We start from the raw sequence: 55401 nt of genomic DNA, 5'->3' as shown, positions 1-55401 counted from the left end.
GTCGTTGCGAGCGCGGTGAGCGCCGCGGGCTGCGCGGAGATCGCGGGCATCCAGCTCATCAACGAGGAGGAAGGCGCCGGCGGCGGCACGACGACCAGCGAGCCCGGCTACACGTGCCAGTGGGCGATGCCGTTCGGCGACGCCGACACGACGCTCGGCGGGATCGTGGCCGACCGGGACGGCACCTTGTGGCTCGCGGGCAGCTTCAAGGGGAACCTCTCCGTCGCGGGCGGCGCGGTGCTCCGGGCGGGGGGCACGGGCCAGGACGTGTTCGTGGCGCACCTCGAGCACGACGGGAACCACATCTGGAGCGAGCGCTTCGGGAACGCGGAGAACGACGCCGCGACGCACGCCCATCAGGCGACCTCGATCGCCCTCGGCGACGACGGCGTCTACGTGGCGGGCGACTTCACTGGCACGCTGGCGTTCGGCGCGGACTGCGGCCTGCCCGAGGGCGGGGGGGACCGCGAAGCGTTCGTGGCGCGGCTCGACAAGGGCGATCCTGGCGGGGTCGCGGCGTGCGTGACGCACGGGTCGAGCGGCCCTGACGAGGCGGAGGCGGTCGCCGTCATGGGCGACCGGGTCGTCCTCCTGACGTCGCTCAAGGACGGGGCGGACATGGGGTTCTCCAGCTACGAAGGACAGACCCTCTCGGACCCGTGCAGCGGCGTCTTCTCGGGCCTCGCGGGGGCGCGCTACCGGCCCCGCGCGCTCCGCATCTGGTCCGGGGACGTCTTCGTGGCCTCCGAGTTCGAGGGCCGGGTGAACCTCGGCTTTCCCGGCGCCGAGCAAGCGCTGCCGCCCGGCGGCGAGGCCGCGGAGGGCGTCGACGCCTTCCTCGCCTCGTTCCCGGCGGACTGGATCTGCAATCGATCGAGCCCCGGGGGCGCGGGCCTCTGGTTCCGGCACTACTCCGCTCTCCCGGGGGATCAGCGCACCAGCGCCGTCGCGGTGCACGAGGCCGGCGTCGTGGTGGCCGGCTCGTTCACGGGAGAGATCGACCTCCCCGGCGAGACCGACGCCGGGCTCGTCTCCACCGACGAGGACGGCTTCGTCGCGTACCTCGACCGGGGCGGCGATCCCAGGTGGGCCAAGCAGCTCGGGGGCAGCATGGCCCAGTCAGCGCAGCTGGTCGGGATCGACGGGTCCGAGAAGATCGTCTTGGCCGGGCATTTCCAGCGACAGATGAAGACCGATGACGCCGAGGTCAGCGGCGATGCCGGCGAGGGCGACATCTTCCTCGCGCGGCTCAGCGCCACGAACGGCGACGTCGAGTGGGTCGGCGCGAGCGGTGGCCCCGAGCTCCAGCAGATCCAGGCGCTCGCCGTCTCCGGGACGGACGTCTTCCTCGCGGGCACCTCCGCCGCCAACTTCGAGCTCCTGAACTGCGACGTCGAGGCCGCGGGCGGTCAGCTGTTCGTGGCGAAGCTCTCGGTCTCCTCGCGCTGAGGGCCGGCCGGCGGGGGCGGGCAGCGGCGCTCGCCGCCGCGCTGCGCGCGCGGCGTACGTGAGAGGAGCGCCCGCGCGCAGGGCGCGATGACCTGCGCGAGCGCGCGCTCCCGGATCTCGCGCCGCTGCTGCGCCGAGAGCACGCCGAAGCCGAGCAGCGGGCCGCCGGGACCTTCCTCGCTCGGGGCGGCGGGCTCCCGGCGCGCGGCGGCGAGCTCCTCGATCACGGCGCTCCCGAGGGAGGGGTCGCGCTCGACGGCCCACGCGGCGAACCGGAAGGCGAGCTCGGCGTGGCGCGTCTCGTCCTCGGCGATCTTCTCGAGCGCGCGCCGGATCGCTGGATCCGCCGCGTGGAGGGCGGCTTCTGCCGCCTCGATCGCGGCGACTGTCTCGCCGATGCACCCCTCGCGGAGGGTCATCACCAGGATCTCCCGGGCGCCTTCGCCGCCGAGGGCGCCGTCGATGGCGAGGGGCCCTGGGCCGACGCCGCGGCCGGCGAAGGCGCTCGCCAGCTCGAAGCACATGCGCGCGTGCTCGGCCTCGTCGCCCATGGCCGCCTGCGCCGCGAAGACGAGCTCCGGCGGCGCGCCGAGCGAGAGCAGCTGCAGCGCGAAGCGCGCGAACGCGGCGATCGACGCGTGCTCGAGGAGGGCGGCGCGGGTCCAGTGCGCGGCGAGGGCCGCCTGCTGCTCGGCCGAGAGCTCCTCCCGGCGGGGCGGCGCCCCCGGCGCGGCGGCGCGCCAGTCGTCGCGCGCGGCGGGCTCGGCGGTGCGCGCGGCGCCGTCCACGAGGAACGGCCGGCCGATCACGCAGATCTGCTCCGTGCAGGTGTGGCGGCCGGCCTCGAGCGAGCACTGCAGGTCCCCGGTGCAGTCAGCGTCGCTGGCGCACTCGTCCTCCGGCGTCTGGCAGGCGAAGCCGGTCCCGCCGCAGCCGGGGTTGAGGACGTAGCTGGAGCAGAGGAGCCGGCCGCAGTCGTCGTCGCTGGTGCACTGCGCGAGCACGCACTCCCCGACCGGATCGCCGCAGAGGCAGATCTGCCCCGCGCCGCAGTCGGCGTCGGTGGTGCACCCGTAATGGCAGAAGCACCCCGGCAGGATCTCTCCTCCCGAGGCGGGGTTGCAGTAGCCGTGCGGGTGCTCGGTGCAGTCGGCGTCGGTGGTGCAGCTCCCGGCGGCGCCGCTCGGCTCCGAGCACGCCTTCTCGCGCGGGAGCGCGCTGGGACAGTCGACGACCTCCGCGCGGTGCATCCAGCCGTCGGCGCAGCGCACGTACCCGGTGTCGCGGCCCGCGACGACGATGCGCTCGGGATCCTCGCATTCGAAAGGAAACCCATCCGGCGGCGCGCTTCCCGTGCTCCCGCCCGACCCATCGGCCGCGCTTCCGCCCGGGCCCGCCGTCGAGCTCCCGCCCGGGCCATCGGCCGCGCTTCCGCCGGAGCCATCGGCCGCGCTTCCGCCGGAGCCATCGGCCGCGCCTCCGCCGGAGCCATCGGCCGCGCTTCCGCCGGAGCCGCCGCCGGTGACGCCGCCATCACAGCCCAGGGCCGGCGCGAGCGCCAGGACCGAGAGCAACCGTGCACCCCAGGAGTCGATCGAGACGAGCAAGCGCATGGAGTTTCCCTCTTGCGATGATCGTACCCGGGTTCGGCGCCGCCGTCGCCGATGTTGCGACCACGCCGGGCACGCGGGGCGCATGTTCGCGGGGGAGGCCGGGCCATCCCTGAGGCTGGGGCGATGCGCTCCCGGGTTCGTCGGCTTCCTCGGCGGGCCTCGCCGGTCAGGGCGAATCGACAGCGGCGCCTGGGGGCCACTCGGCTCGAAACGGAGCTTCGTCGGAGAGCGCGGCTGGAAGGCGGAGTGATCATCGAGGGCGGTTGCGGCGGCGGCATTGAGGGGTGACTGAATGAATCCTGCACAGATGCGGAGCATCAGAGCCGGCATGACCAGAACTTCCGGATCTGTCGTGTCGTCGTTCGTGCTTTCGAGGTGCCTCTCGGCCCCCGTCGTTCTCTCGTTTCTCCTCGCCGCCGTCGCGTGCGAGCCCGTCGAGCGCGGCGGAGCTGGCGGCGCGGGAGGTGACGCTGGCAGCGGCGGCGCTGGCGCTGCGCCGACCGGAGGTGGCGGCGGTGAAGGGGGCAATGGCGGCGAGGGCGGCGCTGGCGGCAGCGGCGGCGCTGGCGGCGAGGGCGGCAGTGGCGGCGAGGGCGGCAGTGGCGGCGAGGGCGGCAGTGGCGGCGAGGGCGGCGCTGGAGGTCATGGTGGCAATGGCGGCAATGGCGGAGGCGCCGGCGAGGGCGGCGCTGGCGGTCATGGCGGCAATGGCGGAGGCGCCGGCGAGGGGGGCGGTGGCGAAGGCGGCGCTGGCGGCGGGAGCGTGGAGCTGGCCTGGGCGCGGGGGTACGGCGGCCCAGGCGATGAGCGAGGGGCGGCCATCGCCAGCGACGCCGCGGGGAACCTCTACGTCACGGGCGCCTTCGAGGGGACCGTCGATTTCGGCGCCGGGCCGCTGACGAGCGCCGGCGAAGAGGATGTCTTCCTTCTCAAGATCGACCCCTCGGGCACGTTGCTCTGGAGCAGGAGCTTCGGGAGCTCCTCCAGGGAATGGGGAGACGCCGTGACCGTCGACGGGAGCGGCAATATCTTCCTCGCCGGCGGCTACAGCGGCGGCCTCGGTGTTCCGACCGTCGATTTCGGCGGGGGTCCGCTCGAACACTTCGATTCCAGCCCCGCGCTCTTCATGGTCAAGCTCGACGCTGACGGCGATCACGTCTGGAGCCAGGGGCCCCTCTCGACGCCCATGTGGGGCTTCCTGGGGGAAATGGGCACGGACCAGCTCGCCGTCGATGCGCTGGGCGACGTGTACGCGGTCATCTTCAACCGGCACGAGGGCCCTCGCACCTCCCTGATCAAGCTGGATGCCGCGGGCGCCGTCCTCTGGAATCAGCCGATCCCTGGACAGGGGACCCACGACAGCGGCGGGAGCCTCGCGCTCGATGGCGCCGGCAACGTGGTGACCACGCGCGAGTCCATCCAGGGCAGCCCGTTTTGCCCCTGCGCCATGCGGCTCGCCGTCTCCAAGTTCACGCCGGCGGGCGATGTCCTCTGGAGCCGGCTGATCGGCCCGGAGTCCGCGACCTTGGCCGACAGCGGCGCCACGGCGCTCGCGGTCGCGGTCAACGCGGCGGACGAGATCCTCGTGACGGGCTCCATCCATCAGTCACTCGATCTCGGAGGCGGCGCGCTTCCCGCCGGCCCCTTCCTCGTCAAGCTGGATCAGGACGGCGAGCACCTCTTCAGCCGCTCGGTCCCCTTCGCCCGCAGGATCGCCGTCGACCCCGCCGGCGGGATCCTCGTCGCCGGGGACGGGCTCGCCAGGCTCGACGCGACCGGGGCGGCGCTCTGGACGCGCCCCCTCGGAGCCCCCGTGAACGATCTCATCAGCTCCCCGCTCGGCGCGATCGCGATCACCGGCGCCGCGACAGCGCCGCTGGACTTCGGGTCCGGACCGCTCGCCCACGCAGGCGGGGCCGACGCCTTCGTGGCGATATTCACCCCCTAGACCCGGCCGACCCGGCGGGCTGAGCCAGGGCGCACGGCGTCCGCGCACCACCAGCCCGCCGAGGAGGACCGGGCGAGACTCCGGCGCCCGCGGAGCGCGCCTCGCCGCGGCCGATCGCGCCGGCGCCGCCGCGGACGTGCAACGTCGCGCGCGTGGCTGTGGAACTACTCAGAAAAATGCCGTAAAAGGGCCTGAGTAGGCTGGCCCTTCGATTTTCTGTTTACGTCCATAGCGGATAGAGTATCGAGGCGCCTCGCTGCTCGTATCTCCCTGCAACCCGCCGGGGGCAGGCACGACGCCGCGGCAACACTGGAGCGCACTGAATGAGGTTCCGTTCCTCGCTCTCTGCGAGCGAGCCCGAATCGAGTCACCCCGTTCTCGTCGATTCCCCGGAGGGGCAGGCAGGCGAGCGCGCTCCGGCGCGCCGCGTGCGGGCCGCGGCGGGGCATGCTGCGCCCGGCGCGACCGAGCTCTACTTCCGGTCGCTCGCCGGCAGCCAGCCGCTGACGCGCGAGGGCGAGGTCGCGCTCGGCCGCCGCATCGAGGCCGGCGCGCTCGCGTGCTTCGAGGCCTGGGTCCGCTCGCCCATCGCCCTGCGCGAGCTCGCCTGGACGGCGGAGGACGTCGAGCTCGGGGCGCTCAGCATCCGGGACCTCTTGTGCGAGACCGACGCGGCCGACGTCGATGCGGACGTCTGCTTGAAGCGGCTCGCGGGCCTGCTCGAGCTCGCGCGCTCGCTCTTCGCCCGGCAGGGCGCCGACGACGCGGAGATCGCCCTCGCGGGCCTCGCCGCGGGCCTCGCCGAGCTGCGGCTCGATCCCGCCTTCGAGGAGCGCATCGAGCGGAGCCTGCGCACGGCGGCGGCGGAGGCGAAGGGCGCGGAGCGCGCGCCGATCGAGGCGACGCTCGCGGCGATCGCCCGGGGGCGGCGCGCCGTCGCCCGGGCCAAGTCGGAGCTCGTCCAGGCGAACCTCCGCCTCGCGGTCGCCATCGCGCGGGAGCACCAGCGCTTCGGCGTCCCGCTGCTCGACCTCGTGCAGGAGGGGAACCTCGGCCTGATCCGCGCGGCCGACAAGTTCGAGTACCGCCGCGGCCACCGCTTCGGCACCTACGCCGCGTGGTGGATCAAGCAGGCCATCAAGCGGGCAATCCTCAACCAGGGCAAGGCCGTCCGCATGCCGGTCCACCTCACCGCGATCCGGAGCCAGGTGGTGCGCGCCCGGCGCGACCTGGTGCAGGAGCGCGGGCGCGAGCCCTCGGTCGAGGACATCGCGGAGCGCAGCGGCCTCACCGTGGAGAAGGTGCGCATGATCGGCGAGCTCGCGCTCGATCCGCTCAGCCTCGACGCCCCCATCGGCGAGGAAGGCGACACGCGGTACGGCGATCTGCTGGCCGGCGACGAGCCCACGCCCGCCGACATGCTGGCCCGGCGCCGCCTGATCGAGCAGACGCGCGAGCTCCTCGACTCGCTCCAGCCGCGCGAGCGCGAGCTCCTGCGGCGCCGCTTCGGCCTCGACGGCAACGAGGACGAGACGCTCGAGGAGATCGGCCAGTCCTTCTCGCTGACGCGCGAGCGCATCCGCCAGATCGAGGCGAAGCTGCTCGAGAAGCTCCGGACGCGCTCGCGGCAGCGCGAGCTCGGGTCGTACCTCGAAGGGTGACGGCGCGCCCGGGGGCCGCGGGGCCCTCGCGCCCGCTGCGCGCCGCGGGGCCCTCGCGCCCGCTGCGCTCCGCGCGGCCGAGGCTCGAGCGCGGCGTGGCGCCGCCGCTCAGTAGAGCGCCCACCCCGCGATGGCGCTCGCGCGCAGCGCGTCGTCGCCCGCGAACCACACGTCGCCGCGGAGGATGAGCGTGACCATGGGCGCGAAGTCCATGCAGCAGGACCCGAGGTGCACGCCGAGCTCCGGCGAGATCGACGGGCGCACCAGGGGCCAGAACTCCATCGTGGTGCCGGCGCCCGCGAGCACGCCGAACACCCCGCCGCGCGGGTGGTAGACGCCCCGGTAGCCGGCGCGCATGCGGAACGTCACGTCGGCGCGGTCGTCCGGGGTCGCGCCGAGCTGCTCGCCGATCGCGAGGCCAGGCGCGAGCACCACGCGGTGGTTGGTGAGCGGCGCCGTCGCGGCGTCACTTTCCGAGAGGGCGATGGGCACCTGAAAGGACCACGCGAGCAGCGCCCGCGCGCCGCCCTCCGCGCTCGGGCCGAGCGCCACGTCGGCGCCGATCTCGGACGGCAGGAGCGTGATCACCAGGATCCCGGCGAGCGCCTCCTCGACGCCCGAGAGCGGCGGGGGATCCGCGCGTGCGGCGCGCGGCGCGGCGGCGAGGATCGCCGCGGCAGCGAGGCCAGCGGCGCGACGGGCGAGGGGGCGAGCGTGCACCGCGCCAATGTACCGCCCCGCAACCCCTCGCTTGACAGCCCTGGCAGGCACGCTAGGTTGACCACGTGACGTTTGACCGATTTAGAATTTTGGTCAAACGTCACGAACGATCAGCAACGGAGCGTGGGCTTGACGGACGGCGAGATCTCGAAGCAGCGGCAGCGGGCCGAGCGGATCCTGGATGCGGCGGCGGAGCTGGTGCTCCGCTGGGGGTACAAGCGCGTGACCATCGATGAGGTCGCCAAGCGGGCCGGCATCGGCAAGGGCACCATCTACCTGCACTGGAAGACGCGGGAGGCGCTCTTCCTCGCGGTGCTCGCGCGCGACTCCGTGAAGATGTTCGACAGGTTCACCGAGGCGGTGCGCGAGGATCCGGCGGAGATCCTGCTGCACCGCGTGCTGCGGAGATCGCTCCTCGTGCTGAAGGAGCTCCCGCTGCTGCAAGCGATGTTCACGCGGGACACCGAGGTGCTCGGCAGCCTCGTGGTCGACAGCACGGCGCGGCCGCTCCAGGGCCGGAAGCTCGCTTCCTTCCGCGAGTACTTCGCGCTCCTGCGGTCGCACGGCCTACTGCGCACCGACATGGCTTCGGACGATCAGCTGTATGCGATCAACGCCATGGTGTTCGGGTTCCACCTGCTCGATCCGCTGCTGATGGCCGAGGAGCGGCGGCCTCTGGACGAGCGGGCCGAGATCCTCGGTGCGATGGTGCGCAGCGCCTTCGAGCCCGCCGAGCCCCCCGACCCCGGGGCCCTGCGCGCGCTGGCGCCCCGGATCATCGACGAGTTCGTGCAGCTACGCGCTTATTACGTGCAGTTCACACAAGGGAATTCCACCTCAACGCGGGAGAGCCCCGAGGAGTGATCCGATATGAGCACGACCGACGTCTTCGCGCATCCGAGCCAGCCCACCCTGGACCCCTTCCTGGCCTGGCTACGCCAGGCGCGGGAGTCCTGTCCTGTCGTTTATAACGAGGCGCAGCGTACCTGGCAGCTCTTCGGCCACGCGGACGTCCTCCGCGTCCTGTCCGATCCGGCGACGTTCTCCTCGGACATGTCGAAGTTCATCCCGCCGCAGGCCGACTTCGAGCTGTTCTCCCGGGGCAATTTCGCCCGGCTGGACCCGCCGAAGCACCGGAAGCTCCGCGACCTGGTCAGCCAGGCGTTCACGCCGCGCGTCGTCTCCGGGCTCGCGCCGCGGATCGCGACGATCACGAGCGAGCTGCTCGGCAGCGTCGGCGACGCCGGGCGCTTCGATCTGGTCGGCGACCTGGCCTATCCGCTGCCGGTGATCGTCATCGCCGAGCTGCTCGGCATCCCGGTCGCGGACAGGGAGTCTTTCCGGAGGTGGGCCGACACGCTGCTGTCGAGGAACGGTGAGGACGCGGGCACCCTGCCGGACCAGGCCGCCATGGACCGCATGGGCCCGATCCTGCGGGAGATGAACGAGTACCTGCTCGCGCACATCAAGCAGCGCCGCGCCCGGCCCACCGACGATCTGATCAGCCAGCTCACGCGCGCGGAGGTCGACGGGCACACCCTCGATGACGAGGAGATCGTCGGGTTCGTCGGCCTGCTGCTGATCGCCGGCCACATCACGACGACAGCGCTGCTCGGCAACGCGATCCTCTGCCTCGACGAGCACCCCGACGCCGCGGCTGAGCTCCGCGCCGACCCGACGGGGCTCCCCGCGGCGATCGAGGAGGTGCTCCGCTACCGCCCGCCGTTCCCCCGGCTCGCCCGGCGGACCACGGCCGAGGTGGAGCTCGGCGGCAAGCAGATCCCCGCGGATCAGGTGGTCATCCTGTGGCTCATCTCGGCCAACCGGGACGCCGCGCACTTCCAGGATCCGGACCGGTTCGATATCCACAGGAAGCCCAACCAGCACCTGAGCTTCGGGTACAGCATTCATTTCTGCCTCGGCGCCCCGCTGGCCAGGCTCGAGGCGAAGATCGCGCTGGAGATCCTGCTCGAGCGGTACCGGACGATCGCGGTGGCCCGCGACGCAGGCTGCGAGTTCTTCAGCCCGTGGACCATGACCAGCGCCAAGCGGCTCCCCGTGGACGTCGAGATCGCCCGGCGCGGGACGCCCTCCATCACGGCAGCATGAATCCCTCCTGCGTGGACTGACCATCTCACGTCCATCGTCGCTCGCCGGCGCGCGACTCCCTCCCTCGCTGGCGGGGCGCGCTGGAGGAGGTCGACGCGCCGAGACCACAGGTCGCACGGATTCCACACATAGGTCCTGTGCGGAACTCGCGTGGATCGCGGGGCGAGCCGATCGAGGGCGGTGTTAGGCTCGAGATCCACGTTTCTGTCCAGAAACGATGGATGGAGGAGGGCCAGAGATGAAGATTTCGGACTACGCCGAGTGCGACGCGACGGGCCTGGCGCAGCTGATCGCGGCGCGCCAGGTGTCGGCGGCGGAGGTGCAGCGGACGGCGCGCGCGGCCATCGAGCAGGTCAACCCCGCGCTGAACGCGCTGGTCGGCGACCTCTTCGACGAGCCGCTCGCCTGCAACGCCGACGGCCCTTTCCGGGGCGTGCCGTTCGCGATCAAGGACCTGGCCATCCACGCCGCGGGCGTGCCCACGCGCCTCGGGAGCCGTCTGACCGGGCCAGGGATCCCCTTTCCGCACGACACGGAGCTGATGGCCCGCTTCAGGCAGGCGGGGCTCGCGGTGCTGGGGCGCACGGCGACCCCGGAGTTCGGCTTCAACGCCGCGACGGAATCGGTCGCCAACGGGCCGACCCGCAACCCGTGGGACGTTGCCCGCACGCCGGGCGGATCGAGCGGCGGCTCGGCGGCGCTCGTCGCGGCGCGCGCGCTGCCGGCGGCGCACGCGAACGACGGGGGAGGCTCGATCCGCATCCCAGCGGGCTGGTGCGGGCTCGTCGGGCTCAAGCCGACGCGAGGCCGCACCCCGCCCGGGCCGGACTTCGACGAGATGCTCGGCGGCCTGGCCATCGAGTTCGCCGTGACGCGCACGGTGCGCGACGCCGCGGCGCTGCTCGACGCGGTGCACGGCGCGGGCGTGGGGGACAAATACGAGATCAGGCCCCCGGGCCGGCCCTATGTCGAGGAGGTCGGCGCGCCGCCAGGCCGCCTGCGCGTCGCCGTGACGGCGCGGTCCTGGTCGGGCTCCGCCGTGGATCCCGAGCACGTGCGGGCGGTCCTGGCCGTGGGCCGGGAGCTCGCGTCGCTGGGCCACGTCGTCGAGGAGGCCAGCCCCTCCGTGGACTGGGAGCCGTTCATGAAGGCCCAGCTCGCGATCTGGACGTGCTTCGTGGCCAGCGGCGCGCTGGGGCTCTCGGCGGCGCTCGGCGTCCCCCTCGGCCCGGAGGTGCTCGAAGCGACCACGCTGGCCTCGGTCGAGTACAGCCAGCGGCTGACGGCGCTCGATCTCCACGACGCCCACCACGTCTGCAACACGATCCGCCGCACGGTCGCCGGCTTCTTCCAGCGTCATGACGTGCTGCTCACGCCGACCGTCGCCACGCCCCCTCCGCCGCTCGGAGCCCTCGACGCCAACGACGCGAGCCTCGGCGCGAAGGGCTGGAGCGACAAGCTCTTCGACATCATCCCTTTCACGCCCCTCTTCAACGTCACCGGGCAACCGGCGATGAGCCTGCCGCTCGCCGAGACGAGCGCGGGCCTGCCGATCGGCGTCCAGCTCGTCGGTCGCTACGGCGCCGAGGACACGCTGTTCCGGCTGGCGGCGCAGCTCGAGCAGGCGTTACCGTGGCGGGCGCGCCGCCCGAAGGCGGTGATCGCCGGGCACGCCGGCAACTGACCAGGAGAGGAGGCGCGCATGCCGAGCAAGACGAGGGAACAGCCAGAGTCCGCGCTGCCGAAGGGCATCGGGAAGCCGGCGACGCGGGCGCTCGCCTCGGTCGGGGTCTCGCGCCTGGACCAGGTCGCGCGGTGGACCGAGGCCCAGCTCTTGGCCCTTCACGGCGTGGGGCCAAAGGCGGTCGGCGTGATCAAAGCTGCCCTGGAAGCGCAGGGGAAAGCCCTCGCCGGGGACGGATAGCCCCCGCGGCCAGCGATCGTCAGGGCTCCGCGGCGAGGGCCGAGAGGAGGCGCTCGTGCAGGGCGGGGGAGCGGCTGAGGAGCAGCCCGCCGTCGAAGCGCGGCGTCGGCTGGTTGTAGCGGAGCGGGCGGCCGGCGAGGTCGGTGGCGGCGCCGCCCGCCTCCCGGGTGATCAGGTCGACGGCGGCGAGATCCCATTCCCAGGCGCCGAGGCGGCGGCCCCCGGTGGGGATCCCGGCGATCGCGTCGACGGAGCCCGGGCCGGGCAGCAGCGAGCGGGCGCAGAGGCTCTGCGTCGCCTCGACGACCTCCGCCGCGCCCAGCCGCGGCGCGACGCGCTGCAGGCGCGGGAGGTTGTCCGGAGCGCCGAGCCAGCCCTTGGTGGCGATGACGGGCCGCCCGGGGCCCAGGGAGAGGCGGAGCGGCCGGCGCTCGTGCCCGGGGCGCTCGATCCACGCTCCGCTCCCGGCGACGGCGCAGAGGAGCAGCCCCGACGTCGGCTGATACGAGACGCCGACCGCCGGCGCGCCGTCGACGGCGAGCGCGATGAACACGTCGAAGTCGCCGGTGCGCGCGACGTACTGCGCCGTCCCGTCGATGGGATCGACGATCCAGCACCGATCCCTGGCGAGCCGCGCGGGATCGTCCGACCCCTCCTCGGTGAGCAGGGCGTCGGCGGGGAACGCCGACGAGAGCGCGGCGCGGATGGACGCGTCAGAGGCGTAGTCTGCCTGCGTCACCACCGACCCGTCCGGCTTCTCCGAGACGGCCGCGCGCCCGTAGAAGCCCAGGATCACCTCCCCGGCGGCCCGCGCTGCCGCCGTCGCTACCTCGAGCTCCCGGGCGTACGGCGCGGCGGTCGCGTCGCGTGACGAGCTGGACATGGGAGGACCGGTTAGCGCACCCGTCCGCCGGCACCAAGCCTCGCCGGTCGGCTTTGCGCGCGCGCCGCCGCGCGCGGCCGGCGCCTCGCCCTCGCTACCTGCGCGCGTCGCGGAGCCGCGCCGCCTGCGTCGTCAGGTAGCTCTGCTCCGGGATGCTCGTCGTGCGGCCGGCCGCTCTCCTGTAGTGCTCGATCGCGGCCTCGTGATCGCCGGCGCGCTCGAGGAGGTGCGCGCGGACCGCGTCGAGGCGGTAGTGGCCCGCGAGCCGCGGGTCGGCGTCGAGCGCCGCCAGCAGCGCGAGCCCCGCGCGCGGGCCGTGCACCATGGCCGTCGCGATCGCGTGGCTGAGCGCGACCATCGGGTTGTCGGACATCCGCATCAGCACGCCGTAGAGCGCCAGGATCTGCGGCCAGTCCGTGTCGTCGGCGCGCGCCGCCTCGTCGTGCACCGCCGCGATCGCGGCCTGCAGCTGGTACGGGCCGACCGAGCCCCTCGACAGCGCCGCGGAGACGAGCGCGACGCCCTCGGCGATGGCGCCCTGATCCCACCGGCCCCGATCCTGCTCGTCGAGCGGGATGAGCTCGCCCGCAGGCCCGGTGCGCGCCGCGCGCCGCGCGTCGGTCAGCAGCATCAGCGCCAGCAGGCCCGCGACCTCGCCGTCGTCCGGGAGGAGCGCGTGCACCGTGCGCGTCAGGCGGATCGCCTCGCTCGACAGGTCGCTGCGGTGCAGCTCCGGGCCGGAGCTCGTCGTGTAGCCCTCGTTGAAGATCAGGTAGAGCACGTGCAGCACGGCGCCGAGCCGCTGCGCCTGCTCCTCGGGCGTGGGCACCTGGAAGGGCACGCCAGAGGCCTTGATGCTCTGCTTGGCGCGGCTGATCCGCTGCGCCATGGTCGCCTCCGGGACCATGAACGCCCGGGCGATCTCGGCCGTGGTCAGGCCCCCGACGGCGCGCAGCGTGAGCGCGATCGCGGACGACGGCGAGAGCGCGGGGTGGCAGCACATGAAGAGCAGGGCGAGCGTGTCGTCCTGCTCGGGGGCCTCGTCGCTGTCGGGGGCGAGCGCGAGCTGCTGCTCGGGCGGCACGAGGCTGACGACGAACGCCTCGCGGCGGCGGCGGGCCGCCTCGCTCCGGACGTGGTCGGTGATGCGCCGCGACGCCACCTGGATGAGCCACGCGCGCGGCTCGTCCGGCGCGCCGTCGCGCGGCCACTGCGTGGCCGCGGCGAGCAGCGCTTCCTGGACGGCGTCCTCCGAGGCGGTGAAGTCGCGGAACCGCCGGAGGACGGCGCCGAGCACCTGCGGCGCGAGGTCGCGCAGCAGGCGCTCGATCCGGGCTCCGCGCGGCGGCGAGGTCACGGCAGGTCGTTGGGCGGCGCGCTCATCACCTCTCGCACCTCGATCCCCATGTTGAGCGGCGCGCCGCCGGGGCCGGGCGCGGCGGACGCCTCCGCGGCGATCTCGTAGGCGCGCGCGGGGCTGTCGACGTCCACGATCCAGTACCCGGCGAGGAACTCCTTGGCCTCCGGGAACACGCCGTCGGTGATCGGCCTGCCGTCGTTGCCGGCGCGCACGAGCCTGGCCTGGTCGGGCCCCGCGAGGCCCTCGGCCGCCACCAGCTCGCCCGAGGCGCTGAGCTTCTCGTGGAAGCTCTTCATGAAGGCCATGTGGGCGTGGAGGTCCTTCTGCTGCCAGCTGGCAACCTGGTACGGCCCCCCGTGCGGGGTGTTCATCATCAGCATGTACTTCATGGTCGGCTCCCTCTCCTCTTCATCGAGCGCCCCGGAAGCGGGGCGCTTTCACGGGCAGGTCGGAGCCGCGGGCGGGGTCTCGACATGCCGGGCGACGATAGCGAAAAAAAACGACGGCCGGCACCCAGGATGCGGGGGGAACGTGGGGGTGGGGTCGAGCCGGAGGGAGCACGAGCCCGCGGCTCGGGTCGACTTGCTGCCGGAGCGTTGGCGCTCGCCAGTGCCAGCGGGCGCTGATGAGAGCGGCCGCGCGCAGGGTTGCGTGCCGCCGTGCGCGTGCGCGATACCCCGGGATTAGCGCGCACGCGCACGCGCACGAGCACGAGCACGAGCACGAGCACGCAGAGGATAGACGGAGACGGAGGACGGAAGAGGATAGACGAAGAGGGAAGAGGATAGACGAAGAGGACTGAGGACTGAGGACTGAAGATGAGGACGAGAGACGAACGAAGGTGTATCCGTCCCAGCCGAGGACCGCGCTAGAACGGGATGAAGTCCTGATCGCTCGCGGCGTGGGGCGAGCGCCCGTTGCTCGATGCGCCGCCGCTCGGGCGGCCCTTCTGCGGCGGCTTCCACAGCGCCTTACCGCCGTGGCGGTCCGGTAGACTCCCCGTCCCCGGAGGCTTGTGGCCGAGGTCGCCGTCTCTCTCCTGCGAGAGGCGGAACGACGCCATCACGTTCTGGAGCTGCTCCGCCTGCGCCGAGAGCTCGGCTGCCGTGCTGGCGAGCTCCTCGGCGATCGCCGCGTTGCGCTGCGTGGATTGCTCGATCAGCTCCACCGCCCCGCTGATCTGGGCCACGCCGTTCGACTGCTCCTTGGATGCCGCGGCGACGCCCTGCACCAGCTCCGCGGTCTCCCGGATCGACGGGACGAGCTCCGCGATGAGCTGTCCCGAGCGCTCCGCGACCGTGATGCTCGACGCGGCAAACGAGCCGATCTCCTTCGCCGCGTCCCGGCTGCGCTCGGCCAGCCGCCGCACCTCCGTGGCGACCACGGCGAAGCCCTTGCCATGCTCGCCCGCGCGAGCCGCCTCGATCGCGGCGTTCAAGGCGAGAAGGTTCGTCTGGTACGCGATCTCCTCGATGATCACGATCCGCTGGGCGATCGCCTTCATCGCCTCGACCGTCTCCCGGACCGCCTGACCGCTATGCTCCGCGTCCTTCGTCCTCCGGTGCGCCGTCTCCTCGACCTGCTTGCAGTTGGCGGCGTTCTTCGCGATCGTGCCGCTCAGCTGCTGCAGGCTGGCCGTCGTCTCCTCCACGGACGCCGCCTGCTCGCTGGTGCCATGCGACAGGCTCTGCGCCGTCGCCGAGAGCTGCACCGAGAACGAGGAGACCGAGACAGCGCCGCTCCGGACCTCGCCGATGAGGCCCGCCAGGCGCTCCGACATGGCCTTCACGGCGCCGAGCATCTGGCCGAACTCGTCGGAGCTCTTCACCGTGATGTCGCCCGTGAAGTCGCCCCCGGCGATGCGCTGGTGGATCGACACAGCCTGGGTGAGCGGCACCAAGACCATCCTGCTGAAGACGATGGCGAGCACGAGGGCGACGACGAGCGCGAGCAGACCTCCTATCTGCAGCGTCACGTACATCGTCGTGACGAGCGCGTTCGTCGCCGCCTGCCGCTGGCCGAGGAGGGCGCGCTCCTCGTCGTCGATCTCCTTGAGCGACGCGCGCATCTGGTCCATGAGGATCTTCCCGCGCCCCTGCCTGACCTCGTCGAAGGCGCGATCCGCCGGCACGTTCGCCCCGTCCGCGACGCGGCGGAGCTGGATGATCGGCTCCAGCACGGAGGAGAGCCACTCGTTGTGGTCCGTCTCGACCTTCTCGAGGCGCACCTGCTGGCGCGGGTTGTCCCTGGTGAGCTCCCGGGCGCGACTCAGGCTCTTCTCGAACCGGTCGCGCCCGCCGCGGTACGGCTGCAGGAACGATTCCACCCCGGTGATGACGAACCCACGCTCCCCTGTCTCGGTGTCGAGCAGCGACTCCATGATCTCGCTCGTCGCGAGCATCACCTCGTACGTGTGCTGGTCCCATGAGCGGGCCTCGTCGAGCTCCGCGAACCTCTTGTAGGCCGTGCCCGCCAGTCCGAGGACGATGACGACCATGGCGGCGAAGCCGAGGTAGAGCTTCCGACCTACTCCGATGTGCGCAAGCATGATGCATGCTCCGAGCTGGATGTGTTGCGGCTTCCTTCGAGCCCCCCCGGGGGCTGGAGCCGATAAACGGACGGCGCGACGCATCGCACGCGGTGGTCCGTCCCGTGGAGGCCCTCGGCGTGTCCGAGGAACAGGTACCCTGAAGGCGCGAGGTTGGCGATGAGCCTCGCCACGATCGACGCCTTCGTCGCGGCGTCGAAGTAGATGAGGACGTTCCGGCAGAAGATCAGATCGAACAGACCGAATCGCCTGGGCGCCGCGTCGAGCAGGTTGAAGCGCCGGAAGGTGATGAGCCTGCGCAGCTCCGGCCGGGCCTTCATGAGGCCCCCGCTCGCGCCCGTCCCGCGGAGCATGTAATTGCGCAGGCGCTCCTCCGGGATCTCCGAGGCCCGCTCGAGCGGCCACACCGCGCGTTGCGCCTGGTCGAGCGCGCGGACGGACAGGTCCGTCGCGAGGATGCAGATCCCCGGAGCGCCCGCAGGGGCGTCGCCTGCCCACGGGGGCGCCTGTCCCGCCGCGCCGCCGCGACCCGGAGAGGGCAGGCTGTCGAGCAACGTCATCGCTATCGAGTACGGCTCTTCCCCGGTCGAGCAGGCCGCGCTCCAGGCGCGCACCGGGCGGCGGCTGCGCGCGAAGGGCGCTCCATGGCCCGCGCTCTCGTGCCACGCCGGGAGGATCTTGCGCTCGAGGAGCTCGAACTGCTCGCGTTCCCGGAAGAAATGGGTCTCATTCGTGCAGATGCAGTCGATCATGTGCACGAGCTCTCCCTCGCCGCCCGCTGCTGTCACACGGCGGTAGTACTCGCCGAAGCTGCGGAGCCCGAGCGCGCGGAGCCGGGGCCCGAGGCGGCAGAGCAGGAGCGGCTTTTTCTGCGGGCCCAGCGCGATGCCCGAGAGGCGCTTGACGAGCCTCTGGAACAGCGCGAACTCCTCGTCGCTGAGCGTGCGCGGGCTCAGCTCGGCGGTCGAGATCATGGCCTGTCCCCTTCGCCGGCCGGCGCCCCGTGACTGCCCGGGAGCGCCGGCGGGGCCCCGGGGGCCGAGGGGCCGAGCGTGGTCGAGGCCAGGAGCTCCGCCGGCGAGAGGATGCGGTCGATGTTGAGCAGCAGCACGAGCCTCTGGTCCACCTTCGCCAGCCCGAGCAGCTGAGTCGGGCGCACCTGCGTGCCAAAGGCCGGCGCGGGCTCGATCTCGTCCTCGGCGAGCGTGAGCACATCGCCCACGCCGTCGATGAGCAGGCCGAGGCGGGTGTTCTCGCCGTCGAGCTCGGTCTCGACGATGAGGATGCAGGTCCACCGGCTCACCCTCGTCGGGGGCAGCCCGAGCTGGACCGCGAGATCGATGACCGGCACGACGCGGCCCCGGAGGTTCATGACGCCGACGATGCACGCCGGCACCATCGGGACCCGCGATGTGCGGGTGTGCTCGACGATCTCCCGCGCTCGGAGGATGTTCACCGCGTACTCGTCCCCCGCGATGATGAAGGAGATGTATTGCGACACGGGGCTCGACGCGTCGGAGATCATGACGCCTCCATGGACCGAGAGGGGAAACGGGCGCTCTGCGCGCCGGGGCGCCAGATCATCCTGGGACGCCTCCGGCGGCCGATGTCGCTGCCCTGCGCTCGTCGAGGGCGTCGACCGGGACCACGTCCCTGAGGACGCCGCCGAGCAGCGCGTCGACGTCGAGGATCATCGCCACGGCGCCGTCGCCGAGGATGGTCGAGCCGGAGATGCCCGGAACGCGTCGAAAGAGCTGGCCGAGCGGCTTGACCACCGTGCGCCCCTCGCCTTCGAGGAGGTCGACCACGAGGCCGGCCTCGGCGCCGTCGTGCGCGACGATGACGACGCGCTCCTCCGGCGGGGGAGAGCCGCCGAGCCCGAAGAGCGCCCGGAGGCGGACGCACGGCAGCGCGCGTCCGCGCCGGACCATGAGCCCCTGGGCGCCATCGTGCGCGAGCGTGCCGCGGGGCAGGTCGCAGCAGGCGACGACCGCGCCGAGCGGGATCACGTACCGCTCGTCGCCGATCCCGACGGAGAGCCCTTCGATGGTGGCCAGGGTGAGCGGGAGCTGGATCAGCAGCGACGTGCCGTGCCCTTCGCGGCTCCCGATCCGGATCGTGCCCTGGATCGACTCCACGCAGCGCCGCACGACGTCCATGCCCATGCCGCGACCCGCCAGGTGGGACGACTCCGCCGCCGTGGAGAACCCGGGCTCGAACACGAGGCTGAAGAGCTCATGATCCGTGAGCGCGTCGGGCGCCGGATGCCCCCCCAGCGCGCGGACCCGGGCGGCGATGCGCTCGCGGCTCATGCCGGCGCCATCGTCGGAGATCCGGAGCGCGATGCCGCCCCGCTCGTGCGCGGCGTGCAGGGTGATCGTGCCGCAGGGGTCCTTGCCCGCGGCGCGCCGCGCCTCGGGCGCCTCGATGCCGTGACAGATGGCGTTGCGCAGGAGGTGCGTGAGGGCGTCCCGGAACCGCTCGACCACGGCCGTGTCCACATCGACGTCGCCGTGCACGACGACCAGGCGCGCCTGCCTGCCGTGCGCGTGGGCGAGATCGCGCACCGTGCGCTCGTAGTACCGGAACCAGGGGCCGACCGGCACCATGCGCGCGGCGCGCACCGCCTCCTCCAGCTCCTTGCAGAGCCGGTCTTGCTCCTCCATCTCGTCGCGCAGCGCCGCGCCCGCCTCTCCGCGCACCCCGCGGAGCGTCCGCACGATCCTGTTCCGCCCGAGGGTGAGCTCTCCGATGAGATCCGCCATCCGATCCAGCTTCTCGACGACGACACGGATGCTCTTGATGCTGGCCGCTCCCTCGGCGTCGTCATCGGTCGCGGGGCGCGCGCTCGTCGCCCACGCGCCCTGCGGCGCCTCTGGCCCTCCGCGCCGCGCCTCCTGGAGACGCGCGATGACCGCCTTGTGGGAGGTGCTGCGCTCGACCTGTCCCCGCTCGACCTCGGCGACGAGCCGGCGGGCTGCGTCTACCGTCTCGAGCAGCAGCGAGACCACGGGCGTCGTCAGCGGGAGGTCGCCGCCGCAGAGCGCCTCGATGACGTCCTCCGCGGCGTGCCCGAGATCGCTCAAGCCACCGAGCCTTACCGAGCCGGCGCTCCCCTTGAGCGTATGGGTGGCGCGGAAGACGCGCAGGAGGACCTCATGGGCGTTGCGGCCGGTCTCGAGCTGCAGCAGCGCGCGCTCGATCTCGTCGAGGATCTCGTGTGCCTCTGGCAGGAACGTCTGGAGTAGCTCGTCGCGATCGCTGTCCATGCGACTCACAGAAACTGGATCGAGACGCCGCCGTCGCTCGTCCGGAAGACGAGCTTGCGCCCCCGGTTTCCGCCCGTGTCCAGCTGGGCGATCCGTATCCCCTGCGCGCGCAGGAACGCAAGCCCAGCATTGACGTTCTGCGCGCCGAGGTGGGCGCCGCGCTCCCGGAACGCGGAGATGAGGCAGGCGCCCCCGACGACGCGCGCTTGCAGCGCCCGGCTGGAGGCTCCGAGCTCCATGAGCCGCTCGAGCAGGCGCTGGCACGCAATATCGGCGAAGCGGACCGATGCCGTCGTCGGGTTAGGGCATTCCGGAAGCACGTAGTGGTTCATCCCGCCGACGCCGGTGGTGGAGTCCCAGAGGCAGATCGCCACGCATGACCCAACGATGGTGGTCACCGAGGTCGGCTCGGACGAGACGAACAGCTGGCCCGGCATGACGTGGTGGGCCGTCTCCGGCAGCGAGCGCCAGCTGGGCGGTGCGACAGAGAAGGACGATGTCGTGGGCTCGGACGGCCTGGCCGCGTCCTCGCGTTCGGCGTCGCTGGGAGGCGCGCGATATGCGTCCTCGGATGCCCTGGCCGCGGTGTCAGTCGCCAAGGCAGTTCCTGACCTTTTCCAGGAGCTCCATCGTGTCGATGGGCTTCGTGACGAAATCGGAGCAGCCGCACCGGAATCCCTGCTCCATGTGCGCCACATCGCTCCGGCTGGTGACGAGCAGGATCGGCGTGGTGCGCGTCGCCTCCTCCGCGCGCAGCTGCCGGCACGCGTCGAACCCGTTCATGTGCGGCATGACGACATCGAGGAGAATGAGATCGGGCCGCTGCGCCACGGCCACGGCGACGCCCTCGCTGCCGTCGTTCGCCGTGATGAGGTCGTAGTGCTCGCGCAGCGCCATCTGCTCGATGCGCAGGATGGTCTGAGAATCGTCGACCAGCAGAATCTTCTTCCTAGGCAACGTTGCACCCCCCCGATCCGTTCAGCGGACGTAGTCGAGGCCGTGCCATCGCGCATGGCCTGCAAGACTCCCCCCCGCATCCACCCACCTACAGCGTGTCTCCCCCCAGGACAGAATCATCCTACCACGAGAGTTGGCCAAACCTTCAATAGAAATTTGCAACACACACACATCGGGTCGTGCCGGTCGCGATGATTCGCCGGCTCGCCCGGAGCCTCCATGAAGCTCGAAGCCATGATGCTGGCGGCATCCAGGCGGGCATGCGCTGGTCGGCCTGCAGCTGGAGCGGGTGGTGTGCGGGCAGGTAGCCACGCTCGTCCCCGCGCGCCCCGGCCGCGCCGGTCGGATGATGGCCCGGCCCAGGTCCGTGGACCAGCGGCGCGCCGCGGCCGACGTCTTCTATGTTCACTCGACCTCCTACGTGGGCCGCTCGTGGAACGCCCCCACGGGCGACCCGTCGGTCAAGTGAGCATCAGAGAGGGCGCCCGCTCGCGGGAGCCGCGTTGGCCTCGGCACCCTGGTGAGGATCCGCGCGCCGGGGGCGCTCCGTCGCCGCGACATCGCGGCGCAGCGGGCGACCACCCTTCGAGAAGACCATGGTGCCGTCGTCCACCGGGCCGAGCTTCATGGCGAGCAGATCGAGCACGTAGTTCTGGCGGAAGTACCACGGCGCCTTGGAGCCCTGTTTGGGCAGGTGGTCCACCGAGCGCTGCACGTAACCCGACCTCAGGCCGAGCAGCGGCCGGGGCTCGAGGATGGATTCGTCAGGGCGCGGCACGCACTGGCTGTAGCCGTGGCGATCCATGTGGTTGAGCAGCCGGCAGACGTACGTCGAAGCCAGCTCTGCGCGGAGCGTCCACGAGGCGTTGGTGTAGCCGAGGCAGAGCGCGAAGTTGGGGACGCCGCCCAGCATCAGCCCCTTGTAGATGAACGTCCGGCCGGCATCGACGGCGGCGCCGTCGACGGAGATGCGGATACCGCCGCAGAGCAGGAGCTGGAGGCCCGTCGCCGTCACGATGATGTCCGCCGGGAGCTCCTTGCCCGACTCGAGCAGGATACCGGCCTTCGTGAAGGTCCGGATCTTGTCGGTGACGACGGAGGCGCGCCCCTCCGTCACCGCGCGGAAGAGATCGGCGTCGGGCACGAGGCAGAGGCGCTGATCCCACGGGTCGTAGCGCGGGTTGAAGTGTGTATCGATGTCGAACTCCGGCGGCAGGTGCCGGGCGACGCCGCTGCGGAGCATCCGCCTCGCCAGCCCCGGCGCGCGCTGACAGAGCTGGTAAATGACCAGGCTGAGCCCGACGTTCTTCCAGCGGGCGACGCGGTGGGCGATCCGCTCCGGCAGGCGCTCGCGGATCGCGTTCGCGATCGGGTCCTCGGCGGGGAGCGAGGCGACGTACGACGGGGAGCGCTGGAGCATCGTCACGTGCGCTGCGTCGGCGGCCATCGCGGGCACCAGCGTCACGGCCGTGGCGCCGCTGCCGATGATCACGACGCGCTTGCCCCGGTAATCGAGATCCTGCGGCCATGCCTGAGGGTGAATCACCTGTCCCTGGAAGTCCTCGCGGCCCGGGAAGCTGGGTGTGTAGCCGCTCTCGTAGCTGTAGTAGCCGCTGCAGACATAGAGGAAGCTGCACGAGGTGCGGACGCGCTCCTCGCCCGCGCCGACGTCCACCTCGACGGTCCAGCGCGCGTGCTCGGAGGACCACGCAACGGAGCGGACCCGGTGATCGAACCGGATGTGCCGGTCGATGCCGTATTCCCGGGCGGTGTCGCGCACGTACTCGCGGATCGACGTCCCGTCGGCGATCGCCTTGGCCTCCTTCCAGGGGCGGAAGGAGTAGCCGAGCGTGAACATGTCGGAGTCGGAGCGGATCCCGGGGTAGCGGAACAGGTCCCATGTCCCGCCGATGGCGCTGCGCGCCTCGAGGATCGCGTAGCGCTTGCCGGGGCAGCGCGCCTGGAGGTGGTAGCCGGCCGCGATGCCGGAGAGGCCGGCGCCGATGATCAGGACGTCGAAATGCTCGATGGACATGCTGGGCTCCTCGGGGCGAGCGGCGTGGCGCTCCACGGGCGGAGGATAGCGTGTCCGGCCGGCCGCGCCCGCGCCCGACGCGACCGGCAAATCTAGAGGCTGCGGGGCCGGATGGCGATGAGGCGCGCCGCTGGCGTGGCGGGGCTCGAGGCCTGAGCCGCAGGCCCGGGCGGGCGAGCCGGACGAGCTGGGGCGGCGGCCGCCGGCGCCGGGGCAGGGCGGGGGAGGAGGGCGGCGGCGCGCGGTGTCGTGGCCTGTTCGGTAGGGCCGGCGCAGCTTCGATCAGGTAACCTCCGCGCGTGGCGAGCAGCGACAGGAGCCGGGCCGAGTACCAGAAGCGGGTCAACCGCGTGATCGACTACATCCAGGCCCACCGCGCGGAGGAGCTGTCCCTCGAGACGCTCGCGGCGGTGGCGGCGTTCTCGCCGTTCCACTTCCATCGCGTGTTCAAGTCGATGACCGGCGAGAACCTCCGCGAGTTCATCCAGCGGACGCGCCTCGAGAACGCCGCCAACCACCTGACGCAGCGACCGCGCGCCGACATCCTCGAGATCGCGCTCGAGAACGGCTTCAGCTCGGCGAGCGCCTTCGCGCGCGCGTTCAAGGAGCGCTTCGGCATGAGCGCGTCGGCCTGGCGCAGCGGCGGGGCCGCGGAGGCGTGCAAGGCGCGTCAAGCGGAGAGCAAGCCGGGTGAAGTCGTGCGCAAGCCGGGCAAAGCAGCGGCGCGCACCGCCGAACATGATGGCTCCTCGTCGGGCGCTGACGCCCGGAACAACGAGGAGATGATCATGAACGTGACAGTGAAGACGCTGCCGAGCTACCACGTGGCCTATATCCGGAATGTCGGCCCCTACGGCGTCGAAGGAGGCGTCCCCGAGAGCTGGCGGCGCCTCGCGCGCTGGGCGGCCGCGCGCGATCTCTGGACCGCGGACCGCCTCTGCCTCGGCATCGCGCACGACAACCCCAAGGTGACCGAGCCGGCGAAGTGCCGCCACGACGCGGCCATCGTGATCCCGGACGGCTTCAAGACCGACGGCGACGTCAACGTGACCGACATCGCCGGCGGCAAGTACGCCGCGGGCGTGTTCGTCGGCGCCGCGAGCGAGATCGGCGCCGCCTGGGACCAGCTCTTCGGGCGGTGGCTCCCGGAGAGCGGTTATCAGCCCGACCACCGGCCCTGCTTCGAGCTCTACCACGGCGAGTTCCACGATCCCGAGACCAACACCTTTCGCTGCGAGATCTGCTTGCCGGTGCGGCCGCTCTAGGCCCGCCGGCCAGGAGTCCGGCCAGAGGGATGGCCGGACTCCTGCGCCGCCTCGCGGCGGCCTCGCGCGGATGGCCCTGGGCCTGTTTCCTCGGGGCTCCGCCCCGGACCTCGGCGTCCGCTCCGCGGCCGCGCTCAGACCTCCAGCGCGCTCTCGATCACGCGGTGCACGAGGCCGTATTCCTTGGCCTCGCGCGCGGTCATCCACAGGTTGCGCTCTGTCTCCTGCGCGATCTTCGCGGGATCCTGGCCGGTCGCCTCGGCGAAGATGCGGTTGAGCCGCGCGCGCACGGCCATGATCTGGGCCGCCTCGATCTCGATCTCTGACGCGGGGCCGCGCACGCCGCCGAGCGGCTGGTGCAGGAGGAAGCGCGTGTTCGGGAGCGCGAACCGGTTCTCCCTCCGCGCGGCTACGTAGATGAGGGCGCCCGCGCTGGCGACCCACCCGGAGCCGATCATCTTGACCTCGGGCCGGATGAAGCGAATCACATCGTGGATCGTGTCCCCCGACTCGACGTGCCCTCCCGGCGAGTGGATGAGGATCCGGATCGGCTCGTCGCTCTCGCTCGCGAGCGCGAGCAGCTGCGCCGTCGTCGTCTGCGCCAGCTCGCTCGTGATCTCCCCGAAGAGCAGGACCGTCCGGCTCCTCAGGAGCCTCGTGCGGATCTCCTCGGGCAACGCGCGGGGGAGCGGCTGCTCCTCGCTGGGGGGCGCCTCGAAACGCATCATGGGCCCGAGGTTGCGGCCGCTCCCGCCCGCGCGCCATGACCGGGAAGCGCGGAGTCATGCCCGCGCGTCTCGACCGGCGAACGAGCGCTGGACGAACGGCCTCGGCGCGGGCAACCATTCGCCATGGCGGACGAGATGGAGCGGCAGCTTCCTCGCGGCGTGGCGATCTCGCGGCGTCATGGGGCGCCGCCCTGGGGCGTGGACGCGGGCGAGCCGCCGAGCCTCCACGTGGTCGTGCAAGGCTCGTTTCACCTCGCGCAGGACGGGGCGCGGTTCCTGGAGCTCGAGCCCGGCGACGTCGTGCTCCTCGGGGCCGGCCCGCGCGGCGCCGCGCCCCGAGAGCACAGCCTCCGCTGCGTCGCGCCGCCGCCCGGCGCCGCCACCGCGCCGGCGGAGCTGCTCTCGGCCACCTACGCCGCCGCGCCCGACGAGGCGCTCGCCGCCCTCGCGCCGGTGGTTCACCTGCCCGCCGGCGAGGTGCGGCGCGCGCAGGGGCTCTCGGCCGTCGTGAGCCTGCTGCGCGCCGCGCTCGGGGAGCCGTCCGCGGAGCAGGAGCGGCTGGCGCGCTCGCTCCTCGAGCCGCTGCTCGCCTACACGCTGCACTGCCACGGGGGCGCGCGCGATCGGCGCGTCGGGCGCGCCGCGCGCGCGTTCGATCGCCGCGTCGGGCGCGCCCTCCAGCTCATCCAGGAGAAGCCGGCGGCGCGGTGGACCATCGAGGCGCTCGCCAGGGCGGCGGGCCTCTCCCGCGCGGCGTTCGCGCGGCGCTTCCTCGCCGAGCTCGGCGTCCCGCCGCTCCGCTACGTCGCGGCGCTCCGCATGCAGCGCGCGGCCGAGCTGCTCGCCGAGGGCGACCGCTCGCTGGCCTCGATCGCGGCCGAGGTCGGGTACGACTCGGAGTTCGCCTTCAGCCGCGCGTTCAAGCGACACACAGGAGAGGCGCCGGGCGCGTTCCGCCGGCGCAGCCGCGCCCAGGGCGCCCCGCTCCGCTTGCCGCCCGTCCGCGCGGCGGCGTGAGCGCCTCTCGCGGCGGCGCACGACCGGTGTGCCGCGCTGCTCGGCGAGCTACTGCCGCGCCCCCGCGCCTGCGGCCATGTCGCCAGTATGGCACAGGCCGCCCTGCCTGTTCCCATGGCCGTCCGCCGCCTGACGCGCGAGGCGCTCCTCGCCGTGGCGTCAGGGCATCGGCGCTCTCGTTTCGCCTTCGGGCGATCACTGGACGGCTCCGAGCTGGCGCATCAGACCGAGCTCGTCGGTCACGCGCCAGTGCTCGACGATCTTTCCTCCCCGGAACAGCTCGATGTTGATCTGTTCCACGCTCACGCGGCGATGGGTCGCGGCGATGCCGAAGAGCGGCCCGTCCTGCGTCCCCTCCATCCTGACACGCACCGCGACGCGATCGCCCTCCGCGATGAGGTCCTCGACCGTGAAGTGGAGGTCCGGGAACGCGGCGCGGAAGGCCGCCACGATGGGCTTCAGGCCGCCGGGGCCCGGAGGCGGGTCCGGCGTGCTCGGTGCGTGGTTGATGTAGCCAGCGGCGAGCAGCTCGTCGAGGACATCGAGGTGACCGCGGCTCCATACCTCGTCGAAGTAGCGGCGCACGACCGTCGCGTTGTAGTGCTCGTCCGTCGAACGACCGTTTGACGACGGGCTGCGCGCCTCGGGCGGCGCACAGCCAGCGACGGTCGCGAGGGCCAGGGCGAGGATTCGCCGCGATGACCGAGAGAGTCGATGTGCAGGTCGAGCCATGCCCGGGACTCTGGCCCGCAGTAGATCCGCCAACAAGCGCGCTCGCGTGAACGAATCGTTCATCATGGCGAACAACCGATCCGCGATCGACGCCGAGATCGACAGGTCGCGGAGCAGCGCCGGCAGGAGGCGAAGCAGCAGCAGCCCGCGCGGCGCCGCGATGGCCTGCACCCCGGCGCGCTCCACGCTCGGCCTCGCCGAGGGGGACGCCGCCCGGCTCTGGGTCCGCGGCCAGCGCGGCGAGGCGCTCCCTCGCGAGATCGTCGCGCTGTACTCGTACCGCTCGGTGATGCTGTCCGGGGCGATCTCTCCGCGGGGCGCGGCGCCCTCGGAGGTCAGCATGGGACCGGCACAGCGCAATTCGCCGTGGCAGCCGCGCGGGCGGGATCTACTTGGCGAACGGCGGGGCTCCGCGGAGCGGCCGCTCCGTGGCGGCGGCCGCTCCGCGGAGGAGAAACAGGAAGAACCGCCGGTCCGCCAGGGCGTTGTACAGACAATGAAAAATCATGGCGGAAGAGGAACGGAGCGCAGCTTCGACAGCGCCCTCGCTCGTGAAGGCCGGCGGTGGACTCGCAAAGCGCGGGCGCGGCTCGACTTGTTTCCGTTGGTAACGAGACGTTTCTGATCGTTTGCGCGCGTTGACGCGCGCGTCGACGCCGGGCTACGACCCCGGCATGGGATTGACCAAGGACGCCGTCTTCTTCGATGCCCTCTCCGAGCACGCGCAGAAGAGCGTCGCCGCGAGCAAGCTCCTCCTGGACATCCTCGATCGGCCCGAGGAAGCCCCGGCCATCGCGAAGCGGATCAAGGACATCGAGCACGAGGGGGACCGGATCACGCACCGCTGCCTGGCCGCGCTGCACAAGACCTGGATCACCCCCCTCGATCGGGAGGAGATCCACGCGCTGATCACGCGGCTCGACGACGTGCTCGACTGCATCGAGGCCGCCAGCGAGCGCATCGTCCTCTTCGAGATCCAGATCGTGATGCCGGAGGCGCGCCCCCTCGCGGAGGCGGTGGTGGCCGCGTGCGACACCATGAGCGCGGCGACCAGCTCGCTCCGCGACGTGAAGGACGGCGCCCGGCTGCTCGAGCTCTGCGTCGAGATCAACCGCCACGAGAACGCCGCCGACACGCACTACCGCGCGGCCCTGGCGGCGCTCTTCAAGCAGGGCAGCGATCCGCTGCTCGTGCTGAAGTGGCGCGACATCTACGACCAGCTCGAGAACGCCACCGACCGCTGCGAGGACGTCGCCAACATCATCGAGGGCGTGGTGCTCGAGCACGCATGACGACCTACGTCATCGCCATCATCGTCGTGGCGCTGGTGTTCGATTTCATCAACGGCTTCCACGACGCCGCCAACTCCATCGCCACCGTCGTCTCCACGCGGGTGCTCTCCCCGCGCAGCGCGGTGGCCTGGGCCGCCCTGTTCAACTTCATCGCGTTCGCCCTGTTCGAGCCGACGGTGGCCCGCAACATCGCCAAGGGCGTCGAGCCGGCCTTCATCACGCCCAACGTGATCCTCGGCGGCCTCTCCGGCGCGATCCTCTGGAACCTGCTCACCTGGTGGTGGGGGCTGCCCTCGTCGTCATCGCACGCGCTGATGGGCGGCTTCGCGGGCGCGGCCGTGCTCAGCGCCGGCCGCGTCTCGGTGCTCGACGCGAAGATCTACGGGATGACGGCGGCGTTCATCGTCGTCTCGCCGCTCGTGGGCTCCATGATCGGGTTCGCGCTGATGAGCGCCATCCGGCGGCTCGGGCGGGACTGGACGCCCGGGAAGGTGGACGTGGGGTTCCGGCGGCTGCAGCTGCTCTCGGCGGCGGCCTACTCGCTCGGGCACGGCGGCAACGACGCGCAGAAGACCATCGGCATCATCACCGCGCTGCTCGTCTCGGCCGGCGTCCAGGAGGGCGGCGCGAAGTTGAAGCCCATGCTCTGGGTGGTGCTGATGTGCCACGCCGCCATGGGGCTGGGCACGCTGTCGGGCGGGTGGCGGATCGTGCGGACGATGGGGATGAAGATCACCAAGCTGAAGCCCGTGGGCGGCTTCGCCGCGGAGTCCGCGGGCGCGGCCACGCTCTTCGGCGCGACCGCGCTGGGCGTCCCCGTGAGCACCACGCACACCATCACGGGCGCGATCGTCGGCGTCGGCGCGGTGGGCGGCCGGCTGTCGGCCGTGCGCTGGGGCGTGGCCGGCCGCATCGTCTGGGCGTGGATCTTCACGATCCCGGCCTCGGCGCTGCTCTCCGCCCTCGCCTACGCTGCAGCCCGCGCGGTGACCGGAGCGCCCTGAGCGAGGCCGCGGGAGCGGGGGCGCAGCAGGGGATCCGCGCAGCAGAGGCATCGGCAGGAGGGGTATCCGCAGCGGGCGTACCGGCAGCAGGGGTATCCGCAGCGGGCGTACCGGCAGCAGGGGTATCCGCAGCCGGGGGGATCGGCAGACCCGCGCCTCGACGAGACCCCCCGCCGCTCGATCAGCGCCGCGCCGCGCCGCCGTCAGCGGCCGCCTGGTCTTTCCCCGCGGCGATCCCCGCGAAGGCGGCCGCGAAGCGGCGCCGGAGATCGGCGTCATCGATCAGCTTGTCGCGCAGCGCTCGCGACAGCTCGACATGGTAGAACGGCGCGCCCAGCTGGCGAGACCAGCGCGCCTGCACGTTCGTCGCGCCGCCGAGCTTGCTGATCTCGGCGGGGTAGGCGAGGACCTTCCCGTCGCTGACGACCGCCCGCAGCGGCGCGAGCAGCCGCTCCAGGTCGGCGCCGGCCCCCACGGCGCTGGCGATGGCGGCGGCGTCCGCCGCGGAGCTGTCCTGGAAGCCGTGCAGCTGCACCGTCGTGATGCCGGGGAAGCTCTGGAGCAGCGCGCGGTGCGCCGACAGGAAGAACGACCGCTCGGCGTGCGCCACGTCCGCGAAGGCGAGCGACGCAGCCAGCCGCTCGCGGGCGACACGCTCGTCTCCCCGAGCGCCGCCGCCAGCGCCCTGGCCGCCGCCGCCAGCCCCCTGGGACCGCCTGCCCGCCGCCCGCGCGCCGCCGCCATCGCCCTGGGCGCCGTCCGTGATCTTCCCCTCCGTGGCCTTCCCGCCGCCTGCGCCCTCGCCCCCGCCGCCACCCCTGCCGCCCCCGCCGCCCCCTCCTTCCGACCCCTCGTCGTCCCCGGCGGCGTCGCCCGGCTTGGGGAGCCCGCCGTACCGGTGCGACGTGTTGACGATCAGCGCCCGCGCCCGCTGCGCATCGAAGACGGCCAGCGCGATCGGCAGCGTCCCCCGGTCGAAGAAGGTGTGCGGCGCCTCGACGATCAGCGGCGCCGCCGGCCCCGCGCGCAGCACGACCACGGCCGCGCCGCGGCGGCGCGGGCCGTCGTCGGACAGCACCCACAGGTCGCGCCCGGGGACCGGCCGCAGGGCGAACCCCGGCGGCGCGGCCGGCGGCGGCTGCCTGCTCTGCGCGGCGAGCCCCGCCGCCGCGACCCACGCGACATACGTCACGTCCTCCGCGTCGTCCGGCGGCTCCGCGATGAGGTGGCGCCCGCCCTTCCGCAGCGGGGCGATCTGCTCGTCCAGCGCTCCCTGCTCGCCGTCGTCGTCTTCGCGCTGCGCCTCGATCACGGGCTCCGTCGCGGAGTGCCCCGCGCCTGGCGCCGCCCCCGGCGTGCTGCCGACGATGCTCCGACACACCCCCTGGGAGCACCCGGCGATCGTGAACAGCACCACATAGCCCGCGCTCTTCATGGGGCGCCCTCGCCACCGGACTCCGACCACCCCTTCACTTTTCGCACGCCGCGGTCCGTGGATCCAGGGCGACGCTCCGCGGCCGGACCCGGCCCTCGCGCGGCGACCCCGCTCCTCAGCCGGGACGGTTTGCGCTAGTAGCTCTGCATGCCTCGTCCCTTCGAGCCCGTGGAGGCGCCGCCGCTCGCAGAGCAGGCGGGCCGCACGTTCCCGCGCCTTGTCGAGCTGATGCAGCGGCTCCTCGCGCCCGACGGGTGCCCCTGGGACCGCGAGCAGAGCTTCGCGACGCTCCGGCGCTACGTGCTCGAGGAGGCGTGCGAGGTCATCGACGCGATCGACGGCGGCGACCGCAAGGAGCTGTGCACCGAGCTCGGCGACCTCCTGCTCCAGGTCGTCTTCCAGGCCGAGCTCGCCCGGGCCGAGGGGGCGTTCGGCCCCGACGACGTCGTCGCGGCGATCTGCGAGAAGCTCGTGCGGCGCCACCCCCACGTGTTCGCGGACGAGAGCGCCGAGAACGCCGACGAGGTGCTCCAGAACTGGGAGCGCATCAAGGCGGCGGAGCGGGCCCGGCAGGGCAAGGACCGCGGGGTGCTCGGCGGCGTTCCCCGCAGCCTGCCGGCGCTGACGCGGGCGCAGCGGGTGGGCGAGAAGGTCGCGCGCGTGGGCTTCGACTGGCCGGACGCGCGGGGCTCGCGCGCGAAGGTGGAGGAGGAGCTCGGCGAGCTCGATCGGGCCTTCGAGAGCGGCGACGCCGCGGCGATCGAGGAGGAGCTCGGCGACGTGCTCTTCGCGCTCGGGAACCTGGCGCGCCACGCCGGCGTCGACGCGGAGGGCGCGCTGCGCCGGACGACCGACAAGTTCACCCGGCGCTTCGAGCACGTCGAGCGGCGGGTGGTCGAGCGGCACGGGGGCTGGCCCGCCAGGGCGTCGGACGACACGCTGACCCTGGAGGAGCTCGACGGCTACTGGGACGAGGCCAAGCGCGGCGAGCAGCGGACCTGAGGCGGCGCGGCGGGGGCGCTCCCTCGAGCGGCCCCGGGGCGCGGCGCTCGTCGAGCGAGAGCGGCCACGCGCCGCGCCGCGCATGGCTCAGAGCAGGTAGCGCTCCCCCGAATCGGGCAGCACCGTCACGATCGTCCCGTGCACCCTGCGCGCGATCTCCACGGCCGCGTGGACGTTGGCGCCGGAGCTCGGCCCGACGAGGAGCCCCTCCTCGCGGGCGAGCCGCCGCACCATGCGGGACGCGCCCGCCTCGGTCACCGTGAGGACCTCGTCGATGAGCGAGCGCTCGAGGATCGCCGGCACGAACCCGGGGCCGAGGCCCTGGATACCGTGGGACCCGGGCCCTCGCCCCGAGAGCACGGCGCTCTTCGTCGGCTCGACGGCGCAGATGCGCACCGCGCTGCCCAGCTGATCCCGGAGCACGCGCCCGCAGCCGGTCAGCGTGCCGCCGGTGCCCACGCCGGCGACGAAGGCCGCGATGTCGCCGCCGGTCTGCGCGAGGATCTCGAGGCCGGTGGCGAGCGCGTGGGCGCCGGGGTTCGCCGGGTTCTTGAATTGCTGGCTCATCCAGGCGCCGGGGGTCGCCTCGCAGATCTCGATCGCGCGGTCGACGGCGCCGGCCATGCCCCGGCCCTCGGGGGTGAGGACGATCTCGGCGCCGTACGCGCGGAGGATGTGCCGGCGCTCGACGCTCATGTCCTCGGGCATGACCACGACGCAGCGGTAGCCGCGCACGGCGGCGATCATCGCGAGGCTGATCCCGGTGTTGCCGCTCGTCGCCTCGACGATGGTCGACCCCTTCCTGAGCGCCCCTTCGCGCTCGGCGCAGAGCACCATGCCGAGCGCCGCCCGGTCCTTGACGCTGCCGCCCGGGTTCATCGACTCGAGCTTGCCGTAGACGACGCCGCCCCCCTCGGGCGAGAGCCGGGCGAGGCGGACGAGCGGCGTGCCGCCGATGAGCGACAGCGCGTCGGGCACGACCGGGCCGACGCGCACGGGGGCGGCGGGCGAGGGAGCCGAGCACGCATCTGACGAATCGCGCGAATCGCGCGAGCCGGGCGCGTCGGGCGGGCTCGGCGGGCCGCCCGGAGCTCGATGGGACGACATCCTGCAAGTGTACACGCGAACAGGGCGTCCTCTAGGACGCCGGGGCCTAGATCGAGATCTCCGACAGCACCCCGTAGTGATCCGAGGCGACGACGCCGTCCTCGATCTCCTGGAGGACGACCCTCGACGAGAGCGGCTTGCCCCGCCCCTGCTTGTCCGGGCCGCGGACGAAGATGTAGTCGATGCGGCGCGGGTACTCGTTCGTGACGGCCGCGAACGGGTTGCGCACGGGATCGAACGTGAACCCGGGGCCCTCGCCGGTCTGACCGAAGGTGTCGGCGAAGTACACGCTCTTCTGGTTCAGGGCGTGCAGCCCCCTCATGAACCGGATCTCCGTGGCCTCGGGCTGCGCGTTGAAGTCGCCGACGACGATGGGCGGGAGGCCCTCCATGGGCGCCTCGCGCATCACGATCTCGGCCACGGCCGCGACCTGCGCCTCACGCACGGCGCCGTGGTGGAACTTCCAGTTCAGGTGCGTGACGAAGAAAGGGATCACGCCGCGCGGCGACGCGAGCTCGGCGAACAGGAGCGCGCGCTTCTCGTCGGTCTCGCCCGTGGGCAGGGGAAACGACTGGCTGCGCGCGATCGGCCAGCGCGACAGCACGGCGTTGCCGAAGAGCACGCCGCCGCCGAGGTCGTGCGCCGGGCCGAAGGCGACCTCGTAGCCGAGCCCCTCGGCGATGCCGTCGGCCAGCGATCGGCCTTCGTACGACATCACCTCCTGGAGCCCGACCACGTCGGGCGCGAGCTCGCGCACGCCCTTGCGGATCAGGCCGAGGCGCGCCTCCCACGGGTCGTGGCGGTTCCAGATGTTCAGGGTGAGCACCCGCAGGGAATTGCGGGCAGCGATGCCAGAACCTTCATGCGCGGAGCCGCCGGCCCCGGAGCCTTCTCGAGGACGTTCCATGCCGACGGGCTACGCCAGCTGCGCGTCCGAATCCAGCCGTGATACGAAGGTCCCGGCGCAAGCCGCCACCCTTCCGGCGCGGAAGGGCGACCTTGACCGGGAGAACCCTGAATGATCGCGTGTGCTCCTCGAGGGGGGCGGCCTGGATCGGCCTCCTCCCGACCCCGAACATCCCTCCGTCTGGCGAAGGGCGTCCTGCTGCTCGCGTTGCTCGCCGGCTGCGACAGCAAGATGGAGCCCAAGGAGTGCGACAAGCTCCGCGGCGACGCCTTCGAGATGGTGAACAAGGCGCAGCACTGCAACACGGACACCGACTGCCGCCAGAGCGAGTGGCCGGGCTGCGCGAAGCCCGTCAGCAACGCGACCTTCGACCAGATCAAGCCCCTCGCGGAGAGCTACAAGACGGGCAAGTGCGAGGAGCCCAAGGTCGACTGCAAGAGCCCGCCGCAGTCCTACTGCAAGCAGGGGCTCTGCGTGCACCGCGAGATCGGCACCCCGGAGGGGGCGGGCAACACGCCCACCGATCAGATCCAGATCCAGTGACCCGGGCGCGCCGCGGGCCGCGCCGCCCGGTCGCGGGCCGCGCTGCCCGGCCGGCGCGCCGCCGTCCGCGCGGGCCTGAGGCGCGCGCCGCCGAGCGCAAACCGGCGCGCCGCCGCGGTACGCGCTTGACGCGCGAACCCGCAGAGGCCACGCACGCCGCCGTGAGCGAAGGCTTCTATCGCGGCAAGCGCGTCGTGGTGACCGGCGCCGGCGGGTTCATCGGCAGCCACCTCGTCGAGGCGCTGGTCCGGGAAGGCGCGCGCGTGCGGGCGCTCGTCCGGTACACCTCGAGCTCGCGGCGCGGGCACCTCGACCGGCTCCCCGAGGACGTCCTCGCGGACGTGGAGGTCGCCCCCGGCAACGTGGAGGACGCGGGCGCGGTGCGGTCGCTCGTGCGCGGCGCCGACGTCGTCTTCCACCTCGCGGCCCTCATCGGCATCCCGTACTCGTACGTGGCCCCGCAGCAGTACGTGGCGACGAACGTGCAGGGCACGCTGAACGTCCTCGAGGCGGCGCGCGAGCACGGCGCGCGCGTGGTCCACACCTCGACGAGCGAGACCTACGGCACCGCGCGCTACACGCCCATCGACGAGGCCCACCCCCTCACCGGCCAGTCCCCGTACTCGGCCACGAAGATCGGCGCCGACAAGCTCGCCGAGAGCTACCACCTCTCTTTCGGGCTCGAGGTCGCGACGATCAGGCCGTTCAACACCTACGGCCCGCGGCAGTCGTCGCGCGCGATCATCCCGAGCGTGATGCAGCAGCTCGCCGCCGGCGGCGCCGCGCTCCGCATCGGGAGCACCGCGCCGGTGCGCGACCTCAACTTCGTGACCGACACCGTCGCGGGGTTCCTCCTCGTCGGCTCGAGCGCGCGGGCCGTGGGGCAGACGCTCAACGTGGGGAGCGGGCGCGCCATCTCGATCGGCGACCTCGTCCGGCTCATCTTCGAGGTGACGGGCAAGCGCGCGGAGCTCGTGACGGACGAGGCCCGGGTGCGGCCCGACGCGAGCGAGGTCATGGTGCTGCTCGCCGACTTCCGCCGCGCCGCGGAGCTCGTCGGCTACGCGCCGCGCGTGTCGCTCGAGGAGGGGCTCGCCCGCACGTACGCCTATGTCGAGCGCCACCTCGCCGACTACCGGCCGCGCGAGTACGCGATCTGAACACGACGCGGCGCGCGCGGGCGCCGCGCCCGCCGCCGCCGGCTGGATGGAAGGCCATGTGGAAGATACCTCTCAGCGATCTCTCGTTCGGGCCTGAAGAAGCAGAGGCCGCGCGGCAGGTCGTCGCGTCGGGCTGGCTGACCATGGGCGAGCGCACGGCGCAGTTCGAGCAGAAGCTCGGCGAGGCGCTCGGCACCCCGCGGGTGCTCGCCGTGACGAACTGCACCGCCGCGCTGCACCTCGCGTACACGGCGCTCTCCGTCGGCCCCGGCGACGAGGTCATCTGCCCGAGCCTCACCTTCGTGGCGACCGCCAACGCCGCGCTCCTCTGCGGGGCCGACGTGGTGCTCGCCGACGTCGTGGGCGAGGGCGACCTCGGGGTCGACCCGGCCGACATCGCCCGCAAGATCACGCCGAGGACGCGGGCGATCGCGGTCGTCCACTACGCCGGCTACCCCTGCGACATGGACGCGATCTCCGCGATCGCGGCCGAGCGCGGGATCCCGGTGGTCGAGGACGCGGCGCACGCGCCGCTCGCGACCTACCGGGGCAAGGCGCTCGGGACGCTCGGGGACGTCGGCTGCCTGAGCTTCTTCTCGAACAAGAACCTCGCGACCGGCGAGGGGGGCGCCGTGATCGCGAGGGACGACGCGCTCCACGCGCGCATGCGGCTCCTCCGCGCGCACGGGATGACGACGCTGACCCTCGACCGGCACAAGGGGCACGCGTTCACGTACGACGTCGTGGACGCGGGCATGAACTACCGCATCGACGAGATCCGCAGCGCCATCGGGCTCGTGCAGCTCGGCCGGCTCGCGGCGGGCAACGCGCGGCGTCGGGCGCTCGCGGAGCGCTACCACGAGCGCCTCGCCGCGGTGCGCGGCGTCGGGCTCCCGTACCGCGACTTCTACGCGCGCGGGGTGGGGGAGAGCGCGCACCACCTCATGCCGGTGCTCCTGCCCGAGGGCGCCTCGCGCGAGGCCGTGATGGAGGCCATGAAGGCGCGCGGGGTCCAGACGAGCGTGCACTACACGCCGATCCACCGCTTCTCGCACCACGGCGCCTCGGACCGGGTGCGCAAGGAGGGGCTCGCGCGGACGGACGCGATCGCGGGCCGCGAGCTCACGCTCCCGCTCCACCCGCGCATGCAGGACGCCGACGTCGACGCCGTGTGCGAGGCGCTCGCCGCGTCAGTCCGGTAGGTACCGCTGCCGGTTCTTCTCGAACTCGTCCTGCGCCTCGGCGAAGTCGTCGCTCCTGCCGATGTCGAGCCAGTGGCCCCGGAACGGGAAGGTGGCCACCTGCTCGCCGGCGTCGAGGAGCGCGTGCATCAGGTTGTCGAACCCGAACGGCCGGCCCTCCGGGATGAAGCCCAGCACGCTGCGGCTCATCGCGTAGATGCCCATGCTCACCCAGAACGTGTACGTCGGCTTCTCGCGGAAGCCGACGACGCGCCCCTCGGGGCCGAGGTCGAGCACGCCCAGGTCGATCTTCGAGGCGCGCTCGCACACGGCGACGGTGAGCGGCGCGCCGGCCGACTCGCCCGTGCGGTGGAGCGCCGCGAAGTCGAGGTCGCTGAGGATGTCGCCGTTCATCACGAGGAAGCGCTCCGGCAGGTCGCGCTCGATGACCCGGAGCGGGCCCACGGTCCCGAGCGGCGTCTCCTCGCGCTGGTAGGAGATGCGCAGCCCGTACCGGCTCCCCTCGCCGACGACGGCCTCGATGAGGGCGGCCTGGTGGCCCACGCACATCACCACGTCGGTGACCCCGGCGCGCGCCAGCTGCCGGAGGAGGATCTCGACGATCGTGTGATCGCCGATCGGCATCAGCGGCTTCGGGATAAGGGCGGTGTAGGGGCGGAGCCGGGAGCCTTTGCCGCCGGCGAGGACGACTGCCTTCATGCGGTGACGTATACCCACGCGCCGCTCGATCGGGGGACCATTCCGCAGAATTTCTCGCGCATCCGGCCGGCCCCGCCCTCTCCGATTGACTCTCTTCCGGCTGATCTTTAGTACTCGGAGAGCGTCCCGCGGCAGGCCAGCCCCTGCGCGGGGCAATTCACCTTTCAGGCGACTTGGGCAGCAATCATGACGATGGTACCCCCGACCCGTACCCCCGCCAGGAAGCGCCGGAAGCTCGGTTATCGAGGCAGCGGCACCTTTGCCATGTGCAGCCCCGGCCCGCTCCCGGGCGGTCCGCTCTTCCGGCAGCTCTGCACGCTCGCCGATCGCTTCGCCGCGTGCCAGGACGACCCGGCCGCGGCGCAGATCGGCAGCGTGCTCTCGCTGCTCGCGCTCTACGCGACCAAGACGAACGACCGGGATTTCCGGTTGCCGCTGGGCTCCTTCCTCATGGACCTCGCCCTCGACGACGAGGCGCGCGCGCGGGCTCGAGCGCCCGGCGCCGCGCCCATCCCGTACGGGCGCCCGCTCCTCGCTCGCTGACCGGGGCTTCGATGAGCGCGCGAGAACTACCGACGCGCCCCGCGGGGCGCAGCAAGCTGACGGCATCGGCCTCGGTCGTGCTGATCGTGAGCGCGAGCGAGCAGCTCGCCGAGCGCTGCCGCCGGCTGGTCTTCGTCGAGGGCGCCGACCTGCTCGCCTGCGACCTCGTGTCGCTGCGCGGGAGCGCCGCCTGGCTGAACCCGCTGGCCATCGTGATGACCCAGGACGTGCGGGCGTTCGACCCGGATGGGTTCATGGAGCTGTCGCGGCGCATCGGCGCCGAGCTCGTGGTGCTCCCGTCCGAGAGCGTCTCGGACACGCAGCTCACCGCGATGATCACGGCGGCGCTGGACATCGCGCAGCGCCGCCGGACTGACTGACGACGGCGGCGCCGGCCGGGTGGCGGGGCCGCGTCCGTCGCGCGGCGGGGCGGCGCGCGTCCGTCGCGTGGCGGGACGGCGCCGTCAGTCGCGCGGCGGGAGGACGTCGCCGGACTGGCTCGCCAGCAGGCAGCCCTCGTCGAGGCCGAGCTTGCACGCCTTCGTGAACAGCTCGACCGCCTTGCCGCCGTCGCGCTCCACGCCCTCGCCCTGCGCGTGGAGGTGCCCGAGCTCGACGCAGGCGGGGGCGTTGCCGCGATCGCAGACACGCCGGAACAGCGCGGCCGCGCGCCCGGGATCGGCGCTCGCGCCCTGGCCGCGGAGGTAAGCCCTGCCAGCCGCGAGGCAGCCGAGGTTCGCGCCCCCGTGGCACGCGCGCACGTGAAAGTAGAGCGCCGCCTCGTCCGCCCCGCCCGCGCCCTCCGCCCCGTCCGCGCGCGCGAGCCGGTCGTGGTACGCGTCGCCGAGCCGCAGGCACGCGCGCGCGCTCCCCTCGGCGCACGCGTCCTTGAACAGCCCCATCGCCCGGTCCACATCTCTCGAGACGACCGTGCCGCCCAGGTACATCGATCCCAGCGTCACGCAGTCCTCGATCTGGTGCTCGGTGCAGCCGTTCGTGCAGCCGACGAGGTCGCTCCCCTCGCACGGCAGCCGCAGCGGCGGCGGGGCTGCTTCGGCCGTCGGCGCGGCGCGCGGCGCCGCCGCGGGGGCAGGCTGGACGGGCGCCGCGGCGTGGCGCGGCGTTGTCGCGGCCGCGCTGCCGCAGCCACAGAGGAAGAGCGCGGCGAGGAGCGCCTGGGCGGGTTCGCGCACGTGCATGCCCAAACTCATGACACACCGGCCGCCCTCTCCCAATGCGCCGCCCCGGGAGGCGTCTGCCCGGGGCGCTCGGCGGCGCTCCGGGGCTGGTCCCGCGCCGGGCGTCGGTGTAGACGCATTCGATGCCCCTCATGAGCCCTCCGCCGCTGCGAACGCTTGATGAGCCGAACCTCGAGGCGCTCGTCGAGCTGATGTTCCTCGCGGCCTTCGCCGACGGCGAGTTCAGCCAGGAGGAGAAGGTCCACTTCGCCCGGAGCGTCGAGTCGCTGACGGACCGCCGGATCCCGCAGAGCACGATGGACGAGCTCATCCATACGGTCGTGACGCAGCTCCAGCAGGAGGGCCGCGCCGCCCGGCTCGCGTCGCTCAAGGAGCGGCTGCCGAGCCCGCAGGCCCGGAAGGTCGCCTTCTCCCTGGCCGCCCAGGTCGTCGTCGCCGACGGCGTCGTCAGGACCAGCGAGCGCGAGCTCTTGCTCGACGTCGCGGCGGCGCTCGAGATCGAGCAGACCGAGGCCGCGGACGTGGTGCGGAGGCTCGCCGCCACGTGAGCGTCCGGCCGCCCTCGGCGCGCCGCGCCCGGCGCGCACCGGGGGGCCTCCCCGCGGGGGACGCGCGCCGCGGCTCGGGGCGCGCGTCGCGGGGTGAACGGGCGCTGTCGTTTTCGGTTACGATGGCGCCGTCGTGACCTGGTCCTCCACTGGCACGTTCCTGATCCCGTTTCCGGTTCCGGGCTCAGCGCTGACCTCCACCCGGGGCACCTACGTCATCGGGGCGCTCATCGGCGACGGCCAGTACGGCTCGGTCTACGAGTGCAGCGGGCCGTTCGACCAGGTGTACGCCCTGAAGATGCTGCGGCCGGCGAACAAGCCCTACCAGGTCGTCAAGGAGGAGTGGTCGCGCGAGATGCTCCGCCTGGAGAGCTTCCGCCACCCGAACATCGTCTACATCCACGACGCCTTCGAGGTGAACTACCTCTTCTACCTGGCGCTCGAGCGGTGCGACACGAGCCTCCGGGCGCTGCTCGGCACCCCGTTCCAGCCGCCGCTGCTCGTCGAGCTCGCGCGCCAGCTGCTGATGACGCTGCAGTACCTGCACGACAACGGCGTCGTGCACGCCGACCTGCACGCGGGCAACGTCCTCATCTCGCAGCTCGACCACAAGCCGATCGTCAAGCTCACCGACTTCGGCGTGGCCCACCAGCTCGACGGCGTGACCCGCTGGTTCCGCCCGCAGGTCGCGAACCCGAAGATCCTCGTGCCGGAGCTCGTGACCGCGGGCTACACGACGACGCAGAGCGACCTCTACCAGCTCGGGCTGCTCATGTACCAGATGCACACGGGCCAGCCGGCCATCGACGTGAACGCCTCGTACGAGGAGATCACGCGGCAGATCGCCGAGGGCACGCCGCGGCAGAAGGCCGAGGCGCTCGGCACGCCGCTGAGCCAGGTGATCGCCAAGCTGCTGCGCCGCCGCGACGCCTACCGGTACTTCTCCGCGCGCGACGTCTGGGACGACCTGCGGCAGCTCCGCTGGGCGTAGCGCGCCGCGCTCGCCGCTATCTCTGCTGCATCCGGCGCGCCTTCCGGGCTACACCTCGCGCATGGTCGCCTCCGCCACGCCGCGGGTCGTCTCGCTCACGCCGGCGGTCTTCCACCTGCCGGACGCGGTGAACCAGGTCTCGCGCACCTACGGGGAGAGCCCGATCGTCCCGCGCGGGCCGCGGCTCCGGCCGCTGCTCGACCGGGCCCGGCACGGCATCGTCGAGGCCCTCGGCGCGCCCGGCTACGAGGCCATCCTGCTCACCGGCTCTGGCTCGACGTCCATGGCCGCCGTGCTCGGCTCCTGCCTGCGGCCCGACGAGCGGCTCCTCGTCGTCCGCAACGGCGCCTACGGCGACCGGATCTTCGAGTACGCCGGGACGCTCGGCCAGCCGGTGGTCGACATGTGCCTGCCCTACGGCGAGCGCCCGGACCTCGCGAGGATCGAGGCCGTCCTTGCCGCGGACGACGCCGACGCCGTGGCCATCGTGTACGGGGGCACGTCGACGTGCACGCTGAACCCCGTGCCCGAGGTCGGCGCGCTCGCCCGCAAGTACGGCAAGAAGCTCCTCGTCGACGGCATCAGCGCGCTCTTCGTCGAGCCGATGGCGCTCGAGGGCTCTGGCATCGCCGCGGTGATGGGCTCCTGCAACAAGGGCCTCCACAGCCACCCGAACCTGACCGTCGCCCTGGTCCGCAGGGACCTGCTCGCCGAGATGGAGCGGATCCCCGCCCGCGTCCCCAGCCTGGAGCTCTACAAGACCTGGCGCGCCCAGCAGGGCGGCGCGCACCCCTACACGATCGATCCGATGAGCCTGTGCCAGGTGATCGCGGCGCTCGACCACCTCGGCGCCACGGGCGGCGTCGCCGGGCGCCACGCCGTGTACCAGGCGCGCTGCGCGATCCTGCGGCCGGGTTACGAGCGGCTCGGGCTCGCGATCGCGCGCTGGGAGAACATGCCGCTCCAGTCGATCGGGACGGCGCTGCACATCCCCGCGGGCAGGACGTATGACGAGATGGCGAGCCGGCTCGCCACCGAGCCGGTCGATGGCCACGTGTTCGAGATCTACGCGGCCCAGGGGAAGCTCTCGAGCCAGCTGTTCCGGATCTTCCACATGGGCGAGTACCCGCTCGAGGTCTACGAGATCTTCCTGAGGGCGCTCGCGCGCGTCGTCTGAGCGCGGCGCCTGCCGCTCAGCCGCTGCGGGCGGCGCTCGCGGCTCGCTGGACCGCGGCGCCTGCCGCTCACTTCGTCTCCTTGGGCGCCTCCTTCTTCTCGGCCGGCGCGGCGGCGGGCTTGTCGCCCTTGGCCTCGGCCGGCTTGGCCGCCGGCTTCGCCGCCTTGTCGGACGCCGGCGCGGTCTTTCCGGCCTTGTCGTCCGCGCCCTTGGCCGCGTCCTTCGCCTCGTCGCCGACGCCGAGCAGCTCGATGTCGAAGACGAGCGTCGCCTTGCCCGGGATCTTCGGCGGGCTGCCCGCCTCGCCGTAGGCGAGGCGCGAGGGGATCGTGAGCTTGCGCTTGCCGCCCACCTTCATCCCGACCACGCCCTCGTCCCAGCCCTTGATGACCTCCGTGTTGCCGAGGGTGAAAACGAACGGCTCCCGGCCGACGGACGAGTCGAACTCGGCGTTGTTCTTGAGCAGGCGCCCCGTGTAGTGGACGCGGACCTTGTCGCCGTCCTTCGCCTCCGGGCCGGTGCCCACGGCGAGGTCTTCCTTGATGAGGTCGGCCGGCTCCGGCTCGGCGGGCTTCACCGCCGGGATGGCGCTGCCCGGCGGCAGGTCGGGCTCGGGGACCTTGTCCTCACAGCCCGCGACCGGGCCGAGGACGACAGCAGCGCAGGAGAGGGCGAGGACGATTTGCAGAGGCTTCATGGCGCCACGTCTTACGCACCCGGCGCGGAGCGATCAACGGTCACCCGCCACGCCCCGGTCCCCCCCTCTGGTCCCGCCTCTGGTCCCCCCCCGGTCCCCCCGGCCGGGTTTCCGTTGCAGCGCTCCGGCCCGCGCGGTTAGGGTGCCGCCACCTTGGCTCGCGCGTTCTCCGTCGCCGCCCTGGCGATCGCCGAGGGCGGCGCCAATGCCGTCGGCGCGGTGCGCTTCACCTGCGCCGAGACGGAGCTCGAGGTCGAGCTGGTGCGCGTCGCCGGCTACGCCGAGGGGTTCGCCCTGGGCGCCGTGGCGGCGCCGGTCCGGTTCGGGGTGCCCTACACAGCGATCCGCGGCCTCTTCCGGCGCGGCAAGGCGCTGTGCGTCGCCCTCGATCCGTCCGCGTGCTCGCCGCACAACTGCTTCGTCCTGGCGCGCTTCGAGGGCGACCTCCCCGGCGTCCCCGGCGTCACGTCGCCGGCGGCGATGGAGGCGATGGAGAGCGCGTACCGCGCGCGCCTCCGCGCCCGCATGGCGAGCTGGATCGCGCCGGCGCCGCTCGGCGTGCTCGCGGCCGCCCTGTCGCCCGACTACCTCGCGAGCGGCCCCCTCGGGACCGCGTCGCTCGCGGTCCTCGTCGCGCTCGCGACCTGGCTCGCGCTGCGCTTCGCCGCGCGGCTCGCGACCTGGGGTGGGCCGCCCTCGGACCGCCTGCGCGACGCGCTCGTGGCCGAGATGTCGCGCCGCATGGGCTTCGCTTCCGACCGGCTCGCGGCCTCGGCCCTCGGCGAGGCGGCGGCGCCCGTGTTCGCGCCCCGGCCGACGCCGCTCGGCGCGCTGCCGGGGCGCGAGCGCGAGCGCGGCGGCGAGGAGGGGTTCGAGGCGCTCCCGCTGCGGGCCCGCGTCCTCGTGCCCGCGGCGCTCGCCGTGGTCGGCATCGTGGCGACGATGGCGTTCGTGCAGCGGTTCGCGGCGCCCCGCGCGCTGCCTCCCGCCGAGCGGCAGGCGGCGCGCGGCGTCGGGCAGGCGACCCGCGGCGCCGCCGCCGCGCTCCTCGCGGGCGAGGCGCGGGAGCGCGCCGAGCCGTCGTTCCCGCACTGCCTGTGCGACCGCGCCGACTCGCCGCTCTGGCGGGACGGGGTGCCGATCCTCAGCGTGCTCGGGTCGATCGGGCCGGACGACGGCGCGGAGCTGATCGCGCCGATCCTGGAGCAGGACAGGGAGGACGAGGAGGACGGCGAGGCCGGCGGCGAGCGAGAGGAGGCCGGCGCGGCGCCGGGAGAGGCGGGCGACGCCGGCGCCGCGCCTGGCGACGCCGGCCCGGACGGGGGCGGGCGGCCGCCGCGGCCGGCGCGCGGGCACTACGAATTCGAGCTCGCGGTCGTCAACAACAGCGGCGCTCCCGTCAGCGATTTCCGCGTGCTGCTCACGTTCGCGCGGCGCGATCGGCGCGGCGAGCGCGCCGGGATCACCGAGCGCGGGCTGTTCTGGGAGGGCGCGCTCGGCCCGGGGCGCGCGGTGAAGTGGCACGTCGAGGCGCCCGGCACGGAGGTGAAGATCGAGCCGGGCGTGACGGGCATGCTCGACGGCGAGACCGGGGTGGCCTCTCCCGACGCGTTCTTCGAGCTGACGCGCGCGCGCTACCGCGTCGTGCGCATCCACGCGGCGATGATGCTCGCCTGGCTGCGCGACCCGCGCGCCCGCGACGCGGTCGTCGCCCTCCTGCCCGCCGCGTCCGCGGAGGAGGCGAAGCTCGAGCGGATCCGGCGCGCGACGGCGGACGTCATCCCGTGCTCTGTCACGGTGGCGGAGGGGCAGCTGCGCGCGTGCCTGTTCAACGGCGGCGTGGCCCCTGTGCGCGGCGTCACGCTGCGCGAGGTCGCGGCGGGCGAGGGCCAGACGCCGCGCGCCTGGCCCGTCGCGGCGCCCCTGCCGATCCACGAGGGGGTGGAGGTGCGGCTGCCCCTGGAGGGGGGCGCGGCCCCCGAGGAGCTCGAGGTGGTGCCGCAGGGCCGATGAGACGATGATGAGGGGATGAAGAGGGGCTCCCGGGCCGCGCTCGCGCTGGTCACCGCGCCCGCCGCCGCGCTCGCCGCCGCGCTGGCGCTGCTCGCCGGGGCCCCCGAGGCCGCCGCCTGGGCGCCGCTCGACCTCGAGGTCGTCCCGCGCTGGCGCGAGCTGCCGGTCCGCTACCACATCAGCCGGGGATCGATCCCGGCGTCGCTCGCGGGGTTCGCGGCTGCAGGCATCGAGGCCGGGTTCGCGGCGTGGTCGAGCCCCGCGTGCACGGCGTGGGAGACCGAGCTCCTCGGCGACACGGACGCCGGCTACGACGCCGGCGACGGCAGGAACGTGTTCCTCTGGATCAGCGACGGCTGGCCCGACGCGCTCGGCGCCGTCGACTCGGTCATCGCGATCACGATGCCGGTCTGGGATCGCGACGGCGTCATCGCGGACGCCGACATGGTGTTCAACAACGTGGGCTTCTGCTGGAACGACAGCGGCGAGGGCGACTGCATCGACGCGGCGTCGATCGCCACCCACGAGGAGGGGCACTTCCTTGGCCTCGGCCACACGAACGTGCGCGGCGCGACGATGCTGGGGTTCTATCCGGGCGGCACGTCGGCGCGCACGCTCGAGGAAGACGACGTCGAAGGGGTCTGCGCCCTCTACCCGATCGGCGGGACGGCTGTCGCGAGCTCGGGCGCGACAGCCGGCGCGGGCGGGGTGGCCGGCGCAGGCGGCGCGAGCGGGGTGGCCGGCGCAGGCGGCGCGAGCGGGGTGGCCGGCGCAGGCGGCGCGAGCGGGGCGGGCGGCGCGGGCGGCGCCGCGCCTGGGACCGGGGACGAGCCGACGCGCGGCGGGGTGGAGGAGGCCGAGGGCGACGCCGGGTGCTCCTGCTCGGCGGGCGGCGGGCCGCCGGGCACCCGGGGGGCGCTGCTGCTCGCCGCGCTCGGCGCGCTGCTGTCGCGCCGGTGCCAGCGCCAGCGTGCGGGCCAGAGCGTGCGCGAGCGGTAGTGGGCCGTTCAGGCCAGGAGAGGCGGCCCGCGGCTCGTCGTGTGCGGTGAGGGCGCTCCAGCCCGGGAGAGGGAGGTCCCCGCGTGGCCGCGCGGACGGGGCCGCTTTACAACCCAGCGCAGCCGGGGCAAACGTGCCGCCATGCCCGAGCCGAGCACCGCAGCGTTCGACGCGGGGGTCGCGCACGCCCTCCGCTCTCTTGGGGCCGACGGCTCCGCTCCCGCCCTCGATCCGCTCGGCGACCCGGCCGGGGCGGCGCGCGCCCTCTCGGCGGCGGGCGGCGCGCCGCTGCTCCTCCGCGTCGCGCCGGAGCTCGGCGCGCCGCAGCGCGACAAGGAAGCGGCCTTCGGCCCGGCGCCGCGCGACCCCGTCTGGCTCCGCATCGAGCGCGGCGCGAGCGCCGTCCAGCTCGCGCCCCTGCGGCTCGCGGGCGCCGCTCCGGCGCGCGCCTCGGCAGGCGGCGCGGCCGGGGCAGGGGAGGCGGGGGCCGAGGCGCGCGACGCGGTGCGGGTCGAGGTGATCGCGGCGCAGCGCCCGTGCTGCGGCGCCGCCTCGTGCACGCGCGAGCGCACCTACGTCGCCGCCTGGCTCGCGCTCGCCGCGCCCGCGTCCTCGGCCGGGCGCGGTGCGGCGGAGCAGCGCCTGCTCGTCGCCGAGGCGCAGGATCTCGAGGCCGCGCGGGCGGAGGCGCTCGTCGAGGCGGTGGCGGCGCCGCTCGCTGCCGCGCTGCGCGTGCCGCTCGAGACGGCGCGGGGTACCGAGCCGCCGGACGCCATCGCGCCGCGGCCCCTCCCGGAGCCCGCGCCGGAGCCGGCGCCCGCGCTCTCGGCCGCCGCGCTCTCGCGGTTCGCGATCCGGAGCGAGGGTGAGCTCTTCGTCCTGCGGGACCACGCGAGCCACGGCCCGCGCGGGTCCGCGACCCGCAACGCGCTCATCGGCGGCGTGCTGCTGCTCGTCGCGCTCGCCCTGTGGATCCAGGTCATGCGCAGCGTCGCCGCCGGCGACAGCGGCATCGCGATCGGCGTCGGCAGCGGCGCCGCGCTGCTCTCGCTCGCGGGCTACGCGTTCCTCGGCGTCGCCCGGTTCTCGTCGCGGTACGCGGCGCGCTCCGCCCCTGTCGCGTCGTTCAGGCCGGGCTGCTTCGTCGTCGCCCCCTGGGTGAGCCGCACCGGCGCGATCGATCTGCGCCCCGAGGGCAGGCTCGGGGCGGCCATCTCCGCGGGGGAGGTCCACGGCGTCCACGTGCAGCCCCGCGGCGACCGCTTCGCCGTCGAGGTCGACACCGACCACGGCCCCATCGACGCCCTCCTCACCGGCCGCGAGGACGTCGCGCGCTACTGGCGCGACGCCATGGACCGCGCCGTCGCCTCGGTGCGCCACCCCGGCGGCCCCTCGGCCCGGCAGCGCCTCCGGGCGCGCTCCCAGACGCAGCAGGCCGCCGCGGCGGGCTGACGCATCCGCTGCGACGGCCCTTGCCGGCGCACCGGCGGGCGCCAGCGCGTAGAGCGGCGTGCCTGGCACGAGCCGCAGATGTAGCTCGCGAATCCACCGATACAGCTCGTCGACAAGGGGAAGCGATCGCTCCTGCCAGCGAGCCGTTGAACGACAGGATCAGGTCATGGAAGTGGGTCAGCTTCTCGTCTGAAACCCGCCAGGAGTGGTGAATGTTCGGAATGCCGCGTCGAGGCCCTCTGGAACGTAGATCACAAGTGGAATCCTGGAGTTGTAACGGATCATCTCTCTCGCACCGAACACACGTTCGGTCTTCGTTGGCCTATCCCCGCAGCCCATAAACGTACCAGCAATCTCGCCGTCACTGTTCACTTCCCAGTAGGGGTAACCCCAGCCTTCAATCGTTCCCTCCTTGATTGTTCCAGTGATCCACTTTGTATTGCAGTCTGAATTTTCCAGCATCTTGGAGAACGAAATCTCCATGCGTGCACGGTCTTCGTCCTCGAGTTGAGGCAGATCGATGACGATCCGGCGTTTGCCATTCATGGTTTGCGGATACGGGGTCAAATTCTCGCTGTCGTAAGCAGAAGCGGGCGTGGCGAGCAATGTCGCAGCTAGCAGCAGAATACAACGCTCCATCTGGGGACTCCTTTTTGACGGTTTATTGCGCAAAACGTCTCGTCAGACAGGCGCGCGGCGAGCGCGAGCACCATGTCGATCTCTGCCGATACGACCCAGGCCTTGATGAGCTTGCTTATGAACGTGTGGCGTGAACGCGGTGGGGGGCGCCGCCGCACGGGATTGCAAGGTGCATTCCATGCTGCGCCTGGCGCGGTGAACCCGAGCAGGCGCGGCTCAGCGTGGGAGTCGCCTAGGTGAGGCGCGCTCCGTCAGGTCGCCTTGCTCAACCGAGCGATCGCCTGCTCACGGCGGCAGGGCTCGACGACCGGACTCATGTTTCAGGGGCTTGCTTTCCCCGTGCTGGAGGGCGGCTCCGAAGGACCCGTTGAAGGAGCCCCCCCTGCCCGGGGCATCAGCCCCTCCATGAGCAGCCCGCTGACGAGCCCCGCGAGCTTCGCCGCCTCGACCGGCTTGTCGAACCGTCCGAGCTGTCCTTGCGTCAGGAGCACGGCGAGGCCGTGCATGCTCGACCACAGCACGAGGGCGAGGTGCATCGGATCGTCCCCCCGCAGGGTCCCCGCCGCCTGCGCTTGCGCGAGGGAGTCCATCGTCGCGCGATGGCCCTCGGCGCGCGCCCGCAGGAGGTCCGGGGCGCTCTCCTTCACGGTGTCATAGGGCGCGTACATCACGCGGAAGGCCGCCGGGCGCTCGACCGCGAAGACGACGTACGCCTCCGCGATCGCGCGGAGCCGCGCGATCGGGTCCGCCCCGGCGGCCCCCACGCGCGGCGCCAGGAGCTCCCCGAAGGCGCGGAAGCCCTCGACCGCGACCGCCGCCAGGAGCTCCTCCTTCGTCTCGAAGTGGCGGTACGGAGCGCGGGGGCTGACCCCGAGCTCGCGGCCCAGCGCGCGCAACGAGAGGTCCTCCGCCCGCTGGTGCTCGAGCGCGCGCAGCGCAGCATCGATGAGCGCCTGCCGGAGGTCGCCATGATGGTAGGTGCCGGTCTTCTTCCTCTTCACGCTGGACATTTCGCTCCTCGAGTATACAGTGCATACATGTCGAATCTGGACATGCCCCCGAACACGGCCGCGCCCCCGAAAACGCCCCCAGATACGCCGACAAACACACGCCCAAGCACGCCGACGGACACGGTGCCTTTTCACCTGGCCGGCGCCTTCGCGCCCGTGCGCGAGGAGCGGACTGACGTCGATCTCGACGTCGTCGGCGAGATCCCGGCGGATCTCCGCGGCACCTACGTGCGCAACGGGCCGAATCCCCGGACCGGCTGGTCGCCCGCGTGGTTCGCCGCGGAGGGGATGCTCCACGGCGTGCGCCTGGAGGACGGCCGCGCGCGCTGGTACCGGAACCGCTGGATCAAGGGCGCCTACGCGAACACGAGCGTTGTCCGGCACGCCGGGCGCATCCTCGCGCTCGTCGAGGTGCAGCGGCCGGTCGAGGTGACCGCCGAGCTCGAGACCGTGGGGCCCCACGACTTCGGCGGAGCGCTCGGCAACGCGATGACGGCTCACCCGAAGATCTGCCCGCGCACCGGCGAGCTCCTCTTCTTCTCCCAGGCGCCCTCGCTTCCGCATCTCACGTACTATCGCGCAGACGCCGCCGGCCGCGTCGTCCATCGCGCGGCGATCGACGTCCCCGCGATGACCTTCATGCACGATTTCGCGATCACCGAGCGATACGTCGTCTTCCACGTCCTCCCGGTGCTGCTCGGGGACGTGCGCTCCGCGGTGCCGCTCCGGTGGGACGACGGCTTCCCCGCGCGCATCGGCGTCCTGCCCCGCGACGGCGGCGGCGACGACATGCGGTGGTTCGATGTAGCGCCGTGCACGATCAGCCACACGGTCAACGCCTTCGAGGAGGGCGGCACCGTCGTGCTCGACGCGGTGCGCGCGCCGCGGATCATGGCGCCTCACGCGCTCCACCGGTTCACGCTCGACCTCCGCAGCGGCCGCGCCGCGGAGGCGGAGCTGGATCCGCGGTTCCTCGACTTCCCGCGCGTGCACCCGGCGGTCGTCGGCGGCCGCCATCGCCGCGCGTGCACGACCGAGCTCTGCGACTTCGGTCCCGACGGCAGCTTCTCGCGCACCGTAGCGCGCCAGCTCGATCTCGAGACGGGCGCCGCCGTCGCCCACGATTTCGGGGACGACATGATGCCTGGCGAGTGCGTCATGGCGCCGCGGCCGGGGAGCGCCGCCGAGGACGACGCCTGGGTGATGCTGTTCGTCCACCGCCGCGACGGCTCCGCGACAGATCTCGTCATCCTCGACGCGTCGAGGTTCGCGTCGCCCCCCGTCGCGCGCGTCCGCCTGCCGTGCCGCGTCCCGTTCGGGCTCCACGGCGAGTGGCTCCCCGACGCGGCGGCCTGATTCCACGCGCGGCGCCGGGAGCCCCGTCACCGCCCTTGTTCTGGTCGTCTCAGGAGGGCTGCGCGTGCGATGTGCCGCGGTAGATGATCTGGCCGCCAGTCTTCGACAGCGCGTAGGCGAACCCGAGCTCCAGGGTCGAGCGGGTGACGACGCCCCCGACGTCCGCGCCCTGCTCCACCATCAGCCGCGCCGCCGCCGGCGTGACGCCGACGAGCACGACCTCGGCGCCGAGCAGCCGCGCCGCCCGCGCCGCCCGCAGGAGGTGCTCCGTCGAGGTGGCGTCGACGACCGCCATCCCCGTGACATCGACCAGCACCACGCGCGCGTGGCGCTCGGTGATGTCCTGCAGCATCGACTCGATGAACCGGGCGGACCGCTGCGCATCCATGGTCCCGATGACCGGCATCACCAGGATGCTCCGCGCGATGGGCACGACCGGGCTGGAGAGCTCGCGGATCGTATCGAGCAGCGACTCCTGGTGCCGGTTCGCCTGCTCGAGCTCGTGGGTCCGCTCCGTGATCCGGTGGACGAGCTGCGCGTTTTCGAGCGCCACGGCCATCGTGTCGGCGACGCGCTCGAGCAGCGCGAGCTCCTCGAGCGAGCACGCCTCGCGGCGCCCGCTCTCCAGGACGAGGACGCCGAAGGGGATCCCGCTCGCGAGGAGCGGGACGCCGACCAGGGTGCTCACCCCCCTCCCGCGCGCCTCGATGACGTCGGGCGCGCCATCGAGCTCGCTCGAGCGCGTGTCGACGATGATCGATCTGGCGGTGCTCAGGACCTGTCTGACCAGCGACCCCGGGTCGAGGGGGGCGCGCTCGTCGCGGAAGCCCTCCTCCCCCGCGTTCAGGCCGGCGACGAGGATCTCGATCGGGCGGCTGGCCTGGGCCAGCCGGCGCCTCCGCTTCGTCGCCTTGCGGGTCGCGTCCAGGGTCAGGTAATCGGAGAGCGCGATGGACCAGGGCGTGCGCTCGAGGGTCACCGTGTCGACGCCTGTGTCGATGAAGCGCAGCGCGGACGCTCCCCCGGGCCCCGCCCGCGTGGGCAGCCCGGCCAGGGCCGCCTCGACGCCCTGGAGCGCCATGTCGCAGAGCACCTGCACCGCGCGATATCCCCACTCGTGCTCGCGCTGGACGATGGCCGCGTGAATGGTGCCCTCCCGGAGCATCGCGACCGTGTCCGCGAGGAGATCGAACGTGACGATCTTGAGCCTCCCCGCCCGCCCCAGCTCCCTCGCGGCCGCCGCCCACAGCGGGCCGTTCGCCGCGCACACGCCGAGGGCGCCGGCGATACCGTCTCTCTCGACGGCCTCCCGGACGAGCCGCATGCCGGCCGCCTCATCGTAGTGGTCCTCGGTCGGCGGCAGCACGTCGAGGGACGTGCCGGAGAGCGCCGCGCGGAACGCCGCGATGCGCTCCATGGCATTGACGCTGCGGAGCGAGAACGTCTGCACACCGACCTTGCCCCCCTCCGGGAGCAGCCGCGCCATCAGCTGCCCGGCGAGCCGCCCCGCCGCCGCGTTGTCGATGCCGATGTAGGCCGGCGCGCTGCTGCCGTCGACGGGCGGCGTGTCGAGCGCGACGACCGGAATCCCGGCCGCCGTCGCGCGCCGGATCGCCGGCTCGATGAGCTCGGGGTTGATCGGCGAAACGGCGATGCCGTGCACGCCCCGGTCGATGCCCTCCTCGAGGAACTCGCGCTGGGCGACGTCGCCGCTGCTGTCGCTGGCGATGGTGGCGATGCGGACGTCCACGTGCACGCCGAGGTTGCGCCCCGCGACGAGGGCCCCGTCGCGGATGTTGTTCCAGAACGCCACCGGCGGCCGCCGCGGGGCGCGGTAGATGCGGGTCTCGCGGCCGGCGGCGCCGCCGTGCGAGGAGGAGCCGCCGCGGGGAGCGTCGGCCAGCAGGACGAGGTGCACGGAGCTCCACTGCGGCCGGATCTGCACGCTCTTGATGCCCTTCGAGATCAGCTCCACGAGCTCGTGCGGGCTGGTCCGCGCGGACACGGCGTTCAGCACCGCCTCGAGCACGCGCATCTCCTGGGCCGCCTCGGCCTTCTCGTTGTAGAGGTCACGCCGCTCCAGCGCCGCCCCGGCGCTGTCCGCCAGCGAGACGAGCCGCGCCCAGCGCTCGTCCGAAGGCGCCTGCCCGTCCGGCTGCTCGACGGCGAGCACGCCGACCACCTGTCCCTGCACGCGCACCGGCGCGAGGACCATGACCGCTCCGCCGGGCGCGAGGTGCAGCGCCGACGCGTCCGGCAGGTGCGCTCGGTACCACCCGGCGGCCGCCGTGACGACCGCGCCGTCCGCGGAATCCAGCATCGAGAGCGCGCTGGCCGGCCCCGCGTCGACGAGGACCTGCGGCGCGCTCGGCAGCTCGCCGTCGAAGCCGACGGAGACCCTGTGGACCAGCCGCTCTCGCTCGCGGGTCAGCAGGCTCCCGCGCCGCGCGGAGGGCAGGGTGCCCACGGCCTCGTTCACGATGCGATGGAGCGTTGCAAAGAGATCTAGGCCGGTACTCATTCGCGTGTCCGCCCGCGACCGACCCTGAGGAGGTCGAGGCGCCCGCCAGCAGGCGCGAGGAGCGGCCTCGCGTCAAGGGGCGACCGAGCCGCGTCGGACGCCGACCCTGGTCGTGTCTTCGTAAATACTCTTGCCTAAGTCCCTCCTTCGATGTAAAACACACGGGCTTGGAGATCCGAGCCTCGGACGTGGAGGTGATGACTCCACCCTGTTCCCGAGGCGGGCCGCAGCACGTCCATCGTCGATGGGACGGCCGAAGACTCGGGTTTACCCGGAGGCGTCCGAGCGGCTGGGCTGAGAGAGGCTCGGGGCGAGGCGCTTCGAGTGCGCGGGCTTGGAGCATTTTCAGGAGGACGACAATGAGCCGGAAACCGGTGATTTTGGGATTCATGGGCAACCGCGGCAGCTTTCCCACGGATTTCGCCGTGGAGGGCGCCCAGGCCACGGCCTCCGTGGTGCGGGAGCTGCTCGGCGATGCAGTGGAATACGTCGACCTGGGCAATGTCGAGACCTATGCAGACGCCAAGCGTGCCGCCGCAAAGGCGCAGGAGCACCGCGCCGGGGTGGACGGCGGCGGGGCCATCGGGGTCGTCTGCTCGATGTACAACTTCTCGGACGAGAACGGCATTCGGGATTTCCTGCGCCTGGCGGATCTGAACGTACCCGTCTTGATTCACACCGAGCCGGACGTGCGCGGTCAGGGCAAGATGGGCCAGCGAGGGCGTCGGGACGGAGCTTGTGGTCGCTTCTCCGCGACCAATGCCCTGCGCCACATCGGCTACCCCTACACCCTCACCTCGAAGCACTGCGAAGCGGTCGACTCGGTCGCCTTCGCCGACGACCTGCGGGCGTTTCACGCCACCTGCGTGCTGGCCTCCAGGTTTCGTCGGCGAGGGCGAGGCGTGCGCCTCGGCCTGGTCGGCTCCGGGCCGGACGATTTCCAGACCGTGACCACCGTGTCCACCGAGCTGCTGGGGCACCTGGGCTTGAGCACCGTGGGGCTGGAGCTGATTGCTCTCGATCGCCAGATGCGCAACGTGTCTCCTTCGCGCCTGTCCTCGAAGAAAGACGAGATTCGCGAGCACTTCGGAGCCGAGGACGTGCCCTCGGCTTCGCTGGACGCCATCGGGCGAATGGGCGTCGTCTTCGACCGCTTCGTCGAGGAGAACGACCTCGACGGCATTGCCGTGCGCTGCTGGACGGAGATGCAGAAGTACCAGGTGGGAGGCGAGGTGGGGGTCATGCCTTGCACTTGCATGAGCATGCTCTCCGAGCGCCTGCTGCCCGCCGCCTGCGAGACCGACATTGCTGGTTGGATGGGCATGTACATGCTGCAGAGCGCCTCGGGGCTGGTCCCGGTCCTGGGGGACTGGAACAACATGTTCGACGACAAGCGGCAGGAGGTGGATCTCTTCCACTGTGGGGTGTGGGCCAAGAGCGTGATGCACCCAGGCTCCAAGATCACCGAGCACCAGATCCTGGCGGATGTGGTGGGGCGGGAAAACAGCTGGGGAGCCGTCGACGGAGACCTCAAGCCCGGTACCTGCGCGTTCTTGCGCCCCTGTACCAACGCGCGGGAAGGCAAGATCTTCATGTACGGCGGCGTGGGCCAGGTGAAGGAAGAGCGCATTCAGACCTTCGGGACGCGCGGGCGCGTGTACATCCCGGAGATCCAGGAGCTCTTCCGTTACGTCACCGATCCGCGGCGGGCGGTGGAGCACCACGCGGCGTTGGTCGTGGGGACTCGGCGTGCCATTGCCACGACGATGAAGGCGGTCCGAGACGCCTTGCCTTACATCAATGCCCAGGCGGGGCTCAACGGGTCCGGCCTGGAGCTCGTCGAGTACTACGAGCACAATACGGTCGAGCAGCTGTGACAGGAGCTCGGTGCCCGGGGTCGCTACCACTGTAATATTGTATTTCGTGATGATCTTTGCCTGAATCGACGGCTGGAGGGCTTGCACGGAAATGCACGCGCCCTCGGATCACGTGACCGTCGCGAAGTGCTCGCAGCCGGCGTCCTTCGGAGTGACGCGCGCTTTGCTCGATACGCTGACGCTGGTCTCCGTGAGTACGAATCTGCGGGCTTCCACGAACGGCGGCAGCCTGTCCCGTCGTGCTCCGGGGTCGCCTGGAGCTCGGCGTCCCGCGAACAGGCGGTTTCCTCGCCGTCGCCCCGCGGACTCGTATACACTGCACGCATGGGCCACGTCGTGATGCAGGCAGCGGAGTTCTCGACGGTCGCCGCGGCGGAGCAGGCCGCGGCGGAGCTGCGGCGGCTCGTCGCGGACTACGTCACCTACGAGGAGACCGCCGACGCGCCGTGGAGCGAGGGCGCCGTGCCCGCGCCGCTGGTCGAGTTCGGCCGGCGGCACGGCGTGCCGTGGCCGGGCGACGCAACGTCGCGGTTCATGCTCAAGGGCCTGTTCAACGACGAGGCGAACGTGCTCAGCGTCGATCGCCTGGTGTTCTTCTGGGGAGGGCTCGAGCTCGGCGCAGGAGGGAGCGCGCCACGAGGTCGGCTGCCGTGAGGTGCTCTCGGCCGCACGAGCTCTCAGGACGGCAGGGTGGCGCTCTCCCTCGGCCTTCGGGGACCTTGGGTCAGGTCGGGTTCCCTCAGAGATTCGGCTCGAGCTTGGACGTTCATGTTCATTCCCCTCGACGCGCTCGTCGAGCGCCGCAGCACTTTCCCCGCGAAACCTCGCTTATGAAGAGACCGCCGCCATTCCCTACGGCGGCCTGCTGGCGCTCCACTACCTCCGCCGCGCGGCGCTCGAGCCGGGCCACGCTATCGTGATCTACGGGGCTTCGGGCGGCGTAGGGACTTCGGCCGTCCAGCTCGCGCGCCACATGGGGGCCGAAGTCACGGCGGTGTGTGGCGCGGCCAATGCGGAGCTCGTCCGCTCTCTCGGCGCGGCGCACGTGATGGACTACACGACGGAGCCGTCACCTCCCGAAGGAGCTCGCTACCATGCCGTGCTCGACGCGGTCGGTAAGCGAAAGACCTCGCCGCTCCGCTCCGCGTGCGAGGACGCGCTCGCCCCCGGTGGACGTTCGATCTCGGTCGAGAGAGCACGTGGAGCGAGAGGCCGAACTGCGCGAGCGCGGCCGCGGCGAGGAGCGTTCGGGGGCTCATCTTCTGGCGTCTGCGTGCAGGAGGTCCGGAGGAGGCAAGCCTTCTCGGAAGCCGCCCTGGCGAGTCGGTCGACGTTCTCGCAAACGCCCGACCGCCCGTCCATCTGGAAGCGCGGGTCGGTTGCGCGTGGCCGTAAGAGGATCCACTCGAACGAACGCGGTGACGACGCGTGCATTTGCAGAGAATCCCGCCCGAGCTCCGCGCCCTCTTCGCGCGCGTGCCGAGGCGGCGGCCCTCGTGCGCCTCGCGCCGCCCGCGTGAATGCGCAGCGCCGAGAAGGAGGACCGCGCTCGTCGCGCTCCCCGGCGCCCCTCCCGCGCGATGGCTTCAGGACGATCGCGCCGTCGTACCAAGCGTGACGAGAAGCTCATCGAGCTGCTCGAACGTCTCGCCCATCCCGCTGTACGCGCCCGAGGCCAGGGCGGCGTCGCGCGCTTGCTTCGATCGATAGAGCTCGTGCAGCACCTGCAGCGTCTTGCCGCCTTTTTCCTCGAGGGTCACGGTCGTGACGGCGCCATCGTCGCCCGCTTCGTCGTTCGTCCACACGATGC

At 72.5% G+C, this 55401-nt stretch carries 52 protein-coding genes (2 of these 52 only partly in view); 28 read left to right on the top strand and 24 right to left on the bottom strand.

The features are described from left to right. A protein-coding gene (locus tag WME89_RS30600; RefSeq protein WP_438003216.1) for a hypothetical protein crosses the window boundary here: on the top strand, positions 1-1449 show its 3' portion. Its footprint begins 45 nt before the window's first position; the window shows 1449 of its 1494 coding nt (coding positions 46-1494); the start codon falls outside the window, past its left edge; the stop codon is at positions 1447-1449. Here WME89_RS30600 and WME89_RS30595 read toward each other — a convergent pair. Further along, complete coding sequence (locus WME89_RS30595) at positions 1410-3062, bottom strand: ferritin-like domain-containing protein (RefSeq protein WP_438003215.1); 1653 nt, start codon at positions 3060-3062, stop codon at positions 1410-1412. The genes WME89_RS30600 and WME89_RS30595 overlap by 40 nt on opposite strands. A 328-nt stretch (positions 3063-3390) precedes the next feature. Between WME89_RS30595 and WME89_RS30590 the strand changes: the two genes are divergently transcribed. Both WME89_RS30590 and WME89_RS30585 read left to right on the top strand, forming a co-directional pair. Further along, positions 3391-5010 carry a hypothetical protein gene (locus WME89_RS30590; protein WP_438003214.1) on the top strand — a complete coding sequence of 540 codons (1620 nt, stop codon included), beginning with the start codon at positions 3391-3393 and terminating at the stop codon, positions 5008-5010. 323 nt (positions 5011-5333) lie between these two features. After that, the gene (locus WME89_RS30585) at positions 5334-6671 is read left to right on the top strand and encodes a sigma-70 family RNA polymerase sigma factor (RefSeq protein WP_438003213.1); all 1338 of its coding nucleotides are present in this window, start codon (positions 5334-5336) and stop codon (positions 6669-6671) included. 108 nt (positions 6672-6779) lie between these two features. On the opposite strand, the gene WME89_RS30580 is transcribed toward WME89_RS30585, so the two are convergent. After that, the gene (locus tag WME89_RS30580) at positions 6780-7391 is read right to left on the bottom strand and encodes a hypothetical protein (protein ID WP_438003212.1); all 612 of its coding nucleotides are present in this window, start codon (positions 7389-7391) and stop codon (positions 6780-6782) included. 123 nt (positions 7392-7514) lie between these two features. Between WME89_RS30580 and WME89_RS30575 the strand changes: the two genes are divergently transcribed. The 4 genes from WME89_RS30575 to WME89_RS30560 all read left to right on the top strand — a co-directional run bounded on the left by WME89_RS30575 (position 7515) and on the right by WME89_RS30560 (position 11424). Continuing rightward, positions 7515-8255 (top strand): TetR/AcrR family transcriptional regulator, encoded by a 741-nt coding sequence (locus tag WME89_RS30575; RefSeq protein WP_438003211.1) that lies wholly within the window; start codon positions 7515-7517, stop codon positions 8253-8255. Between the two features lie 6 nt (positions 8256-8261). Then, positions 8262-9500: a cytochrome P450 gene (locus tag WME89_RS30570; protein WP_438003210.1), complete on the top strand. Its 1239-nt coding sequence runs from the start codon at positions 8262-8264 to the stop codon at positions 9498-9500. 238 nt (positions 9501-9738) lie between these two features. Then, entirely contained in the window at positions 9739-11184 is a 1446-nt protein-coding gene (locus WME89_RS30565) for an amidase (protein WP_438003209.1), read from the top strand. Between the two features lie 18 nt (positions 11185-11202). After that, positions 11203-11424, top strand: coding sequence for a DNA-binding protein (locus WME89_RS30560; protein ID WP_438003208.1), 222 nt, complete (start codon positions 11203-11205; stop codon positions 11422-11424). Between the two features lie 19 nt (positions 11425-11443). On the opposite strand, the gene WME89_RS30555 is transcribed toward WME89_RS30560, so the two are convergent. The 9 genes from WME89_RS30555 to WME89_RS30515 form a co-directional block, all read right to left on the bottom strand. Next, positions 11444-12307, bottom strand: a complete 864-nt coding sequence (locus WME89_RS30555) for a 3'(2'),5'-bisphosphate nucleotidase CysQ family protein (RefSeq protein ID WP_438003207.1) — start codon at positions 12305-12307, stop codon at positions 11444-11446. A gap of 94 nt (positions 12308-12401) precedes the next feature. Further along, positions 12402-13664, bottom strand: coding sequence for an RNA polymerase sigma factor (locus WME89_RS30550; protein ID WP_438003206.1), 1263 nt, complete (start codon positions 13662-13664; stop codon positions 12402-12404). Continuing rightward, the gene (locus WME89_RS30545) at positions 13661-14056 is read right to left on the bottom strand and encodes a YciI family protein (protein WP_438003205.1); all 396 of its coding nucleotides are present in this window, start codon (positions 14054-14056) and stop codon (positions 13661-13663) included. The genes WME89_RS30550 and WME89_RS30545 overlap by 4 nt, the downstream gene beginning before the upstream one ends. Positions 14057-14535: 479 nt before the next feature. Beyond that, positions 14536-16215, bottom strand: coding sequence for a methyl-accepting chemotaxis protein (locus tag WME89_RS30540; RefSeq protein WP_438003204.1), 1680 nt, complete (start codon positions 16213-16215; stop codon positions 14536-14538). Next, positions 16194-17189 (bottom strand): CheR family methyltransferase, encoded by a 996-nt coding sequence (locus WME89_RS30535; protein ID WP_438003203.1) that lies wholly within the window; start codon positions 17187-17189, stop codon positions 16194-16196. Before WME89_RS30535 ends, WME89_RS30540 begins: the two co-directional genes overlap by 22 nt. Then, positions 17186-17740, bottom strand: coding sequence for a chemotaxis protein CheW (locus tag WME89_RS30530; RefSeq protein ID WP_438003202.1), 555 nt, complete (start codon positions 17738-17740; stop codon positions 17186-17188). Before WME89_RS30530 ends, WME89_RS30535 begins: the two co-directional genes overlap by 4 nt. A 55-nt stretch (positions 17741-17795) precedes the next feature. Continuing rightward, complete coding sequence (locus WME89_RS30525; RefSeq protein ID WP_438003201.1) at positions 17796-19484, bottom strand: chemotaxis protein CheA; 1689 nt, start codon at positions 19482-19484, stop codon at positions 17796-17798. A gap of 5 nt (positions 19485-19489) precedes the next feature. Continuing rightward, positions 19490-19921 (bottom strand): chemotaxis protein CheD, encoded by a 432-nt coding sequence (locus WME89_RS30520; protein WP_438003200.1) that lies wholly within the window; start codon positions 19919-19921, stop codon positions 19490-19492. Between the two features lie 151 nt (positions 19922-20072). After that, a complete protein-coding gene (locus WME89_RS30515; protein ID WP_437662205.1) occupies positions 20073-20441 on the bottom strand; it encodes a response regulator in 369 nt (122 codons plus the stop codon). A gap of 292 nt (positions 20442-20733) precedes the next feature. Here WME89_RS30515 and WME89_RS30510 point away from each other — a divergent pair, with 292 nt between their 5' ends. Continuing rightward, a complete protein-coding gene (locus tag WME89_RS30510) occupies positions 20734-20910 on the top strand; it encodes a hypothetical protein (protein WP_438003199.1) in 177 nt (58 codons plus the stop codon). Positions 20911-20913: 3 nt separating this feature from the next. Here the strand turns inward: WME89_RS30510 and WME89_RS30505 are convergent, their stop codons facing one another. Beyond that, positions 20914-22476, bottom strand: coding sequence for a flavin-containing monooxygenase (locus WME89_RS30505; protein WP_438003198.1), 1563 nt, complete (start codon positions 22474-22476; stop codon positions 20914-20916). Between the two features lie 299 nt (positions 22477-22775). Here WME89_RS30505 and WME89_RS30500 point away from each other — a divergent pair, with 299 nt between their 5' ends. After that, positions 22776-23741: an AraC family transcriptional regulator gene (locus WME89_RS30500; protein ID WP_438003197.1), complete on the top strand. Its 966-nt coding sequence runs from the start codon at positions 22776-22778 to the stop codon at positions 23739-23741. A 134-nt stretch (positions 23742-23875) separates the two neighbouring features. Here the strand turns inward: WME89_RS30500 and WME89_RS30495 are convergent, their stop codons facing one another. Next, a complete protein-coding gene (locus tag WME89_RS30495; RefSeq protein WP_437628077.1) occupies positions 23876-24466 on the bottom strand; it encodes an ATP-dependent Clp protease proteolytic subunit in 591 nt (196 codons plus the stop codon). Positions 24467-24592: 126 nt separating this feature from the next. Between WME89_RS30495 and WME89_RS30490 the strand changes: the two genes are divergently transcribed. Then, positions 24593-25486 carry an AraC family transcriptional regulator gene (locus WME89_RS30490; RefSeq protein ID WP_438003196.1) on the top strand — a complete coding sequence of 298 codons (894 nt, stop codon included), beginning with the start codon at positions 24593-24595 and terminating at the stop codon, positions 25484-25486. A gap of 195 nt (positions 25487-25681) precedes the next feature. Here WME89_RS30490 and WME89_RS30485 read toward each other — a convergent pair whose 3' ends face one another. Beyond that, entirely contained in the window at positions 25682-26560 is an 879-nt protein-coding gene (locus tag WME89_RS30485; RefSeq protein ID WP_438003195.1) for an ester cyclase, read from the bottom strand. Positions 26561-26892: 332 nt separating this feature from the next. On the opposite strand from WME89_RS30485, the gene WME89_RS30480 reads away from it, so the two are divergent. After that, on the top strand, positions 26893-27510 hold the full coding sequence (locus WME89_RS30480; protein ID WP_438003194.1) for a DUF47 domain-containing protein: 618 nt from the start codon (positions 26893-26895) through the stop codon (positions 27508-27510). Next, positions 27507-28514 (top strand): anion permease, encoded by a 1008-nt coding sequence (locus WME89_RS30475; RefSeq protein ID WP_438003193.1) that lies wholly within the window; start codon positions 27507-27509, stop codon positions 28512-28514. Before WME89_RS30480 ends, WME89_RS30475 begins: the two co-directional genes overlap by 4 nt. 181 nt (positions 28515-28695) lie before the next feature. Here WME89_RS30475 and WME89_RS30470 read toward each other — a convergent pair whose 3' ends face one another. Continuing rightward, positions 28696-29949, bottom strand: coding sequence for a hypothetical protein (locus WME89_RS30470; RefSeq protein ID WP_438003192.1), 1254 nt, complete (start codon positions 29947-29949; stop codon positions 28696-28698). 147 nt (positions 29950-30096) lie between these two features. Here WME89_RS30470 and mazG point away from each other — a divergent pair, with 147 nt between their 5' ends. After that, a complete protein-coding gene (gene mazG, locus WME89_RS30465) occupies positions 30097-30951 on the top strand; it encodes a nucleoside triphosphate pyrophosphohydrolase (protein ID WP_437662222.1) in 855 nt (284 codons plus the stop codon). 87 nt (positions 30952-31038) lie between these two features. Here the strand turns inward: mazG and cysK are convergent, their stop codons facing one another. Together cysK and WME89_RS30455 are read right to left on the bottom strand one after the other, a co-directional pair. After that, positions 31039-31929: a cysteine synthase A gene (gene cysK / locus WME89_RS30460; RefSeq protein WP_438011991.1), complete on the bottom strand. Its 891-nt coding sequence runs from the start codon at positions 31927-31929 to the stop codon at positions 31039-31041. 175 nt (positions 31930-32104) lie between these two features. After that, on the bottom strand, positions 32105-32965 hold the full coding sequence (locus WME89_RS30455) for an endonuclease/exonuclease/phosphatase family protein (protein ID WP_437662224.1): 861 nt from the start codon (positions 32963-32965) through the stop codon (positions 32105-32107). A 231-nt stretch (positions 32966-33196) separates the two neighbouring features. On the opposite strand from WME89_RS30455, the gene WME89_RS30450 reads away from it, so the two are divergent. The 3 genes from WME89_RS30450 (at position 33197) to WME89_RS30440 (ending at position 35870) form a co-directional block, all read left to right on the top strand. After that, on the top strand, positions 33197-33508 hold the full coding sequence (locus WME89_RS30450; protein WP_437618058.1) for a hypothetical protein: 312 nt from the start codon (positions 33197-33199) through the stop codon (positions 33506-33508). Between the two features lie 161 nt (positions 33509-33669). Next, positions 33670-34668, top strand: a complete 999-nt coding sequence (locus WME89_RS30445) for an SDR family NAD(P)-dependent oxidoreductase (protein WP_438011990.1) — start codon at positions 33670-33672, stop codon at positions 34666-34668. A gap of 56 nt (positions 34669-34724) precedes the next feature. Then, complete coding sequence (locus WME89_RS30440) at positions 34725-35870, top strand: DegT/DnrJ/EryC1/StrS family aminotransferase (RefSeq protein WP_438003191.1); 1146 nt, start codon at positions 34725-34727, stop codon at positions 35868-35870. Here WME89_RS30440 and WME89_RS30435 read toward each other — a convergent pair. Continuing rightward, the gene (locus WME89_RS30435) at positions 35859-36569 is read right to left on the bottom strand and encodes a nucleotidyltransferase family protein (protein ID WP_438003190.1); all 711 of its coding nucleotides are present in this window, start codon (positions 36567-36569) and stop codon (positions 35859-35861) included. The genes WME89_RS30440 and WME89_RS30435 overlap by 12 nt on opposite strands. 186 nt (positions 36570-36755) lie before the next feature. Between WME89_RS30435 and WME89_RS30430 the strand changes: the two genes are divergently transcribed. Together WME89_RS30430 and WME89_RS30425 are read left to right on the top strand one after the other, a co-directional pair. Further along, on the top strand, positions 36756-37112 hold the full coding sequence (locus tag WME89_RS30430) for a hypothetical protein (RefSeq protein WP_437302401.1): 357 nt from the start codon (positions 36756-36758) through the stop codon (positions 37110-37112). Positions 37113-37123: 11 nt separating this feature from the next. After that, a complete protein-coding gene (locus tag WME89_RS30425; protein ID WP_437618055.1) occupies positions 37124-37492 on the top strand; it encodes a hypothetical protein in 369 nt (122 codons plus the stop codon). Between the two features lie 84 nt (positions 37493-37576). Here the strand turns inward: WME89_RS30425 and WME89_RS30420 are convergent, their stop codons facing one another. Beyond that, entirely contained in the window at positions 37577-38311 is a 735-nt protein-coding gene (locus WME89_RS30420; RefSeq protein ID WP_438003189.1) for a tetratricopeptide repeat protein, read from the bottom strand. A 131-nt stretch (positions 38312-38442) separates the two neighbouring features. Here WME89_RS30420 and WME89_RS30415 point away from each other — a divergent pair, with 131 nt between their 5' ends. The 3 genes from WME89_RS30415 to WME89_RS30405 all read left to right on the top strand — a co-directional run bounded on the left by WME89_RS30415 (position 38443) and on the right by WME89_RS30405 (position 41027). Further along, a complete protein-coding gene (locus WME89_RS30415; protein ID WP_437662231.1) occupies positions 38443-38859 on the top strand; it encodes a tellurite resistance TerB family protein in 417 nt (138 codons plus the stop codon). 133 nt (positions 38860-38992) lie between these two features. Continuing rightward, on the top strand, positions 38993-39850 hold the full coding sequence (locus WME89_RS30410) for a serine/threonine protein kinase (RefSeq protein WP_436623174.1): 858 nt from the start codon (positions 38993-38995) through the stop codon (positions 39848-39850). A gap of 61 nt (positions 39851-39911) precedes the next feature. Next, positions 39912-41027, top strand: coding sequence for a pyridoxal-phosphate-dependent aminotransferase family protein (locus tag WME89_RS30405; RefSeq protein ID WP_438003188.1), 1116 nt, complete (start codon positions 39912-39914; stop codon positions 41025-41027). A 67-nt stretch (positions 41028-41094) separates the two neighbouring features. Here the strand turns inward: WME89_RS30405 and WME89_RS30400 are convergent, their stop codons facing one another. Further along, complete coding sequence (locus WME89_RS30400; protein ID WP_438003187.1) at positions 41095-41724, bottom strand: FKBP-type peptidyl-prolyl cis-trans isomerase; 630 nt, start codon at positions 41722-41724, stop codon at positions 41095-41097. 153 nt (positions 41725-41877) lie between these two features. Here WME89_RS30400 and WME89_RS30395 point away from each other — a divergent pair, with 153 nt between their 5' ends. The 3 genes from WME89_RS30395 (at position 41878) to WME89_RS30385 (ending at position 46188) form a co-directional block, all read left to right on the top strand. Next, on the top strand, positions 41878-43737 hold the full coding sequence (locus tag WME89_RS30395; protein ID WP_438003186.1) for a hypothetical protein: 1860 nt from the start codon (positions 41878-41880) through the stop codon (positions 43735-43737). A 15-nt stretch (positions 43738-43752) separates the two neighbouring features. After that, positions 43753-44736: a matrixin family metalloprotease gene (locus tag WME89_RS30390; protein WP_438003185.1), complete on the top strand. Its 984-nt coding sequence runs from the start codon at positions 43753-43755 to the stop codon at positions 44734-44736. 141 nt (positions 44737-44877) lie between these two features. Further along, positions 44878-46188, top strand: coding sequence for a hypothetical protein (locus WME89_RS30385; protein ID WP_438003184.1), 1311 nt, complete (start codon positions 44878-44880; stop codon positions 46186-46188). A 177-nt stretch (positions 46189-46365) separates the two neighbouring features. Here the strand turns inward: WME89_RS30385 and WME89_RS30380 are convergent, their stop codons facing one another. After that, complete coding sequence (locus WME89_RS30380; protein ID WP_438003183.1) at positions 46366-46827, bottom strand: ecotin family protein; 462 nt, start codon at positions 46825-46827, stop codon at positions 46366-46368. Positions 46828-47147: 320 nt separating this feature from the next. Next, complete coding sequence (locus WME89_RS30375) at positions 47148-47828, bottom strand: TetR/AcrR family transcriptional regulator (protein WP_438003182.1); 681 nt, start codon at positions 47826-47828, stop codon at positions 47148-47150. 132 nt (positions 47829-47960) lie between these two features. On the opposite strand from WME89_RS30375, the gene WME89_RS30370 reads away from it, so the two are divergent. Continuing rightward, positions 47961-49193, top strand: a complete 1233-nt coding sequence (locus tag WME89_RS30370; protein WP_438003181.1) for a carotenoid oxygenase family protein — start codon at positions 47961-47963, stop codon at positions 49191-49193. A 49-nt stretch (positions 49194-49242) separates the two neighbouring features. On the opposite strand, the gene WME89_RS30365 is transcribed toward WME89_RS30370, so the two are convergent. Next, positions 49243-51714: a substrate-binding domain-containing protein gene (locus WME89_RS30365; protein WP_438003180.1), complete on the bottom strand. Its 2472-nt coding sequence runs from the start codon at positions 51712-51714 to the stop codon at positions 49243-49245. A gap of 359 nt (positions 51715-52073) precedes the next feature. Here WME89_RS30365 and WME89_RS30360 point away from each other — a divergent pair, with 359 nt between their 5' ends. From WME89_RS30360 to WME89_RS30350, 3 genes are all read left to right on the top strand, one after another. Continuing rightward, complete coding sequence (locus tag WME89_RS30360; RefSeq protein ID WP_438003179.1) at positions 52074-53591, top strand: L-fucose/L-arabinose isomerase family protein; 1518 nt, start codon at positions 52074-52076, stop codon at positions 53589-53591. 324 nt (positions 53592-53915) lie between these two features. Continuing rightward, positions 53916-54245, top strand: coding sequence for a hypothetical protein (locus tag WME89_RS30355; protein ID WP_438003178.1), 330 nt, complete (start codon positions 53916-53918; stop codon positions 54243-54245). A 1-nt stretch (position 54246) separates the two neighbouring features. After that, a complete protein-coding gene (locus WME89_RS30350) occupies positions 54247-55209 on the top strand; it encodes a zinc-binding dehydrogenase (protein WP_438003177.1) in 963 nt (320 codons plus the stop codon). On the opposite strand, the gene WME89_RS30345 is transcribed toward WME89_RS30350, so the two are convergent. Further along, a protein-coding gene (locus tag WME89_RS30345) for an SRPBCC family protein (protein ID WP_437745411.1) crosses the window boundary here: on the bottom strand, positions 55178-55401 show its end. It continues 301 nt past the right edge of the window; 224 of the gene's 525 nt are visible here — the last part of the coding sequence; the start codon falls outside the window, past its right edge; it ends in the stop codon at positions 55178-55180. The genes WME89_RS30350 and WME89_RS30345 overlap by 32 nt on opposite strands.

The sequence above is a fragment of the Sorangium sp. So ce321 genome (assembly GCF_051530195.1).
Classification (GTDB): domain Bacteria; phylum Myxococcota_A; class Polyangia; order Polyangiales; family Polyangiaceae; genus Sorangium.
Note: the sequence above shows the minus strand (reverse complement) of the source record. Positions and strands in the feature narration are given on the sequence as shown.

What these genes read in the sequence shown, in the direction of transcription:
- WME89_RS30455 (WP_437662224.1), bottom strand. Translation starts at nt 32,965, where the DNA reads ATGGAACGTCCTCGAGAAGGCTCCGGGGCCGGCGGCTCCGCGCATGAA.
- WME89_RS30485 (WP_438003195.1), bottom strand. Translation starts at nt 26,560, where the DNA reads ATGCTGACCTCCGAGGGCGCCGCGCCCCGCGGAGAGATCGCCCCGGAC.
- WME89_RS30595 (WP_438003215.1), bottom strand. Translation starts at nt 3,062, where the DNA reads ATGCGCTTGCTCGTCTCGATCGACTCCTGGGGTGCACGGTTGCTCTCG.
- WME89_RS30560 (WP_438003208.1), top strand. Translation starts at nt 11,203, where the DNA reads ATGCCGAGCAAGACGAGGGAACAGCCAGAGTCCGCGCTGCCGAAGGGC.
- WME89_RS30405 (WP_438003188.1), top strand. Translation starts at nt 39,912, where the DNA reads ATGGTCGCCTCCGCCACGCCGCGGGTCGTCTCGCTCACGCCGGCGGTC.
- WME89_RS30520 (WP_438003200.1), bottom strand. Translation starts at nt 19,921, where the DNA reads ATGCCGGGCCAGCTGTTCGTCTCGTCCGAGCCGACCTCGGTGACCACC.
- WME89_RS30355 (WP_438003178.1), top strand. Translation starts at nt 53,916, where the DNA reads ATGGGCCACGTCGTGATGCAGGCAGCGGAGTTCTCGACGGTCGCCGCG.
- WME89_RS30475 (WP_438003193.1), top strand. Translation starts at nt 27,507, where the DNA reads ATGACGACCTACGTCATCGCCATCATCGTCGTGGCGCTGGTGTTCGAT.
- WME89_RS30505 (WP_438003198.1), bottom strand. Translation starts at nt 22,476, where the DNA reads ATGTCCATCGAGCATTTCGACGTCCTGATCATCGGCGCCGGCCTCTCC.
- WME89_RS30365 (WP_438003180.1), bottom strand. Translation starts at nt 51,714, where the DNA reads ATGAGTACCGGCCTAGATCTCTTTGCAACGCTCCATCGCATCGTGAAC.
- WME89_RS30525 (WP_438003201.1), bottom strand. Translation starts at nt 19,484, where the DNA reads ATGGACAGCGATCGCGACGAGCTACTCCAGACGTTCCTGCCAGAGGCA.
- WME89_RS30585 (WP_438003213.1), top strand. Translation starts at nt 5,334, where the DNA reads ATGAGGTTCCGTTCCTCGCTCTCTGCGAGCGAGCCCGAATCGAGTCAC.
- WME89_RS30555 (WP_438003207.1), bottom strand. Translation starts at nt 12,307, where the DNA reads ATGTCCAGCTCGTCACGCGACGCGACCGCCGCGCCGTACGCCCGGGAG.
- WME89_RS30425 (WP_437618055.1), top strand. Translation starts at nt 37,124, where the DNA reads ATGAGCGCGCGAGAACTACCGACGCGCCCCGCGGGGCGCAGCAAGCTG.
- WME89_RS30495 (WP_437628077.1), bottom strand. Translation starts at nt 24,466, where the DNA reads ATGCGTTTCGAGGCGCCCCCCAGCGAGGAGCAGCCGCTCCCCCGCGCG.
- WME89_RS30490 (WP_438003196.1), top strand. Translation starts at nt 24,593, where the DNA reads ATGGCGGACGAGATGGAGCGGCAGCTTCCTCGCGGCGTGGCGATCTCG.
- WME89_RS30385 (WP_438003184.1), top strand. Translation starts at nt 44,878, where the DNA reads ATGCCCGAGCCGAGCACCGCAGCGTTCGACGCGGGGGTCGCGCACGCC.
- WME89_RS30570 (WP_438003210.1), top strand. Translation starts at nt 8,262, where the DNA reads ATGAGCACGACCGACGTCTTCGCGCATCCGAGCCAGCCCACCCTGGAC.
- WME89_RS30390 (WP_438003185.1), top strand. Translation starts at nt 43,753, where the DNA reads ATGAAGAGGGGCTCCCGGGCCGCGCTCGCGCTGGTCACCGCGCCCGCC.
- WME89_RS30400 (WP_438003187.1), bottom strand. Translation starts at nt 41,724, where the DNA reads ATGAAGCCTCTGCAAATCGTCCTCGCCCTCTCCTGCGCTGCTGTCGTC.
- WME89_RS30420 (WP_438003189.1), bottom strand. Translation starts at nt 38,311, where the DNA reads ATGCACGTGCGCGAACCCGCCCAGGCGCTCCTCGCCGCGCTCTTCCTC.
- WME89_RS30435 (WP_438003190.1), bottom strand. Translation starts at nt 36,569, where the DNA reads ATGAAGGCAGTCGTCCTCGCCGGCGGCAAAGGCTCCCGGCTCCGCCCC.
- WME89_RS30430 (WP_437302401.1), top strand. Translation starts at nt 36,756, where the DNA reads ATGACGATGGTACCCCCGACCCGTACCCCCGCCAGGAAGCGCCGGAAG.
- WME89_RS30530 (WP_438003202.1), bottom strand. Translation starts at nt 17,740, where the DNA reads ATGATCTCCGACGCGTCGAGCCCCGTGTCGCAATACATCTCCTTCATC.
- WME89_RS30360 (WP_438003179.1), top strand. Translation starts at nt 52,074, where the DNA reads ATGAGCCGGAAACCGGTGATTTTGGGATTCATGGGCAACCGCGGCAGC.
- WME89_RS30535 (WP_438003203.1), bottom strand. Translation starts at nt 17,189, where the DNA reads ATGATCTCGACCGCCGAGCTGAGCCCGCGCACGCTCAGCGACGAGGAG.
- mazG (WP_437662222.1), top strand. Translation starts at nt 30,097, where the DNA reads ATGCCTCGTCCCTTCGAGCCCGTGGAGGCGCCGCCGCTCGCAGAGCAG.
- WME89_RS30380 (WP_438003183.1), bottom strand. Translation starts at nt 46,827, where the DNA reads ATGGAGCGTTGTATTCTGCTGCTAGCTGCGACATTGCTCGCCACGCCC.
- WME89_RS30545 (WP_438003205.1), bottom strand. Translation starts at nt 14,056, where the DNA reads ATGAAGTACATGCTGATGATGAACACCCCGCACGGGGGGCCGTACCAG.
- WME89_RS30565 (WP_438003209.1), top strand. Translation starts at nt 9,739, where the DNA reads ATGAAGATTTCGGACTACGCCGAGTGCGACGCGACGGGCCTGGCGCAG.
- WME89_RS30450 (WP_437618058.1), top strand. Translation starts at nt 33,197, where the DNA reads ATGGAGCCCAAGGAGTGCGACAAGCTCCGCGGCGACGCCTTCGAGATG.
- WME89_RS30470 (WP_438003192.1), bottom strand. Translation starts at nt 29,949, where the DNA reads ATGAAGAGCGCGGGCTATGTGGTGCTGTTCACGATCGCCGGGTGCTCC.
- WME89_RS30440 (WP_438003191.1), top strand. Translation starts at nt 34,725, where the DNA reads ATGTGGAAGATACCTCTCAGCGATCTCTCGTTCGGGCCTGAAGAAGCA.
- WME89_RS30480 (WP_438003194.1), top strand. Translation starts at nt 26,893, where the DNA reads ATGGGATTGACCAAGGACGCCGTCTTCTTCGATGCCCTCTCCGAGCAC.
- WME89_RS30590 (WP_438003214.1), top strand. Translation starts at nt 3,391, where the DNA reads ATGACCAGAACTTCCGGATCTGTCGTGTCGTCGTTCGTGCTTTCGAGG.
- WME89_RS30415 (WP_437662231.1), top strand. Translation starts at nt 38,443, where the DNA reads ATGAGCCCTCCGCCGCTGCGAACGCTTGATGAGCCGAACCTCGAGGCG.
- WME89_RS30540 (WP_438003204.1), bottom strand. Translation starts at nt 16,215, where the DNA reads ATGCTTGCGCACATCGGAGTAGGTCGGAAGCTCTACCTCGGCTTCGCC.